The organism is Gammaproteobacteria bacterium, from assembly GCA_013817245.1.
Classification (GTDB): Bacteria; Pseudomonadota; Gammaproteobacteria; order HTCC5015; family HTCC5015; genus JACDDA01.
Genome location: JACDDA010000002.1, coordinates 156252 through 213922 on the forward strand (window position 1 = coordinate 156252; position 57671 = coordinate 213922).

Annotated in this window: 58 protein-coding genes, 1 tRNA gene and 1 pseudogene (1 of these 60 only partly in view); 34 read left to right on the forward strand and 26 right to left on the reverse strand. The window is 45.1% G+C overall.

Features of this window, described 5'->3' with window-relative positions; translation table 11 throughout:
* Nucleotides 1-14 precede the first annotated feature (14 nt).
* From H0W44_03555 to H0W44_03585, 7 genes are read right to left on the reverse strand one after another with little or no spacing between them, the layout of a single operon-like run.
* On the reverse strand, nt 15-881 hold the full coding sequence (locus tag H0W44_03555; protein ID MBA3581510.1) for an SDR family oxidoreductase: 867 nt from the start codon (nt 879-881) through the stop codon (nt 15-17).
* Nucleotides 878-2125, reverse strand: coding sequence for a tetratricopeptide repeat protein (locus H0W44_03560; protein ID MBA3581511.1), 1248 nt, complete (start codon nt 2123-2125; stop codon nt 878-880). Before H0W44_03560 ends, H0W44_03555 begins: the two co-directional genes overlap by 4 nt.
* Nucleotides 2122-3138 carry a uroporphyrinogen-III C-methyltransferase gene (locus H0W44_03565; GenBank protein MBA3581512.1) on the reverse strand — a complete coding sequence of 339 codons (1017 nt, stop codon included), beginning with the start codon at nt 3136-3138 and terminating at the stop codon, nt 2122-2124. The genes H0W44_03560 and H0W44_03565 overlap by 4 nt, the downstream gene beginning before the upstream one ends.
* Nucleotides 3139-3188: 50 nt before the next feature.
* Nucleotides 3189-3986, reverse strand: coding sequence for a uroporphyrinogen-III synthase (locus H0W44_03570; GenBank protein ID MBA3581513.1), 798 nt, complete (start codon nt 3984-3986; stop codon nt 3189-3191).
* A gap of 2 nt (nt 3987-3988) precedes the next feature.
* Complete coding sequence (gene hemC, locus H0W44_03575; protein ID MBA3581514.1) at nt 3989-4918, reverse strand: hydroxymethylbilane synthase; 930 nt, start codon at nt 4916-4918, stop codon at nt 3989-3991.
* A gap of 14 nt (nt 4919-4932) precedes the next feature.
* Nucleotides 4933-5664: a response regulator transcription factor gene (locus H0W44_03580; protein MBA3581515.1), complete on the reverse strand. Its 732-nt coding sequence runs from the start codon at nt 5662-5664 to the stop codon at nt 4933-4935.
* Complete coding sequence (locus tag H0W44_03585) at nt 5661-6704, reverse strand: histidine kinase (GenBank protein MBA3581516.1); 1044 nt, start codon at nt 6702-6704, stop codon at nt 5661-5663. The genes H0W44_03580 and H0W44_03585 overlap by 4 nt, the downstream gene beginning before the upstream one ends.
* A gap of 123 nt (nt 6705-6827) precedes the next feature.
* On the opposite strand from H0W44_03585, the gene argH reads away from it, so the two are divergent.
* The 4 genes from argH to H0W44_03605 are packed head-to-tail and all read left to right on the forward strand — an operon-like array spanning nt 6828 to nt 9283.
* On the forward strand, nt 6828-8216 hold the full coding sequence (argH, locus tag H0W44_03590; protein MBA3581517.1) for an argininosuccinate lyase: 1389 nt from the start codon (nt 6828-6830) through the stop codon (nt 8214-8216).
* Nucleotides 8217-8221: 5 nt separating this feature from the next.
* Nucleotides 8222-8566 (forward strand): ferredoxin family protein, encoded by a 345-nt coding sequence (locus H0W44_03595; GenBank protein ID MBA3581518.1) that lies wholly within the window; start codon nt 8222-8224, stop codon nt 8564-8566.
* A gap of 32 nt (nt 8567-8598) precedes the next feature.
* A complete protein-coding gene (locus H0W44_03600) occupies nt 8599-9000 on the forward strand; it encodes a hypothetical protein (GenBank protein ID MBA3581519.1) in 402 nt (133 codons plus the stop codon).
* A 52-nt stretch (nt 9001-9052) separates the two neighbouring features.
* Nucleotides 9053-9283, forward strand: coding sequence for a hypothetical protein (locus H0W44_03605; protein MBA3581520.1), 231 nt, complete (start codon nt 9053-9055; stop codon nt 9281-9283).
* Between the two features lie 39 nt (nt 9284-9322).
* On the opposite strand, the gene H0W44_03610 is transcribed toward H0W44_03605, so the two are convergent.
* Nucleotides 9323-10015, reverse strand: coding sequence for a hypothetical protein (locus tag H0W44_03610; GenBank protein MBA3581521.1), 693 nt, complete (start codon nt 10013-10015; stop codon nt 9323-9325).
* An 81-nt stretch (nt 10016-10096) separates the two neighbouring features.
* Here H0W44_03610 and H0W44_03615 point away from each other — a divergent pair, with 81 nt between their 5' ends.
* From H0W44_03615 to xerC, 5 genes are read left to right on the forward strand one after another with little or no spacing between them, the layout of a single operon-like run.
* Nucleotides 10097-10255 (forward strand): lipoprotein, encoded by a 159-nt coding sequence (locus H0W44_03615; protein ID MBA3581522.1) that lies wholly within the window; start codon nt 10097-10099, stop codon nt 10253-10255.
* 15 nt (nt 10256-10270) lie between these two features.
* Nucleotides 10271-11524, forward strand: a complete 1254-nt coding sequence (lysA, locus tag H0W44_03620) for a diaminopimelate decarboxylase (protein ID MBA3581523.1) — start codon at nt 10271-10273, stop codon at nt 11522-11524.
* Nucleotides 11524-12360 (forward strand): diaminopimelate epimerase, encoded by an 837-nt coding sequence (dapF, locus tag H0W44_03625; GenBank protein ID MBA3581524.1) that lies wholly within the window; start codon nt 11524-11526, stop codon nt 12358-12360. The genes lysA and dapF overlap by 1 nt, the downstream gene beginning before the upstream one ends.
* The gene (locus tag H0W44_03630; protein ID MBA3581525.1) at nt 12360-13076 is read left to right on the forward strand and encodes a DUF484 family protein; all 717 of its coding nucleotides are present in this window, start codon (nt 12360-12362) and stop codon (nt 13074-13076) included. The genes dapF and H0W44_03630 overlap by 1 nt, the downstream gene beginning before the upstream one ends.
* 10 nt (nt 13077-13086) lie before the next feature.
* Nucleotides 13087-14007 carry a tyrosine recombinase XerC gene (gene xerC, locus H0W44_03635; protein MBA3581526.1) on the forward strand — a complete coding sequence of 307 codons (921 nt, stop codon included), beginning with the start codon at nt 13087-13089 and terminating at the stop codon, nt 14005-14007.
* A 46-nt stretch (nt 14008-14053) separates the two neighbouring features.
* On the opposite strand, the gene H0W44_03640 is transcribed toward xerC, so the two are convergent.
* The 9 genes from H0W44_03640 to H0W44_03680 form a co-directional block, all read right to left on the reverse strand.
* A complete protein-coding gene (locus H0W44_03640) occupies nt 14054-14578 on the reverse strand; it encodes a hypothetical protein (GenBank protein ID MBA3581527.1) in 525 nt (174 codons plus the stop codon).
* A gap of 22 nt (nt 14579-14600) precedes the next feature.
* Entirely contained in the window at nt 14601-15065 is a 465-nt protein-coding gene (locus H0W44_03645) for an SRPBCC domain-containing protein (GenBank protein MBA3581528.1), read from the reverse strand.
* Nucleotides 15065-15397 (reverse strand): winged helix-turn-helix transcriptional regulator, encoded by a 333-nt coding sequence (locus H0W44_03650; protein MBA3581529.1) that lies wholly within the window; start codon nt 15395-15397, stop codon nt 15065-15067. The genes H0W44_03645 and H0W44_03650 overlap by 1 nt, the downstream gene beginning before the upstream one ends.
* A gap of 935 nt (nt 15398-16332) precedes the next feature.
* On the reverse strand, nt 16333-16806 hold the full coding sequence (locus tag H0W44_03655; GenBank protein MBA3581530.1) for a super-infection exclusion protein B: 474 nt from the start codon (nt 16804-16806) through the stop codon (nt 16333-16335).
* Between the two features lie 150 nt (nt 16807-16956).
* On the reverse strand, nt 16957-17862 hold the full coding sequence (gene hemF, locus H0W44_03660) for an oxygen-dependent coproporphyrinogen oxidase (protein MBA3581531.1): 906 nt from the start codon (nt 17860-17862) through the stop codon (nt 16957-16959).
* 40 nt (nt 17863-17902) lie between these two features.
* Nucleotides 17903-18448, reverse strand: a complete 546-nt coding sequence (locus H0W44_03665) for a Sua5/YciO/YrdC/YwlC family protein (GenBank protein MBA3581532.1) — start codon at nt 18446-18448, stop codon at nt 17903-17905.
* Nucleotides 18449-18451: 3 nt separating this feature from the next.
* Nucleotides 18452-20761 (reverse strand): type I DNA topoisomerase, encoded by a 2310-nt coding sequence (gene topA / locus H0W44_03670; protein ID MBA3581533.1) that lies wholly within the window; start codon nt 20759-20761, stop codon nt 18452-18454.
* Between the two features lie 89 nt (nt 20762-20850).
* Nucleotides 20851-21972 carry a DNA-protecting protein DprA gene (gene dprA, locus H0W44_03675; protein MBA3581534.1) on the reverse strand — a complete coding sequence of 374 codons (1122 nt, stop codon included), beginning with the start codon at nt 21970-21972 and terminating at the stop codon, nt 20851-20853.
* 21 nt (nt 21973-21993) lie between these two features.
* Nucleotides 21994-23349: a LysM peptidoglycan-binding domain-containing protein gene (locus H0W44_03680; GenBank protein ID MBA3581535.1), complete on the reverse strand. Its 1356-nt coding sequence runs from the start codon at nt 23347-23349 to the stop codon at nt 21994-21996.
* A gap of 177 nt (nt 23350-23526) precedes the next feature.
* Between H0W44_03680 and H0W44_03685 the strand changes: the two genes are divergently transcribed.
* From H0W44_03685 to H0W44_03700, 4 genes and pseudogenes are all read left to right on the forward strand, one after another.
* Complete coding sequence (locus tag H0W44_03685; GenBank protein MBA3581536.1) at nt 23527-24069, forward strand: peptide deformylase; 543 nt, start codon at nt 23527-23529, stop codon at nt 24067-24069.
* 8 nt (nt 24070-24077) lie between these two features.
* A complete protein-coding gene (locus H0W44_03690) occupies nt 24078-25037 on the forward strand; it encodes a methionyl-tRNA formyltransferase (protein MBA3581537.1) in 960 nt (319 codons plus the stop codon).
* Between the two features lies 1 nt (nt 25038).
* A complete protein-coding gene (gene rsmB, locus H0W44_03695) occupies nt 25039-26406 on the forward strand; it encodes a 16S rRNA (cytosine(967)-C(5))-methyltransferase RsmB (protein ID MBA3581538.1) in 1368 nt (455 codons plus the stop codon).
* Nucleotides 26407-26819: 413 nt separating this feature from the next.
* A pseudogene (locus H0W44_03700) lies at nt 26820-27865 on the forward strand (PEP-CTERM sorting domain-containing protein).
* A gap of 1178 nt (nt 27866-29043) precedes the next feature.
* Here H0W44_03700 and H0W44_03705 read toward each other — a convergent pair.
* On the reverse strand, nt 29044-29730 hold the full coding sequence (locus H0W44_03705) for a LexA family transcriptional regulator (GenBank protein ID MBA3581539.1): 687 nt from the start codon (nt 29728-29730) through the stop codon (nt 29044-29046).
* A gap of 477 nt (nt 29731-30207) precedes the next feature.
* On the opposite strand from H0W44_03705, the gene pip reads away from it, so the two are divergent.
* The 11 genes from pip (at nt 30208) to gpmA (ending at nt 37112) form a co-directional block, all read left to right on the forward strand.
* On the forward strand, nt 30208-31185 hold the full coding sequence (pip, locus tag H0W44_03710; GenBank protein MBA3581540.1) for a prolyl aminopeptidase: 978 nt from the start codon (nt 30208-30210) through the stop codon (nt 31183-31185).
* A complete protein-coding gene (locus H0W44_03715) occupies nt 31182-31619 on the forward strand; it encodes a D-tyrosyl-tRNA(Tyr) deacylase (protein MBA3581541.1) in 438 nt (145 codons plus the stop codon). The genes pip and H0W44_03715 overlap by 4 nt, the downstream gene beginning before the upstream one ends.
* A gap of 71 nt (nt 31620-31690) precedes the next feature.
* Nucleotides 31691-32284 carry an imidazoleglycerol-phosphate dehydratase HisB gene (gene hisB, locus H0W44_03720; GenBank protein ID MBA3581542.1) on the forward strand — a complete coding sequence of 198 codons (594 nt, stop codon included), beginning with the start codon at nt 31691-31693 and terminating at the stop codon, nt 32282-32284.
* Nucleotides 32285-32303: 19 nt separating this feature from the next.
* Nucleotides 32304-32951, forward strand: coding sequence for an imidazole glycerol phosphate synthase subunit HisH (hisH, locus tag H0W44_03725; protein MBA3581543.1), 648 nt, complete (start codon nt 32304-32306; stop codon nt 32949-32951).
* Between the two features lie 49 nt (nt 32952-33000).
* On the forward strand, nt 33001-33732 hold the full coding sequence (hisA, locus tag H0W44_03730) for a 1-(5-phosphoribosyl)-5-[(5-phosphoribosylamino)methylideneamino]imidazole-4-carboxamide isomerase (protein ID MBA3581544.1): 732 nt from the start codon (nt 33001-33003) through the stop codon (nt 33730-33732).
* Between the two features lie 21 nt (nt 33733-33753).
* Nucleotides 33754-34527 carry an imidazole glycerol phosphate synthase subunit HisF gene (gene hisF / locus H0W44_03735; GenBank protein ID MBA3581545.1) on the forward strand — a complete coding sequence of 258 codons (774 nt, stop codon included), beginning with the start codon at nt 33754-33756 and terminating at the stop codon, nt 34525-34527.
* A gap of 60 nt (nt 34528-34587) precedes the next feature.
* Entirely contained in the window at nt 34588-34923 is a 336-nt protein-coding gene (locus H0W44_03740) for a phosphoribosyl-ATP diphosphatase (GenBank protein MBA3581546.1), read from the forward strand.
* A 45-nt stretch (nt 34924-34968) separates the two neighbouring features.
* Complete coding sequence (gene tatA, locus H0W44_03745) at nt 34969-35154, forward strand: twin-arginine translocase TatA/TatE family subunit (protein ID MBA3581547.1); 186 nt, start codon at nt 34969-34971, stop codon at nt 35152-35154.
* 5 nt (nt 35155-35159) lie between these two features.
* Nucleotides 35160-35561, forward strand: coding sequence for a twin-arginine translocase subunit TatB (gene tatB, locus H0W44_03750; GenBank protein ID MBA3581548.1), 402 nt, complete (start codon nt 35160-35162; stop codon nt 35559-35561).
* A 28-nt stretch (nt 35562-35589) separates the two neighbouring features.
* Nucleotides 35590-36321 carry a twin-arginine translocase subunit TatC gene (gene tatC, locus H0W44_03755; GenBank protein MBA3581549.1) on the forward strand — a complete coding sequence of 244 codons (732 nt, stop codon included), beginning with the start codon at nt 35590-35592 and terminating at the stop codon, nt 36319-36321.
* 44 nt (nt 36322-36365) lie between these two features.
* A complete protein-coding gene (gene gpmA, locus H0W44_03760) occupies nt 36366-37112 on the forward strand; it encodes a 2,3-diphosphoglycerate-dependent phosphoglycerate mutase (GenBank protein ID MBA3581550.1) in 747 nt (248 codons plus the stop codon).
* 52 nt (nt 37113-37164) lie between these two features.
* On the opposite strand, the gene H0W44_03765 is transcribed toward gpmA, so the two are convergent.
* Nucleotides 37165-38097, reverse strand: coding sequence for a response regulator (locus H0W44_03765; protein ID MBA3581551.1), 933 nt, complete (start codon nt 38095-38097; stop codon nt 37165-37167).
* The gene (locus tag H0W44_03770) at nt 38094-40514 is read right to left on the reverse strand and encodes an MASE1 domain-containing protein (GenBank protein ID MBA3581552.1); all 2421 of its coding nucleotides are present in this window, start codon (nt 40512-40514) and stop codon (nt 38094-38096) included. The genes H0W44_03765 and H0W44_03770 overlap by 4 nt, the downstream gene beginning before the upstream one ends.
* 455 nt (nt 40515-40969) lie before the next feature.
* On the opposite strand from H0W44_03770, the gene H0W44_03775 reads away from it, so the two are divergent.
* Genes H0W44_03775 through H0W44_03785 form a run of 3 tightly spaced genes read left to right on the forward strand, consistent with a single transcriptional unit; the run spans nt 40970 to nt 41993 of the window.
* On the forward strand, nt 40970-41272 hold the full coding sequence (locus tag H0W44_03775) for a DUF883 domain-containing protein (GenBank protein ID MBA3581553.1): 303 nt from the start codon (nt 40970-40972) through the stop codon (nt 41270-41272).
* A complete protein-coding gene (locus tag H0W44_03780; GenBank protein ID MBA3581554.1) occupies nt 41273-41683 on the forward strand; it encodes a phage holin family protein in 411 nt (136 codons plus the stop codon). It abuts the gene before it with no gap.
* The gene (locus H0W44_03785; GenBank protein MBA3581555.1) at nt 41676-41993 is read left to right on the forward strand and encodes a hypothetical protein; all 318 of its coding nucleotides are present in this window, start codon (nt 41676-41678) and stop codon (nt 41991-41993) included. Before H0W44_03780 ends, H0W44_03785 begins: the two co-directional genes overlap by 8 nt.
* Nucleotides 41994-42009: 16 nt before the next feature.
* Here H0W44_03785 and H0W44_03790 read toward each other — a convergent pair.
* The 3 genes from H0W44_03790 to H0W44_03800 form a co-directional block, all read right to left on the reverse strand.
* A tRNA-Ile gene (locus tag H0W44_03790) sits at nt 42010-42086 on the reverse strand.
* 65 nt (nt 42087-42151) lie between these two features.
* Nucleotides 42152-44002, reverse strand: coding sequence for an RNA polymerase sigma factor RpoD (gene rpoD / locus H0W44_03795; GenBank protein MBA3581556.1), 1851 nt, complete (start codon nt 44000-44002; stop codon nt 42152-42154).
* 148 nt (nt 44003-44150) lie between these two features.
* Complete coding sequence (locus H0W44_03800; protein MBA3581557.1) at nt 44151-44585, reverse strand: hypothetical protein; 435 nt, start codon at nt 44583-44585, stop codon at nt 44151-44153.
* Between H0W44_03800 and tkt the strand changes: the two genes are divergently transcribed.
* The 5 genes from tkt to H0W44_03825 all read left to right on the forward strand — a co-directional run bounded on the left by tkt (nt 44584) and on the right by H0W44_03825 (nt 51424).
* The gene (gene tkt, locus H0W44_03805) at nt 44584-46581 is read left to right on the forward strand and encodes a transketolase (GenBank protein ID MBA3581558.1); all 1998 of its coding nucleotides are present in this window, start codon (nt 44584-44586) and stop codon (nt 46579-46581) included. The two genes, H0W44_03800 and tkt, sit on opposite strands and share 2 nt — an antisense overlap.
* A 34-nt stretch (nt 46582-46615) precedes the next feature.
* Nucleotides 46616-47629 carry a type I glyceraldehyde-3-phosphate dehydrogenase gene (gap, locus tag H0W44_03810; GenBank protein ID MBA3581559.1) on the forward strand — a complete coding sequence of 338 codons (1014 nt, stop codon included), beginning with the start codon at nt 46616-46618 and terminating at the stop codon, nt 47627-47629.
* Nucleotides 47630-47704: 75 nt separating this feature from the next.
* On the forward strand, nt 47705-48883 hold the full coding sequence (locus tag H0W44_03815) for a phosphoglycerate kinase (protein ID MBA3581560.1): 1179 nt from the start codon (nt 47705-47707) through the stop codon (nt 48881-48883).
* Nucleotides 48884-48885: 2 nt separating this feature from the next.
* Nucleotides 48886-50334 carry a pyruvate kinase gene (gene pyk / locus H0W44_03820; GenBank protein ID MBA3581561.1) on the forward strand — a complete coding sequence of 483 codons (1449 nt, stop codon included), beginning with the start codon at nt 48886-48888 and terminating at the stop codon, nt 50332-50334.
* A 64-nt stretch (nt 50335-50398) separates the two neighbouring features.
* Nucleotides 50399-51424, forward strand: a complete 1026-nt coding sequence (locus H0W44_03825) for a fructose-bisphosphate aldolase class I (protein MBA3581562.1) — start codon at nt 50399-50401, stop codon at nt 51422-51424.
* A gap of 64 nt (nt 51425-51488) precedes the next feature.
* Here H0W44_03825 and H0W44_03830 read toward each other — a convergent pair whose 3' ends face one another.
* A complete protein-coding gene (locus H0W44_03830) occupies nt 51489-53561 on the reverse strand; it encodes a PAS domain S-box protein (protein MBA3581563.1) in 2073 nt (690 codons plus the stop codon).
* Between the two features lie 113 nt (nt 53562-53674).
* Between H0W44_03830 and H0W44_03835 the strand changes: the two genes are divergently transcribed.
* Entirely contained in the window at nt 53675-54259 is a 585-nt protein-coding gene (locus H0W44_03835) for a DUF479 domain-containing protein (protein MBA3581564.1), read from the forward strand.
* Here the strand turns inward: H0W44_03835 and bioD are convergent.
* Nucleotides 54245-54934 (reverse strand): dethiobiotin synthase, encoded by a 690-nt coding sequence (bioD, locus tag H0W44_03840; GenBank protein MBA3581565.1) that lies wholly within the window; start codon nt 54932-54934, stop codon nt 54245-54247. The two genes, H0W44_03835 and bioD, sit on opposite strands and share 15 nt — an antisense overlap.
* Entirely contained in the window at nt 54927-56108 is a 1182-nt protein-coding gene (locus H0W44_03845; protein MBA3581566.1) for a phosphoribosylaminoimidazolesuccinocarboxamide synthase, read from the reverse strand. The genes bioD and H0W44_03845 overlap by 8 nt, the downstream gene beginning before the upstream one ends.
* Before the next feature lie 117 nt (nt 56109-56225).
* Between H0W44_03845 and H0W44_03850 the strand changes: the two genes are divergently transcribed.
* A protein-coding gene (locus H0W44_03850; protein ID MBA3581567.1) for a TonB-dependent receptor crosses the window boundary here: on the forward strand, nt 56226-57671 show its 5' portion. It continues 606 nt past the right edge of the window; 1446 of the gene's 2052 nt are visible here — the first part of the coding sequence; its start codon is at nt 56226-56228; its stop codon lies off the right edge, out of view.

Below are 57671 nucleotides of genomic sequence, written 5' to 3' on the forward strand. Positions count from 1 at the left end.
CCCCCCCCCCCCATTTACTTTTCTAATAAAGACGCTTTAATACCTTCAGCTAAATTTCTATATCGCAATACCGGCGCAATTTCTTTTTCCAGTTTATTAATCCGCAAACGCCGCGCTTCGTTGATGAAGCTTAAACGCATGGCGGAAAATTGCTGTTGCGCTTCTGTTAGTGAAATAAACGACGGGATCGGTAAGCCTGCAAGTTTTGCGACGGCTAAATAATAATCGCTGTTACGAAGCGGTGTGCCGTCGCTGACGTTGTAAATGCCTTTGCCTTTGGTTAGCGCGGCGACACAAATACTGGCGAGATCATCGGCGTGAATTAAATTGGTATACGGTGCTTCGGCGGGATCAATAATCGCTTCGCCGCTTTGTAAGCGTTCAATGGGCAAACGTCCTGGTCCATAAATGCCAGGAACGCGTAAAATAACCGCAGCGCAGTTTTGTTGTTGCGCGAATGTTTGGATGTGTTGTTCTGCGTCAACTCGGCGTTTAGCGCGCTCAGTTTGTGGATTAACCAGCGTGGTTTCGTCTACCCAATTACCTTTGTGGTCACCATACACACCGCTAGTACTAATATAGATAATGCGATTAACGCTTTGTGTGTTGAGTGCGCGTAAGAAATTTTGCAGTCGTGTGTCGTGCATGCCCTGTTGTGCTGGCGGCGCGGTGTAAATAATCGACAGCGCATCGGTAAATGTTGGCAGTGTAATGGTTTGATCAAGATCCGCTAAAACAGGTTTTATATTTTGCTTAGTTAAATGGCTTGCTGCATTTGCGGAACGCACTAAGCCGTAGATTTGTTCAGAGTGTTGCGCGTGTAATAATTGTTGCGCGATACGTAAACCGATGTCGCCACAACCAATGATTAATACGCTCATAAAGTGCTGTTACGAAAATCTGCTAATGTGCGGCGATTATAATTGCGACGTTTAGAATCAGCGGTGAATAATTGTAAACCTTTGCGATAACATTCAAATGCGGAATCGGCTTCGCCTAAAGTTTCTAACAAATCGCCTAATTCTGCATACGCGTCAATACTGGCTTTGAGTTCGATGCTGCGTTCGTAATAAACACGTGCGCGCCCCCATTGTTGTAGGCGCGCACTAAAACGCGCGAGCGATAAATACAGCATGGGGCTGCGGCCTTGGTCTTTAAGCCATTGTTCAGTAGTTTCTAATTGTTTGTTGGTGTCTGCGTCAGGAATCAGCGCGTATAAACGCACTAAGTCTTCATCCCATTCTTTGTTTAAAAATTCACGCACAGGTCGTTCGGCTAATTGCGGATCGGGCGATGCTAATAAGCATTGCACATAGACCCGTAAAATTTCTACATCTTCACGATATTGTTTGGGCAGCGCTTCCCAATGTTGTTCTAGCGAAAGTGTGGCGGGTGATTTTGCTACAGAACGTAAAAGTTCAGCATAGGTTTGGCGTTCTAATAAAAGTAATTTTTCATCAGGAAGAATTTTTTGGCTACGCAGTGCGGGCAATATATCCGCCAGTTTGCGCCATTCGCCAAAATTGCTATAAGCACGGCTGATGAGTTTTAAAACATGCTGATGTTTAGGCGTGTGTTCACGTAAATGATTTAGAGTGGCAAGTGCTTGTTCATATTGACCGTGTTGCAATTGTAATTCAGCTTGCGTTAAACCAATGGCTAGATTTGCTTCGGGCGTGATCGTGCTGGCTTTTTGTAAATACATATCACGGCGGCTATCCGCGTTTTGTTGTTGGGCGGCGCGCGCGGCTAATAAATAATTTAACAAAGGAGTTTCGCTGCTTTGTACGTTACGCAATAACAACCGTTCGCTTGTGGCCCAATCGCCTTCGCTTAATGCAATCAAACCTTTCACCAAAAATCTGCGCGCTTTTTCAGTATGACGGCGGCGATTGTGACGGCGCCATTCGCGGGGTGCGCGCCATAATTTAAGACTTAAACGAATCAAAAAATAACTAATAAAAAACAAAGGCAGCGCAATAATCAAACTGCGATTAAGTGAATTTTCAAACGTCCATTTACCATTGGTGATAAATACCAAGCCAAAAGGTTGTTGCCATTGTCCTATCAGCCAAAGAAGGGCCAAAATTAACGCAAGCGTAATTAATAATAAACGACGGTTCATAGTGCGGCAGGCGATGGGTGAGTGATTTGACGAAGTTTTTGTAAAGATCCACTAATGTTAGGCGGCGCAGGGAAAGTGGATTTTGTTAACAAGGTATCAAGCTGAGTGATGAGTTGCGCGATAACGGCATTTTTTTGATCATAATGCGCGTTTAAAAGATTTAAGCAGGTTTGCAAATGCATCGTAAAATTTTCTTTATCTAATCGATACAATGCAAAACGTGCGCCGTCTAATTCTAAGCGCAATTGTTCTTTAAGATAAAAAACTTGTTGCAAGCTAAGCTTGTCAGGAAAAGCTGAGAATCGATGAAAGCCTAGTGCGTTTAATAAACGCTCAAACCAGTTGGGATTTTGATTGGCCGCGATGGGCGCGGTTACAAAAGAATAAGCATCAGGTGACAAGGTGTTAAGCAGTTGATTCGCCGCCAATAAATTGCTGCTAATTTCGTCGACGGCAGGATTTTGCATTTCATTTAAGGCATTAATTTCAGTAGCCAATATTTCTCTTACCGGTAGGAAGCGTGGATTTGCTAAAGAAGCTAAACGTTGATCGGCAATTTTTAAAGCTTCGCGTGCGCTGGGTGCGTCGTAGGCTAAATTCAAGCGGACTTGTGCTAGCCGTAATAGATATTCAACTTCGGTAATAATCCAACCGGTTTGATCGCGATTAATAAGTTCGCGCGTTTTTTCAAATGAATCTTCCAGTGTTTTTTGGCGCGTTTGCGCAGATGCTAATTCGTTCTGCAAACGAGTTTCGTTATCGCTAATGCGATGCTTGATGCCAATAATTGCCGGATGGTCGTCTAGATTGCGAATATTTTTACGCACTTCAGACAATGCGCGTTTATAGGTTTTTTGGCGTTCATAAAACCAAATGGCCGTCAGTATATAAAAAGTAAAACTGGATAATAAGATTATCCATAATAATCGCGAAGCAGGTTTTGACGGTGACGCAGCGCTAAACAGTGGAAATCTTTTGTTGCTGCGAGGTGTCGTATTCGATTCTTCAGTCATAACGTTATCAATTCTTTAAGTATAAATTCTTTAATATAATAGGGGAAAGTTTAGGCGTGGAAACCATTTTGTAAACAATTAATTATGGCTTCATCACTTGCCGTTTGCGCGATCCAAATGTCGCCGTTAAATCCTAGCGAACGAGCAACAGTATATAAACGCTCGCTGATGACGACTAAACGTGTTTGCCACACAGGCGGCGTATCTTTAATTGCCAAGGCATCTATTAAAGCATGCAAACTGGCTTCGCTAGTAATAATCAAAGCATCAATAGTATGTTGCGCAAGCGCATTACTAAGTTGCGTGATTAGCGCGATGGGTAAATCGGCAGCATCACGGCGGTAGACTTCTAGATAACTAACATGAGCGCCGCGCTGTTCTAGCGTTTCGCGTAATAATTCACGGCCGCCTTGACCCCGAACAATCAGTATTTGTTGATGCTGTACGTGCTGCAATAATTCATGCGCAAGTAATGCTTCGCTGTTATACGGCGCAGGCGGCGCAAATGTTAATGCGATACCTAATTCCTGCAAGCACTGCGCGGTAGCTGCGCCGACCGCAATAATACGCGGACGTTCTGTCGTTTGCAGATATTGCAACAAATGAGTTGCGGTCAACGTTACGGCATTACGACTAACAAATAATAACCAATCATGCGGTTTTAGTTTTTGCAAAGCCGCTTGTATGTGTGCCGCGTCAACCAGCGGCGTAATGTCCAAACTTGGAAATCGCCACACAACAGCGCCAGCTTTTTCTAATTGCGCACATAAATTATCCGCTTGATGCGCAGGACGAGTGACAACAATGTGTCGTCCGGCGAGTGTGCCGTTCAACGCATCTATCATCATGGTTACTCGTTGCTTAAACCAAGTTTGGCGAGAATTTTATCGCCACCGCGACGGAGCAAATCATCTGCTAAGGTGATACCTAACTGCACAGCATTTTGTTGCGGCCCGCGAATTTCGCCGTCAACTAAAGCACCGCCTGCAGGATCGCCAACTAAACCGCGTAACCATAAATTATCATTTTCCAATAAAGCAAAACCCGCAATCGGAACTTGGCAGCCACCGTGCATGCGTTTGTTTAAAGCGCGTTCGGCGGTAACGCAGATAAATGTTTTTGGATCATTTAACGGTGCGATTAAAGCCAAAATCGCGCTATCGTTGACGCGCGCTTCAATGCCTAAAGCGCCTTGGCCAATCGCAGGCAAACTAATTTCCGGTGGGAGCTCGGCGCGAATGCGCGCATGTAAACCTAAACGCTTTAAACCGGCGGTGGCAAGAATAATCGCATCGTAATGCCCGGCATCTAATTTACTTAAACGAGTGCCAACATTGCCGCGCAAACTATCCACGATTAAATGCGGAAACCGATTCCGAATTAACGCTTGGCGACGCAAACTAGATGAGCCAATTTTTGCACCCGCCGGTAAACTTTCTAATGAGTCATAGTGGTTCGAGACAAAACTATCCGTAGGCGCTTCGCGTGCCATGATGACTGGCAAACCTAAACCTTCAGGAAAATCCATCGGCACGTCTTTCATCGAATGCACCGCAATATCGGCACGACCTTCTAATAACCCTTGTTCGAGTTCTTTAACGAATAAGCCTTTGCCACCGATTTTACTTAAAGGCGAATCGAGAATGATGTCGCCTTGAGTTTGCATTTTAATGAGTTCAATTTCTAAACCAGGATGTAAGCGTTTTAATTCAGCTGAAACAAACTCAGCTTGCCACAAAGCCAATGGACTTTGACGGGTGGCGATTTTTAATATGTGCATAGTTTCTCGATTTCTTAACCGCGCAAAAATTTACGCACAGTGGGTAAATGACGACGACTAACATCCAAGCGATCATCGACAGAATTGAGTGTGATGCGATGTACGCCCGACGTATTTTTTTCTAAGCCATGAATTTCGCTAATGCCGACTAAGGCGTTGCGATGCACACGTAAAAAACGTTCGCCAAATTCTTGTTCAAGATTAACTAATGATTCTTCGATTAACGCTTCGCCTTGTTTATGACGAATCGTGACGTATTTATGTTCCGCTTGGAAATACACAATGTCATCAATTGGAATCAATTCCAAGTTGCCGCGCAGTCGTACACAGATATGCGTACGGATCGCATCGCCGCCGGCCGTGTCATGCACCCGTTCGATTTGTGCACGGGTATTACGTTTGGCAGTGGTTAAGGCTTCTTGTAAACGTTCAATGCGAACGGGTTTTAATAAATAATCTACCGCGTGAGCTTCGAACGCTTCTAAAGCATGATCACTATAAGCGGTGGTAAAAATAATGGCCGGAGGCGTTTCGTTGCGCATTAAATGACGGGCTGTTTCCAAGCCATCCATTTCAGGCATGCGAATATCGAGCAAAATAACATCAGGATGGCAGCGATTAAACTCGGCAATCGCTTCTACGCCATTGCTCGCTTCACCAACCACTTGGCATTCGGTTTCGCTCAGAATTAAACGCTTTAAACGTTCGCGCGCCGGACTTTCGTCATCAACAATTAAAACTCTCATTCAAGCTCCATCACTTTAGGAATCACTAAAAACACCCGGTATTCACCTTCGTCTTCTTCCATGCGCAGACTGGCTGCGTCACCGTAGGCCAGTTTAAGCCGTTGGCGAATATTGTCTACTGCCATGCGGTTACCACGGGCATGCGTTTGCGAGGGACGTTTTTCGCGAACCGGGTTTATCACCGATAAAATCAGGCTCTTGGTGGTGTCGTGGCCATTAATGACAACTTGGCCGCCGTCTCGCAAGGGCTCGATGCCATGGTAAACCGCATTTTCTACCAATGGCTGCAAAATTAATGCGGGCAAAGGGTATTCCAGTAAATAGTCGGGGATATTCCATTGAACGCTGAGCCTATCACCTAAGCGTAATTGTTCCATGCGCAAATAGCGTCGCACGATATCGATTTCTTCGGCTAAGGAAACCGCGCGTTGTTCGCTGAGGGTGGAGCGAAATAAATCCGCCAAATCTAAGACGGCGCTTTCCGCTGCATCGGGTTTGTCATGCACCAAACTGGCGATGGTATTCATACTATTGAATAAGAAATGTGGACGAATGCGTGCTTGCAAGGCAGCCACGCGTGCCTCGGTTTCGGCGCGTTGGTGCAAGTCTTGTTGGTGCCGAATATAAAAATAGCGCATGGCGACTGCCGTGATAATGGCGCTGATGCACAGGTTATGCAGCAATAAATGAAAGTGACGCACGCCGCTGGCAGCGCCTACATATTGCATGACCCACCAGCTTATTTCGGACAGGAGCAGCGTCACGCATTGCAATAAAATATAAACGAAGGCGGCTAATGACCAGCCGCGTAACATGTGCAAATACTGACGGGCTAAACACAATAAGCCCGCGTCGCATAATGCGACGCTTTGAATAAACATCGAGGCGTAGGCAAAATAAATGATCATGGTTTCCGCACTGCCGCCACGGCCTAAGGTCAGCACCATCGCTAATAATTCTGCAATTAAAACAACCAGTAAGACCCCACGATTACTACAAAAATTGGGGAGCAAATCCGCTGAAATGGTTTCATCAGTCATATGTTGTTGCAGCGTCCTTGAGCGATGCCGGCATTATACACGGACAATTCAAGCAAACGCCGAGGGGATGCTTTAGATAAGGGCATGACACTGATATATTGCGCAGCTTGTGTGGAGAGCTTTATGAGTGAGCAACAGAAAAAATTGTGGGGCGGTCGCTTTGCTGAAAGCACCGACGCCTTTGTCGAAGCCTTCACGGCGAGCGTGACATTTGATCAACGTTTATATCGTCAAGATATTGCAGGTTCTAAAGCGCATGCGCGCATGTTGGAAAAAATCGGCGTATTAACCACTGCAGAATGTACCGCGATTGTTGATGGCTTGGATGTGATTTTACAAGAAATTGAAAGCGGTCAATTTGAATGGCGCGTAGATTTAGAAGACGTGCATATGAATATCGAAGCGCGTTTAACCGATCGCATTGGCATTGCCGGTAAAAAATTACACACCGGTCGTTCGCGTAACGATCAAGTGGCAACCGATATTCGTTTATATCTGCGTGATGCGATTGACATAATTTTGCAGCAAATAAATCGTTTGCAACAAGGTTTGATTGGTTTGGCAGAACAACATGCCGACACGATTATGCCGGGCTTTACGCATTTGCAAACCGCGCAACCCGTTACTTTTGGCCATCATGTATTGGCGTGGTTTGAAATGTTAGTGCGCGATCAACAACGTTTAATTGATTGTCGTAAACGCGTGAATGTGTTGCCTTTAGGCGCCGCTGCATTAGCGGGCACTACTTATCCTATTGATCGCGCTTATGTTGCACAACAACTTGGCTTTGATAGCGTCACTGAAAATTCATTAGACGCGGTCAGTGATCGTGATTTTGCCATTGAATTTTGCGCGGCGGCAGCTTTATGTATGACGCATTTATCGCGTCAAGCAGAAGAACTAGTGAACTGGTCGTCGGCACAATTTAAATTTATTCGTTTGCCCGATCGTTTTTGTACTGGTTCATCCATCATGCCGCAAAAGAAAAATCCCGACGTGCCGGAATTGGTACGCGGCAAAGCGGGCCGTGCTAGTGGTAATTTAATGTCCTTATTAATGTTAATGAAAGCGCAGCCCTTGGCTTACAACAAAGACAATCAAGAAGACAAAGAACCACTGTTCGATTCAATTGACACCTTGCACGATAGCTTGCGCGCGTTTGCCGATATGATTCCGAACATACATGTAAACAAAGATGTTATGTATAGCGCCGCGGCACGTGGTTATGCTACGGCCACTGATTTAGCCGATTATTTAGTAAAGCGCGGCGTCGCGTTTCGTGATGCGCATGAAATTGTCGGTAAAGCGGTCGCGTGGTGCGAAGCGCAAAATAAAGATTTAAGCGATATGCCGATAACTGTTTTACAAACGTTTAGTAACGTCATTCAAGAGGATGTGTTTGCGGTCTTAACCTTAGAAGGCTCAGTGGCTGCGCGTGACCACATAGGTGGCACCGCACCCGCACAAGTGAAAGCAGCGATTGCACGCGCTAAACAACGCATTAAAGGATAATGGTTATGAGTACAAAAAAAACCAATCCAGCAAAAGTAAGAAAAGCAGCGGCAGATCCTAAACGTCCGGGTGAAGCGTGTTTAGCGCCTGCGGGCAAATGGGTGCCGGTCATTGATCGTGATCGTTGTGAAGGCAAAGCCGATTGCGAAGAAGTGTGTCCTTATAATGTATTTGAAGTCGGACAATTAACCGATACGGATTATCGTGCCTTGCCATTTGGTTTGCGCATTAAAGCACGACTGCATGGTAAAAAAACCGTGTACACGCCACACGCCGATGCGTGCCAAGCGTGTGGTTTATGTGTTGTCGCTTGTCCTGAGCGTGCTATAACATTAGTGGCTGTTGCTTAACGTTTTTTATTTTTTAATGGTTATTTGAGGGATTGCCTGTGCATCGCTTGCCTTTTAGTTTATTTCTTTTGCGCTTGTCGATATTTGTAGTGATGTTTATTTCCGTCGTTAATAAATTTATTAACCCGGGCGATACCGCAGCAGTGTGGGCACGTTATTACATGGTGAATAATTTAAATGAACTGATGGTGTATGTGATCGGCTTAGTCCAAGGTTTTTTTGTGTTGGCATTCCTGTTAGGCGTTAAAAAAGGTGTCAGCTATTTTGTAGTGTTGTTTATGCAAGTTGCTTTTGTGGCCGCAACGTACACGCAGTATCTGCACCCTTGGTCGGTAAACGGCCGTTGGTTTGATGCGTGGGTGGTGTTGATGGCTTGTCTTGCGTTGTATATCTTGCGTGATTCAGATACTTTCGCGTCTACTAATATCCGTTAATGTCATACTTGAGCAGGCGTTTTGCCAAGGACCACACAGAGGTTGTTTTAATATGAGTATTGCCCACCGACAACGCGTGATTATTTTGACAGACTCTTATCTTATTAAAGGTGAGATTGATTTAATCCCGGGCGCTCGTTTAACGGATTACATGTTAGACGCTAAAGGTTTTTTAGCAGTAACCGCGGCGCAGATCTGGGATTTAAATGGTGAGCAAATTATGCAAACACCTTTTATGGATGTTGCCCGCGATCAAATCCACATCATTTCGCCAGAAACTTAATATATCCAGCAATACCCAGCGACGTTACGCAATAGTAAATTATTGCCAATTCCCCAACGCCTCTTTAGCAGTGTCATTGGCTGGCCGCGCTAATAAACCGCTATAACTCATACGTAATTCATACACGGCTTTATCCGCCATCGGCACATACGTCGCGCTACCATACTGCGTATCAATCCACGGTAACCATTTACTAAAGCGTACTAACAACGGCGCGATTTCGATACCGCCTACTTCTCTTAGATCATAGACCGAACGGGTTTTGCTATTTTCATCCATCACATCACGATATCGACCACTTAATCGTTCGAGGCGATACAGCGGCGTCCAACCCAGTGCTGCGGTCAAGCGCGGGTCCCATTTAATAACACGCGCATCTATTTGCCATTCATCACCATAAACCACCCAATGTTTATCCGTTTCTGTTGCGTCTTTGCCAGTGAGAGGATCTACGGAATTTGCGGGTATAAATTTCAAAGCATAGGTTTGTGATTCGACGAATTCAGTTTCTAATGTGCCGATGACGGTTTCGCTAGTGAGATTTTTATAGGTATACAAATTAGCCGTCAGCGCCAATAAACCACCACCGACGCCCATAAAGGCAGCAGTGAGCAATAGATTAAGAAAAGAGTGACCGAAGCGGCGGTAATAAACACTGCGCAAGCATTGAAATAAGGTCAGGATGCTCATCAATATCAATAACACAGCGATGGCGAGGATATGATTAAACATGTGTTATTTTCCTGTTGAATTCCCTAGGCCTAAGCGCCCCGGTATACTGCCCGTTTTCCAACCCACACTCACGGTATACACATGAGCATTAATGGATATGGATGGATTTTATGGTGTGTGATTATGAGTAATCTCGCCGCGTGTGGCAATAAAGGTCCTTTATATTTACCGAAGGATGAAGCCGCGGTAATCACGCCTGGTCAAGCCACTGACGCAGTAGCAATTCCACCGATTAAATAAGTAGGCATAGGCACTATGGATTTCTTTAATTTTAAAAACGGCGCATTGCATGCGGAAAACGTTTCCTTGGAAACAATTGCTCAGCAACACGGCACGCCGTGTTACGTGTATTCGCGCGCCACATTAGAACGACATTGGCACGCCTTTGATGTGGCGTTTGGTAAAACGCCGCATTTAATTTGTTACGCCGTGAAAGCCAATTCGAATTTAGCCGTGTTGAATTTATTTGCGCGCTTAGGTTCGGGTTTCGACATCGTGTCTATTGGCGAATTAGAGCGCGTCTTAGCTGCAGGCGGCGTGCCTGAAAAAATAGTTTTTTCCGGTGTAGGCAAACAAGCGCATGAAATTCAGCGTGCTTTAGAGATTGGCATTAAATGTTTTAATGTCGAATCCGAAGCGGAGCTTGCGCAAATTCAGCTCATAGCTGCGCGGTTAAATAAACAAGCGCCGATTTCGATTCGTGTGAATCCGGATGTTGATGCGCAAACGCATCCGTATATTTCTACCGGTTTAAAAGAAAATAAATTCGGCATAGACATTAACGAAGCCGCACGTGTTTATCGTGATGCGCAAAAAATGCCGAATATTCGGATTGAAGGCGTGGATTGTCATATTGGTTCACAGCTCACGCGCATTGCACCGTATATGGATGCACTGGATCGTGTGTTGAGCTTGGTAGCAAATTTAAAAACAGCGGGCATTCATTTAACGCATTTAGATATTGGTGGTGGTTTAGGCATTCGTTATGACAATGAAACGCCGCCGTTGCCGCGCGAATTAATTGAAGCGGTGTTAGAAAAAGTGGCCGGTTTAGATATGCAAATTTTAATGGAACCCGGCCGCGCCATTGTCGGTAATGCGGGTGTGTTATTAACGCGCGTTGAATATTTAAAACACAATCAAGAAAAACATTTTGCCATTGTTGATGCGGCGATGAATGATTTAGTGAGACCAACACTGTATGACGCATGGCAAGACATTGTGCCGGTGCAATTAAATAGTGATAGCCCTGCGCATACGTATGATGTTGTGGGTCCTATTTGTGAAACCGGTGATTTTTTGGGTAAAGAACGTCTGTTGTCGATTAAAGCCGGCGATCTATTAGCGATTCGCTCGGCGGGCGCGTATGGTTTTGCGATGAGCTCTAACTACAATTCAAGACCCCGCGCCGCAGAAATTATGGTGGATGATGAAACCTTGCATGTTGTGCGCGCGCGCGAAACCATTGCTGAATTATTTGCGCATGAACATATATTGCCGGAGGCGTGATGTTACGTTTCGCTAAAATGCACGGTTTAGGGAATGACTTCGTCGTATTCGACGGCGTCACTCAAAACCTGCAACTGACGAGCGAACAATTACGTTTTATCGCCGATAGACGTTTTGGTATTGGTTGCGATCAAATTTTATTAGTCGAAAAAGCCGAACAAGCTGGCGCGGATTTTAAATATCGCATTTTTAATGCAGACGGCGGCGAAGTTGAACAATGCGGCAATGGCGTGCGTTGTTTTTATCGTTTTGTACGCGCTCAAGGTTTAACGAAAAAATCCGAAGTGATTGTCGACACGGAGAGCGGACGTTTAGTGCTCAGCGGAGAGCCTAATGGTTGGGTGAAAGTGAATATGGGCGTGCCGCGTTTAGAACCGCAAGAAATCCCTTTCCAAGCTGAAAAACGCGCAACCCGTTATGAATTAATGGTGGCCGATAAATTATTAACCATCGGCGCAGTGTCGATGGGCAATCCACATGCAGTGTCGCAAGTGGAAAATGTAAATAGCGCGCCGGTTAAAGAATTAGGTGCATTAATCGAACAACACGCGCGTTTTCCAAAACGTGTTAATGCGGGTTTTATGGAAGTCGTGGATGCTACGCATATACGCTTGCGGGTATTTGAGCGCGGTGTGGGTGAAACCTTAGCGTGTGGCACCGGTGCTTGCGCCGCCGTCGTGGTTGGACAGTTACAAGGTTTGCTGAAACCACAAGTAACCGTATCACTTCCTGGCGGAGACCTTATAATCAACTGGCAAGGTGAAGGTCATCCCGTGTGGATGACGGGCCCCGCCGAACATGTGTTCGATGGCAGCATTGACCTAAAGGCAACCTGATGAAAACGCACACAACTGAAAACGATAATGCGGTGCTTGCCGCTACGCAAATAGCCGAAAGTAATTTAAGCGCCGAACAAGTAGCCGAATATTTATTTAACCATCCTGATTATTTTGCGGAACATACGGATGTGTTAGCGAAATTAGTTTTACCGCACCCCGGCGCTGGCACCGCAGTTTCCTTAATGGAACGCCAAGCGGCCGTGTTGCGCACTAAAAACCAAGAATTAGAAGCCAAGTTATTAGAACTCGTGCATATCGCGCGTGATAACGAACGTTTGAGTAATCAATTACATAATTTAGCCAGTGAACTATTAGCAACCCAAAGTTTGAGTGACGTAATTGCGGTCGTGCAAGACAGCCTGCGTGATGCATTTAAAACCGATTTTATTAGTTTGCGTTTATTACCTGCGGTAACGGATGACACAGATTTGTTATTGTCCGCACACGCACAATCTATTTTGTTTTCAGAAGTATTGCGCAGCGGCAAACCTATTTGTGGACGCTTGAACGACGCGCAGATTAATTATTTATTTAGCGGTCATACAGATGAAGTGGCGTCTGCTGCTTTAGTACCTTTAAAAGCAGTGACTTTATTAGGCGTATTAGTGTTGGCTAGTCGTGATCCACAACGGTTTCATCCTGGCATGGGCCATTTGTTTTTATCGCATCTGGGTGATTTGATTAGCAGCGCAATAACAACGTATCAAAAATAACTCACTTAATATGGCGGACAATAGTCCAAGTGTTTTGCAGCAAGCCGTATTAAAATTTATCGACTATCTTCGTATTGAGCGACGTTACTCGCCGCACACCATCAGTAATTATCAGCGCGACCTTATTCATTTCACCGACTATATAAATCAATTGCCGCGCGCACAGTGGTGCGATATCACGCATCATGATGTGCGCAGTTACGCAGCGCGTTGTCATCGCCAAGGGTTAAATGGCAGCTCCATCGCGCGACATCTATCAACCGTGCGTGGTTTCTATAAATTTTTATTGCGCGAAGGTTTAGCAAAACACAACCCGGCCGTTGATATTCTTGCGCCGAAGTCCGCCAAAAAATTACCCAATGTTTTAGATGTCGATCAAATTCATCAGCTGCTCGATCACAAACCTGACAACGCCGCCGACATTCGCGATTGGGCAATGTTGGAATTAATGTATTCCGGTGGTTTGCGTTTAAGCGAATTAACCCAACTCGACATTCACGATATTGACTTAACTGCCGGAGAAGTACGCGTGCAAGGCAAAGGCTCTAAAGAGCGCGATGCCATTGTTGGCGCAAAAGCCGTTACCGCCATTAAATTATGGTTACAACAACGCCAACAATGGCAAACAGCCGACACCGGCGCTGCGCTGTTTATTAACCAACGCGGTAAACGCATCAGCGCGCGCGGCGTACAACAACGTTTTGATCAATGGGCGATAAAACACGGCTTAGATAGAAACCTACATCCGCACATGCTGCGCCATTCATTTGCAACGCACATGCTGGAATCATCGAGCAATTTACGCGCAGTGCAAGAATTACTCGGCCATGCCGATATCAGCACCACACAAATTTATACACATTTAGATTTTCAGCATCTTGCTAAAGTGTATGATGCAGCGCATCCACGTGCGAAAAAGAAAGATAGCTAACACAGTTGGCTATTTTTCTTAAATTGCTGTCTGAAGAAATTATAATTTACTTAGTTTGTTGACGTTTAAAATTAAGCGTTGTCGTTGGAGTCGCTTTGCCATTAACATAGTTCGTCCATTCTTGTACCAGCGTATTCGAGTCTTTTAATGTGAGTTTAAGCGCATGCATATGCATCTCATTTTTTGATTGCAAACCCATCTCATCGACTATTTCAAAACTTAAACTATTAGCGGTGGCTTGTTTAAGTTTCATGTACGGTTGATTACCCATCGAGCAATAATGCGTTAATGCCATGGAATTACCGCTTTGATGATACATGGTGGTCATTTCGTGTGAGGTATCGGGCGCTAAGGTTTCGATAACGGCCGTGCCGCCTGATGTGGGTTTATAAGTGACACGTGTTAGTTCTGCTTTATCACTTCCCATCTTGTTCAGTCCTTCCCAACTACCGGTCAAGCTTGTCATGAAATTTAATTCTTGTGATGCTGGAGGTGCGGCATGATGTTCTTTAGCAAATACAAACTGAGAGCCTATTAAAGCAGCGGAAATTAAGATAATTTTTATGTTCATATAAAATACTCCTTGGATTTAATTAAAGTGTTGCAATATAGTGATTGAGCTTGTCTAAACAGCCATGCCAACCAGCATTATGTTGTTCTGCGCTTTCAACAGTAATAAAGCGTTCATGAGTTAAAATAACATTCGTGCCATTATTGAGATCTTTAAATTCGATAGTGACTAATGTTTCAACACGATCTTCACTCTCCGAGCCCCAGGTAAAAACTAATTTTTCGTTAGGAATAATCTCTTTATAAACCCCCGACAATTTATGTAATTTCTTTTGAGATTCATCTTGTACATTCGTTAAACAACGACCATCCATATGCACCACATAATGTCCACCTACGCGTGGATCACATTCCGCATGCGCTACCGTCATCGCGCCCGGGGCAAACCAATTTTTGATATGCTCAACCGAAGTCCATGCGGCAAACACTTTTTCGCGTTTTGCTTGAATAAATTGCGTGACTTGAGTTTGGTACGTTTTTGTAGACATTAGGGATTATCCTGTTCTAAATAATTTTTCAATGAACGTAAATTGTGAGTCCAAAACTGCTGGTAATACGCCATCCATTCTTCCGCGCTTTGCAAAGCGTCCGGATTTAAGCTGATGTAATAAGTACAGCCTTGTTTTTCTCGGTGCAGCAAACCCGCGCGTTCCAACACTTTTAAATGTTTGGAAATCGCCGCCAACGACATTTTAAAAGGCCGCGCAACCTCACTGATGCTGCGTTTTTGTTGTGAAATCTCACGCAAAATAGCCCGGCGCGTGGGATCGGCCAGCGCCTGAAATACGAAATCTAAATTGTGCGGAGATAATTCAACCATATGGTTAACTTTAGGCGAGTCGGTTCTTGAAGTCAACCATTTGGTTGAATTGCTTAATGGAAGGGATTTAAAGGCATTTTGATCGTTAAGAGCTGATGCGTTGCCTTAATGCAACATCTGACTACCATGGATGGCATGAATGCAGATTTTGCAGAAGCAAAAATCTGCTGTCGTCATAAATGTATTTTCTATAAAAGCATTTTATTAGCCGGTTGCGCACCGGCGGGCGGTTACTTTCTTGTCGCGACAAGAAAGTAACCAAAGAAACGCTCCCCCATGTCTCGCTGCGCGTAAACAAACACGCGCAGTGCCCTCGTATTGCACGACTTGTAACGGGTCGTCCCGACGCGACGTCCTTGTCGCGGCGGGACTAAAACAAACCTCCTGTTTGTTTTTCCCGACAAGCCTTGCAACACTTGGCGAGCCATGAGGGGAATGTTCCTTTGTTTAAATTCACGAATGAATAAATATCTTGAGAAGTTAAAAATCTCTTTGTGCTCAAACGAAGGGATAATGCCCGTTATGGTGTGCCGAGTGGTGATTAAGGGGTAGCGACACATGAACAGGGATGTTCATGTGAGCCGATCGCAACAGGATGTTGCGTTGAGGCGGCGCGTCAGCCCTTAAACGCGACGAGGACATGCGTTAATGGAATTCAATTCCATTAACGCACACGGCATACGGGTAAGTATTTTTTGGTGACTTTTTGTTACAACAAAAAGTTACTCGCTGTAGTCGCGTAGCGACGAGCGAAACGCTTCTGCTTTTATAAGTAACGTAGCGTGGGTGAGCAACGCGATACCCACAGAAATAACTCAAACAATTAAAATGTAGCCCGGATGGAGCGAAGCCGGAATCCGGGAGTATTCTTTAATGCTTATTATTTATCCTCGGCTTACGCCGAATCAATTCGACTTTATACGGGCTACGTTACTTTAATTCCTAGGGTAGTCTGCATAACTATTGAGTAAATGCGGATTTTTTTCAAGATATTCTCGTGCCCAAGGTTCTAAGTTGAATGCAAAACCCTCAATTATATTGCCCATTACCGTTGGACAATAAGTAATATTTTTTGAGCGTAAGCCCGCCATAACACCATCTTCTAAACCAATGTATTGGGTATTTTTTTGATCTTTTATATACGGTATAAGGTAATTTTTTTCTTCTGGAGTTAGTGTATGTAGATTTTTCTGCATTTTTTTAAGGTTTTGATTTTGCTTAAATTGTTGCATTAAAAAATGCAAGCATCGTTCAGCACAAAAAAATAAAGCCGCAAGGAAAGCGAGACCCAAGAATTTTTTGTACTCATTTCTGATGTCGTCTATAGCAAGAATTTGTGCATATTCTTCGGATAAAAAAAGAATTAATCCAAGGACTGAAATAATTGCAATTAGAAATGCTACGGACATTTTTTTAAAATAGTTAAAAAATTTTGTTAAATTTCTATCATTGTTTTGAATTCTCTTAAAAGCTATGTCTTATTGTAGAGCTAATTAAAGAAGGTAGAATAAACCTGCCCCGTTGAAATGCCCACTTCGAAAGCGATATTAACATTTTCCTCAAAACACCCACTCCCTCGGTTTTAAATATTCATATAACTTCGCTTCTGCACTGCCCGCTTCTGGCGCCCAGTTATATTTCCATGTCACCAATGGTGGCAATGACATCAATATAGATTCGGTACGCCCGCCGCTTTGTAATCCAAATAAAGTGCCGCGATCATAGACGAGGTTGTATTCAACATAACGGCCGCGACGATACAGTTGGAAGTCGCGTTCGCGTTCGCTGTAAGGAATATTTTTACGTTTTTCTAAAATAGGAACATAAGCTTCGGTGTAGCTATTGCCGATGGCTTGCATGAATTTAAAGCAGGTATCAAAGTCCCATTCATTTAAGTCATCATAAAACAAGCCGCCGATGCCGCGAGTTTCTTGGCGATGTTTTAAATAAAAATAATCATCACACCATTTTTTAAAACGTGGATAAACATTATTGCCAAACGGTGCGCAAGCTTGTTGCGCGGTGTGATGCCAATGCACGCAGTCTTCTTCAAAAATATAATACGGTGTTAAGTCATAACCGCCGCCAAACCACCAGATGGGATCATGGCCATCTTTGTGTGCAATAAAAAATCGCACGTTAGCGTGCGAGGTGGGCGCGTAAGGATTTAATGGATGTATAACGAGTGATACGCCCATGGCTTCCCAATGGCGTCCCGCGAGTTCGGGTCGATGTGCTGTTGCGGATGCGGGCATGCTGTCACCCATGACGTGCGAAAAACCTACGCCGCCTTTTTCGATAATTGCGCCGTTACTAAGAATGCGCGTGCGCCCACCGCCACCTTCGGGACGTTGCCAGCTGTCTTCAATAAATTTTTCTTTGGCATCGACTTTTTCGAGAGATGTACAAATATGATCTTGTAGACCGAGTAAATATTTTTTTATGTCATCAATATTGATGTTCATGACGGATATCCGCAGCAAGCAAGTGGATGAAGAATAATCATTAGCGGAGTTGTTGCCCGGTCACCGCGTCGTGAATAGTGGTGACGTTGCCATTGCCGCCGGTTTCACCGATAACAATGCCGCTAAGTTGTTGTGGAAATTGAGCGATGACTTCCGTTGCATTACGTGCTGGTGGTGCATCGCTAATGTTGGCGCTGGTAGAAATAATTGCGCCGCCAAATGCATTGCATAATTCACGCACGACGGGATGTGCACTAATACGCACCGCGAGTTTGGTGTGTTCACCGGTTAACCAAGCAGGTGCATCACTACGACACGGCACTAACCACGTGTGTGGGCCTGGCCAGCTCGCGACTGTGTGCGGATAATCTAACCATACTTCAGGTGCAACAAATTCGTTTAGTTGCTGAGTGTGTGCTGCGACGAGTATGAGACCTTTGTGCATCGGCCGTTTTTTTAATGCTAATAAATGCAGCGCGGCGGTTTCATTATTCGGATCACAACCTAAACCAAATACGGCTTCAGTCGGATACGCGATAACACCGCCGCGACGTAAGCATAAAACGGCTTCCGCAATATTTAACACCGCTTACTCGATCTCAGTGATATCAGCCGGTGCTTCTGCTAAATGTTCAGCGGGTTCACTAAAGCCACATTCTTCTTGTGGGCAGACGCGTTCAGTGCCGTTACGCTTGGTCGTCTTAATCGTCGTGATTGGCCAATGACAACTAGGACATGGATCGGCAATGGGTTTGTTCCAAGTAGCATACGTACAGCTTGGATAATCAGAACACGAAAAAAATGTTTTGCCGCGACGTGAACGACGCTCTAATAAATTATGCTTTTTGCAAACAGGACACACCACACCGGTGTCGGCAGGTTTATTTAACGGTTCGATGTGTTTGCATTTTGGATAATTACTACAGCCAATAAATTTGCCATATTTACCGCTGCGAATTAATAAATCAGAGGTGCATTCAGGGCATTTACGATCGGGAATAATTTCTGGTTCGCTGCTGCTGTCGTCTAAGTTGCGCGTGTAATCGCATTCGGGATACGCCGTGCAGCCGATGAATTTGCCGCGCCTGCCGAGTTTGATTTCTAAGAAGCTATTACACTTCGGGCAATGTTCCTCAATTTGTTCGGCGGTTACATCTTTGCGCGAAACATCCGTTTCGGTGCTATCCACTAATAGTTTGAACGGTGACCAAAAATCTCTTAAGACCGGCACCCACTCTTTTTCACCGCGTGCGATGGAGTCGAGTTCGTCTTCGAGCTGTGCGGTGAAATCATAATCGACGTATTGCGTGAAGTATTGAGTTAAAAATTTATTAACCACTTCGCCTACATCAGTCGGTGTAAAACGTTTTTTGTCGAGTTCAACATATTCGCGTGCTTGCAAGGTTTGAATAATGCTCGCATACGTTGAAGGTCGGCCAATACCAAATTCTTCCAATGATTTTACCAAAGTCGCTTCGGTGTAACGCGGTGGCGGTTCGGTGAAATGTTGGTCGGCACGAATATCTAATAATGAAACTTTTTCACCTTCTTTTAAATCAGGTAATAATTTTTCATCCTCATCTTCATTATTGTTATCGTCTTTGCCTTCTTGATAGACATTCATAAAACCGGCGTGGCGAATAGTAGAACCACTGGCGCGAAAACTATTGCCCGGCGATGCTTCTAAATCAATGCCCACGGTATCTAAAGTAGCGTGCATCATTTGACAAGCCAGCGTACGTTGCCAAATAAGATTGTAAAGTTTGAATTGATCAAGCGATAAAAAAGATTTTATTTCTTCAGGAACATGGCGAATCGATGTAGGACGTATCGCTTCATGCGCTTCTTGTGCGTTTTTTGATTTGTTTTTAAACACGCGAATTTCGTCTGGCAAATTATCTTTGCCATAACGTTCGGTAATAAATGCGCGAATATCATCTAAGGCTTCTTGCGCTAAGGTGACCGAGTCCGTACGCATGTAGCTGATTAAGCCAATCGATTCGCCATTAATTTCTACGCCTTCATACAACTGTTGCGCGACGCGCATCGTGCGCGAAGCAGTAAAGCCTAATTTACGCACGGCTTCTTGTTGCAGTGTTGATGTTGTAAATGGGGCAGAAGGATTACGTTTGCGTTGTTTTCGTTCGATTTGCGTAATCGTTAACGTGCCGTTAGCGAGTTTCAATAATTTATCGCGGACTTGATTAGCGGTTTTGTCATTGTTAACGGTAAATTGTTTAACTTTGTCATTTTCGAGCAAGTTGAGTTTGGCGCTGAAATTTTGTTTGGCTTTATTTAAATCCGCTTCGATGCTCCAATATTCTTGTGGATCAAAACGACGAATTTCATTTTCACGTTCACAAATCAAACGTAAAGCAGGACTTTGAACGCGACCCGCCGATAAACCACGACGAATTTTTTTCCATAACAAGGGCGATAAATTAAAGCCTACTAAATAATCTAACGCGCGCCGTGCTTGTTGCGCGTTAATTAAATCCATTGAAAGTGCGCGTGGATTCGCAATCGCGACATTAACGGCTTTTTTGGTGATTTCATGAAACACCACGCGAAACACTTCTTTGTCTTTAAGGAGTTTTTCCTTATCCAGTAATTCTTTTAGATGCCATGAGATCGCTTCACCTTCGCGGTCAGGGTCAGTTGCCAGAAAAAGCGTATCGGCTTTTTTAATAGCTTTTTTAATGGCCGCAACATGTTTGTCATTTTTTTCAATGATTTGGTATTTCATGGAAAAATCATGCGCCACGTCAACCGCGCCTTCTTTCGGCACTAAATCGCGCACATGTCCGTAAGAGGCCAGGACTTCAAAGTCCTTGCCGAGGTATTTTTTGATGGTCCGCGACTTGGCCGGGGACTCTACGATCACAAGGTTTTTTGCCATAACAATCTCTGACTATATAAGGAGGGCTTGCCGCCCCTTTTTTATTAATTGCACAAAAAGTAGGGTTTAGGCAAATCTAGTTGTGAAATTTAGGCTAAACGGCTGAAACGACCACCCGGCAAGGTTTCGACTAAACCTTGTAATTCGAGAATCAGAAGCACCGAAGATAGCTCTTGAGTGTTTAACGAGCTGCGCGCTAACAGGCTATCAAAGTCGATCGGATCAAAGCCTAAGTTATCTAAAACTTGTTGATGATCCGCTGGTAATGCGGAGGTGGAATGATTGTCTGTGGCTGGCTTGGTTGCCGGTTGCAGATAACTTTTTATATGCGGCGCGAGTTCTTCCAAAATCTGTTGGCTGGTTTCAATTAATTTAGCGCCTTGCCGAATTAAGTGATGACAACCTTTGGCGGTGGGATTGTGAATGGAACCTGGAATCGCAAAAACTTCGCGACCTTGTTCCATCGCATGATGCGCGGTGATCAGTGAACCGCTTTGAGCAGCGGCTTCTACCACTAAGGTGCCTAAACTCAAACCACTGATGATGCGATTACGTTGCGGGAAGTGATACGGTTTTGGTGCAGTACCTAATGGCATTTCGGTCACGAGTGCGCCGCGTTGAATGATGCGTGCCGCGAGTGCTTGATGTTGTTTGGGATAAATTAAATCAATGCCAGTAGCCATCACCGCAATCGTTGGCGCTGATGCAGCTAGCGCGCCTTCATGTGCCGCGCCGTCAATGCCGGCAGCTAAACCACTGGTGATGATTAAACCGCGTTGACTGAGATCGCGTGCAAAGGCAGTGGCGGTTTCTAAACCGCCGCGTGAAGCATGGCGACTGCCGACCATGGCTAGCTGTGGTTCGTTTAATAAATTTGCATCGCCCTGCACGTAGAGTAAACACGGAGGCGTAGAAATGCTGCGCAGTCTTTCGGGATAACGTACATCATCCCAACAGATTAAATGCTGTTGCGCGCCTTGTGCCCAAGCCAGCGTGGCATCTACCGCGGCGGAGTTGGGTTGTTTGATGGAATCAATGCAATCGTCGCTTAAGCGATAGTGTTGCAGGCGGGATCGAGGCGCTGCCAGAATAGCGTGGGCGCTACCCAATTCAGCTAATAAGGCTTGCACGGTCGCCGGACCTAAGCCCGGCGCTAAGTGCAAAATGATCCAATCCGATAAGTTAGGATTGTTGGGCAAGTGGGCGTCCATGCCAGGATCGTTCGCGTTTAATTACTTGAGTTTATCGCCACCCACGGGCGCAGGATTACGGACAAAATCATTCAAGCGTACCGGCCGTGATGATTGCATCACCAATGCGTAACTCACTCTTTCAAAGGCTTTAAATACCATCAACAAACCCGCGCGCGCATCGGGCATGCGAACTTTTTCGCCTACGTAATGGTCTTGCATGGATTTGCCTGCATGATCAATCGCTAACACCGTACCCGGTTCCATGCCATCACGTACTCCAAGGTCAATGACGACAACTTGGTTTTGGCCGGTCTGTGTCAACGCATCCATCAACGCAATAATGTGGCCTTCAATAAAAGCTTTCGGCGCTTTAGGCACAAAGTTGTAAGACACTTGGCCTTCATCTGGCGGCAAGATGCGATCACCGTTCAAGGTTTCGCGCACACTGCGAACCACTTCTAATGTGGCAGGATCACCGACCTTCTTTAAATCAGCTTCACTGACCAACACAGCTTCATAACCTAATACTTCACGACTATTCGCGCGTTTGAGTTTGCGACCCGGGCGATAAATCTTGAAGCGTGTTTGTTCATTTTTGACGTCAAGACCGCGCACATAAAGGGTGTGCCCCATGCCGTTGACTAAATGCTCATCCAAACTGCTGACCACATACGGCGCTTTTTCCAGTTGTTTTTTAGTGACCACTAAAGTGTCGATTAAAAACGGTTGAATAGCCCCGATGGGAATAGTGGGAATCGCGCTTTCTAAACTTTGCGCGTGCGCGCGAGGATTTAATTTAACGGTCTTGATACCTTGTGGTGCATCCGGTGTCATCGTGCGCGTGACGATACCTTGTGGCACGTCGGCTTGCGGTACGGTAGTGCCATCACGCGCTAAGCGCAGTTGCGGTTGGCCATCGACATAGACCAGCTGAATAACATCGCCGGGATAAATTAAATGAGGGTTTTGGATGTTGTTATTGAAGTACCAAATTTCTGGCCAGCGCCACGCATCTTTTAAGAACATCGTCGCAATCGCCCACAATGTATCACCGCGTTTTACCGTGTAACGATCAGGCACGTTTTCGCGTAGCGCGATGCGGGAAGTCGTTGATGGTTGCGTAGCCGCTACGGGAGCCTTAGTAGCAGGCGGCGTATTTTCTGCGCTTGTTTCTAAAGCAGTGGCTTCTACGCCGGTATTGTCAGTGGGATCGGCAGTGGGAATAGCGTCCGTATTGGCGCCCGCATTAAAGTCAGGTGCGCTGGTCTCGTTCGCAGTTTGTCCAAAATCAATTGGCGCTTGGTTATTTGTTTGTCGCACATGGCCGTCTGAACAGGCCGTGAGAAAACTTGCTACAATTAACGCCGAGAGGCCGGTTAATATACGCTCTACCATTATGTTCAACCTCGCCTTAAACCCACGTAAGAAAATGTAATTGGAGCGACAAGTGAGTTGCTCCCGGTGTGTCCGGCTTTGAGCGTATAGCGGCTCAATGGCAAGACATAATTCATGTAGGATCATAGTGTTACGAAAAGTATTTGTAAAACCACACGAAATAATATTGTAAAACCGATGGCGATACTAGAGATTTTGCATTTCCCGGATGAACGTTTGCGTAAAACCTGCGTTCCGGTGACCCAAATTGACGCTGATTTACAGCGCGTCATCGACGATATGTTCGCAACCATGTATGCGGCGCCCGGCATTGGCTTGGCGGCTATTCAAGTGAATGTGCATAAACGCTTTATGGTCATTGATGTTTCTGAAGATAAAAATACACCCTTGGTTTTCATTAATCCCGTCATTGTTAGTAAAGACGGCATGGAAGAAATGGATGAAGGCTGTTTATCGGTGCCCGGTTTTTATGAAAGCGTGCAGCGCGCCGAGCGCATTAAAGTTCAAGCTCAAAACCGTCACGGTGAAAATTTCGTAATCGATGCGGATGGTTTATTAGCCGTGTGTATTCAACATGAAATCGATCATCTCGATGGTAAATTATTTGTTGATTATATTTCGTCGCTCAAGCGCAATCGGATTCGCAAAAAGTTAGAAAAACAAAAACGTCAGGGTCAATTAGATCAACCCTCCGACACTAAAAATAGCAACGTCTTATAAAGTCCCACATGCGCATCGTGTTTGCGGGCACTCCCGCGTTTGCGGTACCCACTTTAGAAATTTTATTGCAGCTGCCGCGCGCCCAAGCAGAAGTGGTTGCGGTTTATACGCAACCTGATCGTCCTGCTGGTCGTGGTCGTCATGCACAAGCGAGTCCCGTTAAAAGCTGCGCGATCGCGCACGACATTCCTGTTTATCAACCACTGCATTTAAAAAGTCCTGAAGCGCAGCATGAGTTAGCGGCTTTGCAAGCAGATTTAATGATTGTGGTTGCGTATGGTTTGCTGTTGCCGCCCGCCGTCTTAGCGATGCCGCGTTTAGGTTGTATGAATTTGCATGCATCATTGTTACCGCGTTGGCGCGGTGCTGCGCCCATTCAATACGCGATTTTGCAGGGCGACACACGCACGGGTATTACGCTGATGCAAATGGATAAAGGTTTAGATACCGGCGCAATGTTAGCAACAACAATCATAAACATTGGTGCACACGAACTCGCGAGTGAATTGCATGATCGTTTAGCCGTCAGCGCTGCACATTTATTGCACGAACAATTTAACGCACTCGTGAAGGGTCAATTGTCTGCACAAACACAAGACGACACTCACGCAAGTTACGCGCACAAAATTCAAAAAAACGATGCGTGGTTAGATTGGCAACAATCCGCCAACACCTTGGCGAATAAAGTACGCGCCTTTAATGCGTGGCCTGTTGCACAAACTTTGTGGGCGCACAAAGATAAAGATGAAACTTTGCGCATTTGGCAAGCGCAGGCTATTGCGGGCGATTATTCTGCGTATGTTAAAGGCAGCGTAATTAAAACGGATCAACAAGGTATTTGGGTTGCAACCGCCGATGGCGCACTAGTCATTACGCAATTGCAACGCGCAGGCGGCAAACCGTTATTGGCGCAAGATTTTGTAAATGCTTTTCCACTCAACAACACCGTGTTTCATTCTGCTATTTAATATGTCGCAAATTCCTCCCGATAAATCAGCTAAAGCTACTAAAACCGGCAAAACGCAAGCGCGTTTATTGGCGTTGCAAGTGTTGCAACAAGTGTTGGCCGATGGCGCTTCATTAACCGATGTTTTGCAGCGGCTACAAAGTAAAACCGATGGCGTTAATTTGGCGATGGTGCAAGCGTGGTGTTTTGGCGTGTTGCGCGATTATTGGCGTTTAGATTTAGTGTTAGAAAAATTACTCACCAAACCTTTGCGCGAACGTGATGACGATGTGTATTTATTGTTGTTGCTAGGTTTGCATCAATTACGCGCGGCGCGTGCTGCCGAGCATGTGATTGTGAATGAAACCGTCGCCGTAACAGAGAGCTTAAAAAAACCCTGGGCAAAAGGTTTGGTTAATGCAGTGTTACGTAATTACTTGCGACAGCACGAAAGTTTACACGCAGAATTGTTGAGCAATCCTTTGTATCAAAGCGCATGGCCTGCATGGTTAGTGGAGCGCGTACAACAAGATTGGCCAACACAGGCGCAAACGGTGTTTGATGTTTGGCGCATTCAAGCGCCCATGACCTTGCGCGTAAATACGCGTTTGCTCAGCGTTGCGGATTATCAAATGCAATTAGCGCAAGCAAACATTAGCGCACAGCAACATCCGCATGTTGCAAGCGCATTAGTGCTTGCGCAGCCGATTGATGTAGAACAGTTGCCCGGTTTTCAACAAGGTTTTGTTTCGGTGCAAGACGCAGCGGCGCAACATGCGGCGGTGTTATTAAATCCGCAAGCCGGTGATCGCGTGTTAGATGCTTGCGCAGCACCGGGTGGTAAAACTTTGCATTTGTTAGATCAACAAGCTGAGCTAGCAGAATTGTGGGCGTTAGATATTGATGCGCAGCGCTTGCAACGCGTCCAAACTAATTTAGCGCGTTATGGCGAACATGCTGCCAAAATTCATTTGCGCGCCGCAGACGTCAATCAAATTAGCAGTTGGTGGGATGGACAATTATTTGATCGAATTTTATTAGACGTACCGTGTTCCGGCACCGGCGTGATTCGCCGTCATCCCGACATCGCGCACTTACGTCGCGCTAGCGACATTCAAGATTTACAACTGCGCCAACAAACTTTGTTGCGCGCCTTGTGGCCGTTATTAAAAGTGGGCGGAAGTTTGTTATATGTGACCTGTTCGATTCTTAAAGCCGAAAACGAAAATCAAATCGCCGATTTTTTACAACAAGAAAGCAGCGCAAGTTTAATTCCGTTTGAATTAAGCAATGGCTTAGCGCGCCCACAAGGATGGCAGCTATTACCGAGTCAAGGTGACGCAGGTGAAATGGATGGTTTTTATTATGCGTTGTTGTGCAAGAAAAATTAAAAGATCTCTATCTATAATATTTAGTATGGGACGTTATTGAATAACGTTAGAAATGCGGCAGGCTTGGCTTATGACGATACATGCAGAAAACAGGAAAATTAAAGGGTTTTATCTTTTGATTTGGGTTACTCGCATCCATGAAGAAAATTTTTGAGGCAGTTTACTCGTGCCATTTGTAACCTCGTTGAAATATATAGCTGCTTAAAAACAACAACTACTGCATTTATTCGCTTTTTAACCAAGCACTGGTTAATATCCCGCGTCATTACTCATTACTCATTACTCATTACTCATTACTCATTACTCATTACTCATTACTCATTACTCATTACTCATTACTCATTACTCATTACTCATTACTCATTACTGGTAATTTTTACATTGCCACAAAACACTATAAAACAGGACAGATCATGAAGTTTCCCATTAAGTCATTCGCACTATCAACAGCCGTTGCACTGTGCTGGGCATTACCGACATTATCCGCTCAAGCGGCTGATATTCTTACGGGCTTAGGCGATTTGCCGGGCAACAGTTTTTCTAGTATCGCTTATGGCGTCAGCGCGGATGGTTCCGTGGTGGTGGGCAATGGCTATAGCACTAGCGGTTTTGAGGCATTCCGTTGGACAGAGGCGGGTGGCATGGAGGGCTTAGGCTATTTAACAGGTGGCAGTTATAGTCAAGCCTCCGACGTTAGCGCCAATGGTTCGGTCGTGGTGGGCCAAGGCAATAGTGCTAGCGGCACTGAGGCATACCGTTGGTCCCAGGGCGGTGGCATGGTCGGCTTGAGCGATTTGGCAGGCGGCGTTTTTGAGAGTTCAGCCAGGGGTGTCAACGCCGATGGTTCGGTGGTGGTGGGCTATGGTACTAGCACAGTGGTAAGGAGGCATTCCGTTGGACCCAAGGCAGTGGCATGGTTGGCTTGAGCGATTTGGCAGGCGGTGTTTTTGAGAGTTTCGCCGAAGCGGTCAGTGCGAATGGTTCGGTGGTTGTAGGCTATGGCAGTGGCGTTAGTGGTCAAGAGGCATTCCGCTGGACTCAAGCGGGCGGCATGATCGGCTTAAGCGATTTGCCCGACGGCGGTTTTGGTAGTGCTGCCTACGCTGTCAACGCCGATGGTTCGGTGGTGGTGGGTGAAGGTTATAGCCTTGACGGCCGAGAGGCATTTCGTTGGACGCAGGCGGGTGGCATGGTCGGCTTGGGCGATCTGCCAGGTGGCATTTTTAGTAGTACGGCCTGGGGTGTCAACGCCGATGGTTCCGTGGTCGTAGGTGATAGTGTTACCGCTAACGGAAGTGAGGCCTTCCGCTTGGACCCAAGCGGGGGGCATGCAACGCGTACAAGATTGGTTGGCCGCTGCTGGTGTCAGCGTCGCTGGCTGGACGAAGTTAAATGTTGCCACCGATGTGAATGCGAATGGCAATGTGGTGGTGGGGAGGGGAACCAGTACGAACGGTGACGAAGCCTTCATCGCTCGCGTAGGCCCAGCTACTTCAGGGCTTGTTGGTCTCACCGATCTTAGTAATAGTCTTGCCTCGACCGTCGCAACCCATATGCAGTTCGAAGGGCTTAACGCTCTAACCCTCAACGGCGCGCACCATCGTACTTTAATGGACATCGCCATGACCGATAGCAATAGCGGTTACTGCGGCTGGGCGAGTGGCGATATAGGCATACTCAATCGCACCGATAACGCGCATGGTTGGATGACCTTGGGCGAAGTGGGCGCTTGTCATGATTTCAAGACGCAAAACCTACGTGCCGGTCTCGGCATTGGTCACAGCCAAGCCAGTCAAGACCAAGTTTATGGCGGTAAAAGCAAGATCAATGGTGAGTATGTTTTAGGCGAACTCGATTGGGCGATTCCTCTTTCGACGTCAGACAGCAGCCTTGTCGCCTCAGCATTGGGCATGATCGGTCGCTGGGATGCAGACCTTAGACGTGGCTACTCTTTTGGTGCTGTTCAATCGAACGGCAACACTGATCTGGACGCTTGGTCGCTGCGTGCTCGTCTTGATTGGCGCGATGCGTTTAAGCTCAGTAGCATCAGCTTCACCCCGATCGTTCAATACACCACTACCCAAACCGACGTAGATGGCTACCAAGAAAGCGGTGGCACCGCGCCTGCGCGCTTTGATAGCCAAAGCCACACTGCTAAAGAAAGCCGTGTAGGCTTGACCGGTGCTCACCCCATGAGCGAAGCCACGACGGTGCGCGGTCATGTGGAATGGGTGCATCGCTTTGACGACCAAGGCGCTACGGTCAGTGGTAACGCCAATGTATTGCAAGTCGTTGCCCTTCCCTTCAGCTTCGAAGGCAACGAGATCCGTCAGGATTGGGGTCGTGTTGGTGCTGAAGTTGAGCATCAACTCAGCAAAAGCAGTGTGATTCTTGTATCGGGCAATGTCGCCAGCAAGGGACAAGATGCTGATGCCAGTATTGGCGCGAGCTGGAAGTTGTGGTTCTAAAGACGGAGAGTTTTTAAATACCCGATTTAGAAGAAGACTTTAAAACAAGATTTAAGCAGTGAAAAAACGGTCAGACTTGGGTGCGAACTCAATCTGGCCGTTTTGTTATGAAGGCCTACCTGATGAATCAAGTTGACTGCTTGATTTTCCTGTTTTCTGCTTTTTATGTTTACGCTGCGGGCGCTCCCCACCAAATAACGTTGCCTAACCATTCAAGCTGCGCAGCTTGCGCGCTATTAATTTCAAATTCGCGATAGGCGTGATTATCGGCGGCAATTAATAAATTGCCATTGAGTGCGCGTTGCACGCGACGACAAATAATCTCTTGATTCATGGCTAATATATAAACGCCTTCGTTTTCATAACGACGTTGCGCGGTATTAATTAACAGCAGTGCATGATGATTAAACGTCGGTAACATGCAATCGCCGGGCGCTAACATCAAACGTAAATTTTCCGGAATAACATCAAATTGAGCTAACCAACTGCGACGAAAAGCAAATTCGCCCACTTGTTTAGAGTCGAGCTTGGCCGAAAGCAAGTGATGGGTGAGCGTGGGAATAGTAATGAGATCTGCCGCGAAGGCATAACTGCCGCTAGGATCAGCCACGGTTAATGCGGTTTGGTTGTGATCATGAGGCGTTCCATTAACCAACCATTCGAGTGAAATATGGCCAGCTTTGGCGATCGCAACTAGCGGTTCTACCGTCGGTTTACTTTCGCCGCTGATATAACGATAAAGTTGTGATTCGGAAATGCGGGCTACATCAGCAAGTTGTTTTTTGCCGCCTGTACGCTGCGCAATCCAGTTAATGCGCGCACCTAAGGCATGAAGAAATTCAGAGTTGTCTGTCATCGCGATCCTGCTCAAATTTCGCGTAATTTTTTTATCATGTGCGTGGTGATCAATTTCGTCATCGCACCGACAGTGTTTGCAGCATGCCTGTCGTGCTTTGGTAGATGCAATGTAGTGAATACAAAAATGCACTAAATGAAGGCGTTTTAGTATTTCAATGCGGACGAAATAAAGCAGCCCAATAAAAAAGCCCCAGTGGAGGCTGGGGCTTTAAATAACCGTCCTGGCTATTTTAGGTGATGTTGAGCATCCTATAGCGTCCTGCTAAGCTCGTCCTTGGCTTTTGTTCACGTTCCTTCGTGAACCTTCCTTGAACTTCCATGATTTCGTCCCTGACACAGTCCTTGTGTACGGTCATAGAATGGCACTCTAAGGTAAATAACAATAGCCAATATTGTCTGAATGCTGTGTAGGATAAATCCTACAAACCCTGCTCCAACTTATTGATTTTATTGAAATTCTAATGAAGGATATTTGATGTCACATTTATCATCCCAGCCTGTGACCTTTTATCCGCCAATTGAACCATTTAGTACCGGTCAGTTGCCGGTAGGTGATGGGCATTTATTGTATTTTGAACAAACAGGTAACCCACAAGGCATTCCCGTTTTGTTCTTGCACGGAGGCCCGGGTGCGGCGTGTGCTGCGTGGCAACGACGATTTTTTGATCCGCAGTGTTATCACATTATTTTATTTGATCAGCGGGGTTGTGGGCGTTCTCAGCCGCATGCGGAATTGCAGCACAACAGCACGCAACATCTCGTTAACGATATTGAATTACTGCGTCAACATTTAAGCATTGCGCAATGGTTGGTGTTTGGTGGTTCATGGGGTTCAACCTTGGCCTTGGTTTACGCACAAACGCATCCGGCGGCGGTGTTGGGTTTAATTTTGCGCGGTATATTTTTATGTCGCCCTGCTGATATTGATTGGTTTTATCAGTTTGGCGCGTCGGAAATTTGGCCAGATGAATGGGCGCATTATTTAGCGCCGATTCCAGTGTTAGAGCGTCAGCAAATGGTGGCCGCTTATTATCAGCGATTAATTAGTGATGATGCGGTGATTAAACTAAACGCGGCAAAAGCATGGTCGCGCTGGGAAGCGGCAACGGCGCGGTTGCAGCAAGATCCACAGTTGTTGAATAACATGACGGCGGATGCCGCCGCCTTAGCGATGGCGCGTATTGAATGTCATTATTTTATGCAGCAAAGTTTTTTACGGCCGAATCAAATCATCGAAGACATCGCTAACATTCGCCATATTCCCAGTGTGATTGTGCATGGCCGTTATGATGTGATTTGTCCGCTGCGCCAAGCGTGGGATTTGCATTGTGCTTGGCCCGAAGCGTATTTCCAGATTATTAATACGGCCGGACATTCAGCGATGGAAGTGGATATTACGCAGGCTTTAATTTTAGCTACGCAACAATTTGCGCGCACCTCAACATTCGTATGATTATTTTATTGCAACGTGTGAGCCAAGCCGCGGTGGTGGTGGAAGAACAAATCATCGGTCAGATCGGCGCGGGTTTATTGTTGTTATTGGCGGTAGAACCACATGACGGCATCAATGAAGTCGTAAAACTGGCAGAGCGCGTGCTGAATTATCGCGTGTTTGCCGATGACGCCGACAAAATGAATTTAAGTGCCCGCGATGTGCAAGCGGAGTTACTAGTGGTGTCGCAATTCACCTTGGCCGCTGATACGCGCAAAGGTTTGCGACCGAGTTTTGCGCAGGCCGCTGCGCCTGAGCAAGGTTTATATTACTACGAGGCGTTTGTGACTGAATTACAGCGCAGTGGTTTGCGCGTGGCCACCGGCCAATTCGGGGCTAATATGCAAGTGAGTTTGATTAATGATGGGCCTGTGACTTTTCGGCTGCAGGTTTAGCGTCGCGGCCGGCGCGGCGCTGGTGTATCCTATGCGGCCTTATCGAATACGCATTACGGCGGAGAAATCGCATGTCAGCACGGCGCGCAAGTGTCAGTCGGAATACCCGCGAAACCCAGATAACGGCTGCTATTAATATTGATGGCACCGGCGTTTCGCAATTTAATACTGGCTTGCCTTTTTTTGATCACATGCTCGATCAAGTTGCACGTCACGGCATGATTGATTTACACATTGAAGCCAAAGGTGATCTTGAAATTGATGCGCATCACACCGTCGAAGATGTCGGCATCGTGCTTGGACAAGCCTTTAATCAAGCGTTGGGCGATAAAAAAGGTTTGCGTCGTTATGGTCATGCGTATGTACCATTAGATGAAGCGTTGTCGCGAGTCGTGATCGATTTTTCTGGTCGGCCGGGTTTGGAATATCGCGTTAATTATCCGCGTTCGCATGTGGGTGAATTTGATTTGGATTTATTACACGAATTTTTTCAAGGTTTTGTAAATCATGCGATGGTGACTTTGCACATTGATAATTTACAAGGCAAAAATGCGCATCACATTGCTGAAACAATTTTTAAAGCGTTTGGTCGTGCGCTGCGCGCTGCTGCAGAACTTGATCCCCGCATGACGGGCATCATGCCGTCTACTAAAGGCAGTTTGTAAATCGGTATTATAAAGTCGCATGATTCGCTTAGTAGTTGTTGATTATGGAATGGGTAATTTGCGTTCGGTGGCAAAAGCCATTGCGCATGTTGCGCCTAATGACATGCGCGTTGAAATTAGCGCCGATGCAAAAATTATTGCACGCGCTGATCGCGTTGTGTTTCCAGGTCAAGGTGCGGCGCGTGCATGTATGGACGCGTTGCGTGAAAATGATTTGATTGATACGTTAAAAAATGTTGCCGCTCAAAAACCTTTCTTAGGTATTTGCATGGGCTTACAAGTGTTGTTAAGTCGCAGCCAAGAAAATGCCGGTGTGGAATGTTTAAATTGGATTGCGGGCGAAGCGCAACATTTCTCAAACAGTTTAGCGTCAGCGTGGCCAACGGAATTAAAAATTCCTCATATGGGTTGGAATCAAGTCGTGCAATTACATGCGCATCCTTTATGGCAAGGCATTGCGAATCACGAACGTTTTTATTTTGTGCATAGTTATCATGTAGTGCCGAATGACAAACGTTGGATTGCAGCTGAAACACCTTATGGTTTGTCGTTTGCTAGCGTGTTGGCGCGCGACAATTTATTTGCTATGCAATGTCATCCAGAAAAAAGTGGCGCCGTTGGTTTGCAATTGCTGCATAATTTTTGTCGGTGGGATGGCGCCGCGTGAGTCGCTGTTAATAAATTTAGGTTTAACTTTTCACTAAAGGTTTTGCATCGTGTTAATTATTCCTGCAATTGATTTAAAAGAAGGTCGTTGTGTGCGTCTGCGTCAAGGCCGCATGGAAGACAGCACGGTATTTTCAGAAGATCCGGTGAAAGTAGCTGCGCAATGGATGGAAGCGGGTACGCAACGTTTGCACATTGTTGATTTAGACGGTGCGTTTGCGGGTAAGCCGCGTAATGCGGCGGTGATTAATGCCATCATTAAAGCGTTTCCGAATTTAGATATTCAAGTCGGCGGTGGTATTCGTGATGAAGACACTATTCAACAATATTTAGATGCAGGTGTGCGCTGGGTCATCATCGGCACTAAAGCCGTCAGTGAGCCGCATTTTGTGAGTGATGTGTGTTTAGCATTTCCAGGTCATATTATTGTTGGTCTTGATGCCAAAGATGGCAAAGTAGCGATCGATGGTTGGAGCAAATTATCTCATCATGATGTGATTGATATAGCACAACATTTTGAACGCGATGGCGTAGAAGCCATTATTTACACAGACATTGCACGCGATGGCATGTTAAACGGCGTCAATATAGATGCTACGGTTGCATTAGCGCGTGCAGTGAAAATCCCCGTCATTGCTTCCGGCGGCGTGACTAATATTGATGACATTCGCAAACTCGTTGCGGTGCAAGACGAAGGTGTCGCGGGTGTTGTAATCGGACGCGCGTTGTATGAAGGTGGTGTTGATTTAAAAGAAGCCTTAGCACTGGCTGCAAAAAAGTAATTATTAGATTAGTAAACACAGATGCCACTCGCCAAACGAATTATTCCTTGTTTAGATGTTGATAAAGGTCGCGTTGTTAAAGGCGTGAACTTTGTCGATATTCGTGATGCCGGTGATCCGGTTGAAATTGCCAAACGTTATAACGCGGAAGGCGCGGATGAAATTACTTTTTTAGATATCACCGCCAGCAGCGATGATCGACAAACAATGGTTCATGTGGTTGAACAAGTTGCAGAACAAGTATTTATTCCGTTGACAGTGGGCGGCGGTATTCGCACTTTTGAAGATGTGCGTCGCATGTTAAATGCAGGTGCTGACAAAGTAGGCATTAATACCGCTGCCGTTAGCAATCCTGAATTTGTTAAAGCAGCGGCTGATCGCGTCGGCAATCAATGCATCGTGGTTGCGATTGACGCAAAACGAGTCAGTCATCCGGGCGAAGCATTACGCTGGGAAGTATTTACGCATGGCGGTCGTCGGGGCACGGGTTTAGATGTGGTCGAATGGGCAGCGCGCATGGCCGCCTATGGCGCGGGTGAAATTTTGCTGACGAGTATGGATCGTGACGGCACTAAATCCGGTTTTGATTTGGAATTAACCCGTGCGGTGGTAGACGCAGTGCCGGTGCCGGTTATCGCTTCTGGTGGCGTAGGAAATTTGCGGCATTTAGTGGATGGCGTAAAAATAGGCCATGCCGAAGCCGTTTTAGCGGCCAGTATTTTCCACTTCGGTGAATACACGCTGGCACAAGCCAAACATGCGATGGCGTGTGCGGGTATTGAAGTGCGGATCTAACACGGTAGGCAGATTGAAAAGAGGCTTGTGTTACACTAGCCGCCCCAATGGGACATCGTAATGACTACGACTTCGACAAATTCCTCCGATACTTTGCAAGCGTTGATGGCTGTGATTAATGAGCGTCGTCAAGCCGATCCTGCGCATTCTTATGTGGCTAGTTTGCTGCAAGATAATGAAGATAAAGTGTTAAAGAAAATTGGTGAAGAAGCGGTTGAAGTAGTGTTGGCCGCTAAAAGCACGGATGTCAGCGCAATTATTCACGAAACAGCGGATTTATGGTTTCACACCTTGGTATTGTTGGCGCGCCATGATTTAGCGGCAACGGATGTATTAACAGAACTGCGACGTCGTTTTGGCGTCTCAGGACATGAAGAAAAGCGCAACCGTAAATAACGGTAATTAACGAAGTAATGAGTGGAGACATTTATGTTCAGTCATATGGGTTTTGGTTCTGTGTTGCTGATTTTAGTGATTGTGTTGTTGTTATTCGGGACCAGTCGTTTGCGCAATATGGGTGGTGATTTAGGTAGCGCCATCAGCAATTTTAAGAAAGCGATGCGCGATGAAGATGGCCAGAAAGCAGCAGACAAGAAACAGGTCGAGCAAAAGTCTGACGCGGACTAATCAAGGTGTTTGAAATAGGTTTTTGGGAATTAGTGTTAGTAGGCATCGTCGCTTTATTAGCAGTAGGTCCTGAACGTTTACCGGAGCTGGCTTATAACGCGGGTCGTTCTTGGCGTAAATTGCAGCGCATGATAAGCAATGTGCGCTTTAATATAGAAAACGAATTACATGAACACGAATTACATCAGTTATTAAAAAGTCAGGAACAAGAAATTGAACAACTACGTTCCTTAATGCAAGACACCGCTTCTGCGGTGCATCAACATATGACCTCACTACCTAAAACCATGGAACCTGATATAGCGCAATTAATTGCGCCGATTGTTCCTGCGGCAGTTGTAACGGTTGTTACTGGATCTACTTCGGAATCTACTTCGGCTGAAAAAACGCATGAGCCAAAATCCTGAGCAGGATAAATCGTTCGGACAAAATTTCATGTCGCATCTTATTGAGTTGCGGCAACGATTAGTTCGTATCTTAATTGTGCTGGCGGTAATTTTGGCGTGCTTGTTACCTTTTTCAAATCCGCTTTATACACGACTGGCCGCACCGCTTACTAAACTGTTGCCAGTAGGCAGCACTATGATTGCAGTAGATGTGTCTGCGCCCTTTATGATTCCCTTTAAGCTCGTTACTTTGTTAGCGGTCTTTTTGGCGATTCCGTATTTATTATATGAGATTTGGGGATTTGTTGCGCCAGGTTTATATCGACATGAAAAAAGTTTAGTGGTGCCGATTCTGACATCTGCAACCATACTTTTTTATGCCGGTGTTGCGTTTGCTTATTTTGTGGTTTTCCCTTTGCTGTTTAGTTTCATCGTGAGCATGACGCCAGAGGGCGTGTCGATGATGACAGACATGAGTAGTTATTTAGATTTTGTAATGGCGATGTTTTTAGCGTTCGGAGTGATTTTTGAAGTGCCCATTGTGATTATTGTATTGGTTTCATTGGGTATTGTGAGCATCCAAAAATTAGTGGCAGTACGCCGTTATTTTATTGTGTTCGCGTTTATTATCGGCATGTTACTGACGCCGCCGGATGTAATATCACAAACTTTATTGGCGGTGCCGATGTGCATTTTATTTGAAGTCGGTGTGTTATGCGCGCGCGTGATAGAAAAACGGAAAATTAAAATCAAAACCGATCAAGCGTTAGATGTTCATTAAACAAATTAAATAATTTGTATCATTAAAAATAAAGGAGAACGGTCATTTATAAATTAGTGTTGATTCGCCACGGCGAAAGCCTCTGGAATAAAGAGAATCGTTTCACCGGTTGGCATGATGTTGATTTGACTGATAAAGGCATTGCCGAAGCGCGCCGCGCAGGACAATTGTTGAAAGCCGAAGGCTTCGTTTTTGATATGGCGTTTAGCTCCGTGTTGAAACGCGCCATGCGCACTTTATGGACCGCGCTTGATGAAATGGATCAATTGTATGTGCCGGTTGCACGTCATTGGCGTTTAAATGAACGTCACTACGGCGCTTTGCAAGGTTTGAATAAAGCCGAAACCGCCGCCAAACATGGTGAAGAACAAGTATTAGTGTGGCGCCGCAGTTTTGATATTCCACCGCCTGCCTTAGCAATTAATGATCAGCGTTATCCTGGTTTTGATCCGCGTTATGCCAGCATGGATAAAAATGCATTGCCCTTAACAGAAAGTCTTAAAGACACCATCGCACGAGTTTTGCCGTATTGGCATGATGCGGTAGTGCCACGTATACGTGAAGGCAAACAAATTATTATCGCAGCGCATGGCAACAGCTTGCGTGCGTTAGTAATGTATTTAGATCAGTTGTCAGAAGAACAGGTATTAAATTTAAATATTCCTACTGGCATGCCCTTGCTGTATGAATTAGATGCTGATTTGCGACCTTTGACGAGAAATTATTTAGGTGACGCCGACGAAGTAAAGCGCATGATGGATGCCGTTGCTAATCAAGGTAAAGCAAAATAACTATTTAGTTCGGTTGAAAGCATAAAAAACCCGCCAAGCAGCGGGTTTTTTATTAGTGAATTTTTTGATTTTTAACCATGTTTTGCATATTGCTAATGCCATTGCCAATGCGATCGAGTGCTGACTCTAAACGCTTGAACGTCTCTGGCACGCGTTCTTGAATATAACTTAGATTGCTATTGCCGTGGACTTGGTCTAGTTGAGCTAACAAAGCTTGCTTGGCCGCATTTTCTGGGATATTACGCACGGCATTTTGCAAATTCGTGGTTAAGTTAATAATTTCGCCGAACGCATTTTTTAATAAGCGCGAGCTATCTTGTAAGTCTTGAATGGGAACGCCTAATTCATTATCTAACGTGCCTACGAAAATTAATATTTTTTCTAGCTGAGATTTAAGTTCACCTAATTCTTGATGATCTTGCGAGCTACTGGTTGGATTGTTGCTGGTTTGTTGGCGAACGATAGCATCTAAGTCCATCAAACGTTGCTCTAAGCGAGTAAGCGTGCATTTTTGACACATCGCATGCGCCATTTGAATAATCTCAACATTATCAAAAGGTTTCTTTAAAATTAATAATTTGTCGCTACTGCCTAAACGTTGAGAAATTTCTGACCAGGAATGATCGGAATACGCGGAACATATTACTATTTGTAACTCTGGATCAGCCTGCCAAATATGTTCAATGGTTTCAATACCATCCCAGCCCGGTGGCATGCGCATATCCACAAAGGCTAAAGAATAAGGCAAGCCTGTAGCGATAGCTTTTTTAACTAATTCGAAACCTTCTTGGCCTTGATAAGCAGAATCAATATCAAAATTATCAATTTGCCCATGGGTGTTACTCACACCAAATAATTCGGTTTCTAGAGAACCTAAAGCTGCGATATTAATGTCGGGCACGAGGATTTTTTTATAATCTTCATGAATAGCGCGATTGTCATCAATGACAATAATGCGGTGTTTCTTTTTCGTTTCCCGTGTCATGCCGCCACGTCCTTGTTTGAGTTGCTTGGTGATTTGTCAACAATAGATAAGGGTAGTTCTATTACGAAACAAGTGCCTTGGCCTTCGCCGGGGCTATTAAAATATAATTTCCCACCCATGGCTTTAATCGTATTTGCACAAGTATGCAAACCAAAACCGTGGCCATCACGTTTAGTGGTAAAACCAAATTCAAAAATTTTACTTTGGATGTCAGGAGGAATACCGCAGCCATTATCCGCTACTTCTACAACCACGCAGTTTTCATTTAATTTTGTGCGCAAGTAAATGTGTTTGTCTTGCTTGTCGATGCCGTCCATAGAATGTTTGGCATTACTGATTAAATTTCCAATGATTTGCATAATATTGTGTTTGTCGAGATTTATATTAGGTATTTCGGCATATTCTTTTATGACGCTGATTCGATGATGCTCAAGCTTTGGCGCATTCATTTCTAATGCATCATCAACTAATTCATTAATATTAATTTCTTCATTGACGGCGGCCATGCGCGCATAAGATTGTTGGCGATTGACTATATTTTTAATGTGATCAACATTGTGAACGACGGCGGCTAATTCCTCGTCGATAGATTTTTTCTGATCACCAAGATGTTCGCCTAATGCAATTAAATAAGGCAATAACTTTTGGCCTTTAGGGTCATCATTAAGAAAATGCGCCAATTCATTTTTATGAGCTTGCAAAAGATCCGTGGCTCTAACTAAACCATCTACATTTAAGCTACGAGCTTTGTCAGACGCAATGGTTGCGGCAACAGTCACGCTGTTCAACACATTACCTACATTATGCAGCACTCCCGACGCAACTTCTGCCATGCCAGCAAAACGCGAGGCTTGTAATAATTGCGTGTGTAAACGTTCTTTTTCACGGCCCGCCCAATGACGTTCAAATACGCGACCTAATAAAACTCCGGCTTTAGTGACCGCGTCTAACATATTGCGATCAACATCGCCTTCTTGATGAAAGAAAAATTCTAAGATAGCGACCACGCGATCACCGGCTAACACAGGGAATGCCAGCATATAATTTAAATTTGCGCCGGCAAGCGCTTGTTGACGTTCACAACCCTGTGCATCAATTTTTCCATAAACAGGCATGCCACCATCGTAGATTTTGCCAATTAACCCTTCGCCAGGGTGCATGCGGGTGGATTCAGATAATTGAACAAATGCGTTTAATGCGTCGCCGAATTGGTTTTGCCAGATTCGCGCAGAGTCTATATGGGTTTCTGTTTCACTTTGCGTGACGATAAAAGCGTGTCCTACTGGCCAACTACCATACACACAAATCTTTTTGATAGCGCTACGCAACGCGCGAGTCGGATCGGGGCTGTCATTAGCGGCTGAGGCAATGTCATTAATCAGCGCCATGGTTCTAATTTGCTGAGCGCGTTGATTAACTTCGCTGTATAAACGATTGTTGATTAATTCTAATTCTTCGGTACGTTCAATTACGCGATTTTCTAATGATGCGAGCACTTGTTGTAGTTCGGCTTTTTTTAATGCGCTTTGATGTAAGGCCGCAGTAACAAAATAGGCAATTAGCATGCTAGGTACGCTGAAGACTTGTGCGCTGACAATGCCTTCTTGTAAGGTGATTGCTTGTGCTGCGATCGGACCTAAGGCCCATGTGGTTGTAGATACCATGATTACGCTTTCTAGCATATTAATAAAAAATACTTCGCGTGCTTTAAAACGAGCAATGGCCCATGCGAGCGCGATTAACATACCTACTGGAGGTTGAAACGGGGTTGATTTATCAATGTGCGCGCCGAATAAAAAAACGCCGTATACCAAAACAAAAATAACAAGCGCACCGTATTCGATCTTTTGGCGATGCGTCATGGTAGTCTTCATCGGTCCGGTGACTGCAATAATCGAAGACGCAATAACTAAGATGCTAGTGAAATCTGCAAAGAACCAAATTAAGATCGAGGTGCTTAATTTATCCGCTCCAACACCTCCTGGCATGGAAGCAGATAATAAAAGATTAATAGCCACAGACACCAAACTAACTAAGCCGGTGGCAGCAGTAAAAATAATAATATCGCGGGCTTTGTCCCAGATAACATTTGAAGAACAAAAACGTCGAATAATATAAATAGCAATAAAACATTTAAGCACGCTAATGCTGCCAATGATCATGGCAACGCCAACGCTGGCTAATACACCGTGTCCCTCTACACCATGCATCGCTAAACTAATGGCGGCGATCCCGCAAAACACCCCCGGTAAGACGCGATAGCCCCATAAATAAACCAAGGCAATTTCTAGTCCTGCGGGTAACCACAGTGCAACCGCGATATCGCTGACCTTGAGGAAGGTTAGGCTAATAAATGCCATGCCAAAACTGCCAATCGCAACCAAAATGTTACGTTGCAGCAGTGTTAAGTTGGCCATCTGGTGGTTTGTTAAACATGTAATTAACACTTTGAAACATCCATTGTTGTGTTAGCTGTACAATCAGCGGCCATTCCGTAGCAAACTTTAAGCACTGCAGGGTGCTTATGGCGAAGATAATGACCGTCTTATAGCCATCGGCATGGTGGCATAGGTCTTTAGCGGCGTGTTTGCGCTTAAAAGGCGTGGGATGGAATGAAATTGAATAGCGATTATTTATAAGATTTCGCCGGTCTTGCAAAAAGATAGAAAATTGCAGTTTTATGCATTATTCTAGTTCTAATATTTAACCCATAAGAGGATCTGGCGATGAGTAAAGGCAAAGACGTTAAGAAAGAAAAAGACAAGAAAGAACCAAAGTTAAGCTTGAAAGAAAAACGCACCTTGAAAAAAGAAAAAAAGAATAGCTAATTTTAATTAAAAAATTATCAGTATAGATAACGGAACGTATTGTTATGTCTGTAAAAGATACTCATTCAAACAGTCTATTAGATAAGCTCGATAGCGCAGTTGTTGAGATTGATAATATGCTGAAAGCAGTGAGCGATGCATATTCGAATCAAGAATTTGCTGCGCAAGCCGCAGAAACCTTGGAGCTTGCGAAAGGAAAACTCGCAACTTTAGAAGCAGCTGTTGTTGCCAAAGCTAAATTTGTTGCGCAAGAAACCGATGAATATGTGCATGAAAATCCTTGGAAGAGTATCGGTATAGCAGCAGGGCTTGGCGTGCTGTTAGGCGTATTGTTGAGTCGTCGCTAAATGAGTTCGTCACCGGTAGATGCGCAAAATAATCCCAGCACAGCGTGGCCACATTTTTTGGCTGGTTTTCTGGGATTGGTGCGAACCCGCATTGAATTGTTTTCCGTAGAGCTGCAAGAAGAAAAAATACGTGCACACCAAACCTTATTGCTGCTAGTAATTGCGGTAGTATTTTTGGGCATAACCGTTTTGCTTATTACTATTTTTGTGCTGGCGTTATTTTGGGACACCTATCGTTTGTGGGCGATTATCAGCATGACGTTGATCTATGCGAGCATTGGTTTGTTGGCCTTATGGATAATGCGTTGCCAATGGCAGAATAGCCCCCGCGCTTTTGCTATGACGATGGGCGAATTTGAAAAAGATATAACTATGTTTGCTGCTCGTGCACAAGATTCAGTTGATGAATAAAACACTTAAACAATTAGCGTTGCGCAAAACATTATTAACCATGCGTTCTGATGTGCATCGCTTGCAATTACAACAAGCGTGGATTGAAGTGCGAACGAGTATTGGCGGCAATGCTACTCCTACGGGTATTTGGCAAAGCGGTTCGGTTTTATCAACGATAATAACGGTGTTGGGCGCGATTGCTGGTAATGGCCAATTAGGCGCCGTTTTGAAATTAGCGAGCCAGGGATTAGTGTTAATGAGATTCGTGCAATTTGCGATGAATCGTATAAAAGCCGGGAAGCCAGCAGAGAGTGCTGAATCAGCATAAATCAGTGACTAAAAAATGGTGGGCCCTGTAGGACTTGAACCTACGACCTATCGATTATGAGTCGACTGCTCTAACCAACTGAGCTAAGGGCCCGAGAAATTAATGGACATAAAAATACCCGATACAGGAGGCCTGTATCGGGTGCGAAGAATAACGGATTATTCGTTGTCGAGGAAGCTACGTAATAGTTCTGAGCGAGAAGGATGACGCAATTTACGCAATGCTTTAGCTTCGATTTGACGAATCCGTTCACGGGTTACATCAAATTGTTTGCCGACTTCTTCTAAGGTGTGATCGGTATTCATGTCGATACCAAAACGCATACGCAATACTTTTGCTTCGCGAGGCGTTAAGCCTGACAAAACATCGCGTGTTGCTTCGGCTAAACCATCGTTTAATGCCGCTTCAATAGGCGATACAACATTGCTGTCTTCAATAAAATCACCTAAGTGAGAGTCTTCATCGTCACCAATTGGGGTTTCCATTGAAATAGGTTCTTTAGCAATTTTTAATACTTTGCGAATTTTGTCTTCCGGCATTTCCATGCGTTCAGCCAACTCTTCTGGTGTTGCTTCGCGGCCTTGTTCCTGTAGTACTTGGCGAGAAATACGATTTAATTTATTAATCGTTTCAATCATGTGCACTGGAATACGAATAGTGCGTGCTTGATCGGCAATAGAACGAGTAATGGCTTGACGAATCCACCAGGTTGCATAGGTTGAAAATTTATAACCGCGACGATATTCAAATTTATCGACGGCTTTCATCAAACCGATATTGCCTTCTTGAATCAAGTCGAGGAATTGCAAACCACGATTGGTATATTTTTTCGCAATTGAAATAACCAAACGTAAATTAGCTTCCACCATTTCTTTTTTAGCGCGACGGGCTTTCGCTTCGCCGATAGAAATTTTACGATTAATTTCTTTGATATCGGTAATCAGTAAACCGCTTTCTTCTTCGATAGCAATTAATTTGGCTTGTAAGTCTTCAATGACGCGCGCATTTTTTTGTAATGCTTCAGCGAATTTGGTTTTACCGCCGCAATGATTTGTCACCCAGTCTGGATTGGTTTCATTTTGAGGAAAGCTTTCGATGAAGGTTTTGCGCGGCATGCCAGAGTCGCGCACACACACTGCCATGATTTCGCGTTCGTTGTTACGAATACGGCCAACGGCGGTGCGTAAATCACCGACTAAACGTTCAACAAATACGGGAGCGAAACGGAACTCTAAAAAAGCCGCTGCCATTTCTTGAAAAGGTTTGCTGTCGGTAGATAAAAGTTTGCTACGACGTTTGGTGGCTTTAGCATACAGCGCACGCAACGCATCCATACGGGCTGCGACTTCTTCAGGATCGGGGCCAGTATCGACTACTGCGGTTTCTTCACCTTCTTCGTCTTCGATTTCGGGCGCTAATACCACCGCATCGTCGTTAGCCGCTTCCAGATCGATAGGTTCAGGCACAGTAACGGTGTCTTGATTGGGGTCGATAAACCCCGTGACGAGTTCGTTTAAACGACCTTCACCCGTGAGATATTTATCATACGAGGTCAATAAGCTGTTGATGGATTCAGGGAAAATGGCCAAGGCATTTAATACTTGTTGCAAGCCGTCTTCGATCCGTTTGGCAATTTCAATTTCGCCTTCACGCGTTAATAATTCGACGGTGCCCATTTCGCGCATATACATACGAACAGGATCGGTGGTACGGCCAAATTCACTATCAACAGTAGCTAAGGCAGCGGCAGCTTCTTCAGCTGCGTCATCGTCGGTGGCGGTAGAGTCGGATAACAACAAGCTATCGGCATCAGGCGCAGATTCGAGCACGCGAATGCCCATGTCGTTAATCATGCTGATGATGTCTTCTACTTGATCGGTATTGACCAAATCATCCGGTAGATGATCGTTTACTTCAGCATAGGTCAGGTAACCTTGTTCTTTGCCTTTGGCGATCAGTTCCTTGATTTGGGACTGTTGTTGTTGCTTGGCGGCAGCGGCTTCACTCATTTAGATATACCTGCGGGTGGCGCGCAAAAGCGCGGGGTTAAAGCGGCCTTCCGAAGCACATAAGGATTCGGATGACGGCGCGAAGTTCTGGTGTTTTTCAACAGATCGCATGGGCTGAATGTGCGCATGCTGTTTGTGAGACATCTATTTAGACGTTATTTCGCAGTATGCAAGGTAGAAAGTGAAATACTTTTAATTTAAAAGCATTTTCCTCGCATATCCACCAGCCGAAGGTGGTTTGGGGGGATATAAAACCGGCTTTGGCGTTACACCATATATATGGGTGAGGGGAAGGCGGAGCCGACAGCTTAGAAATTTCATTGGGGTATTCGGCTGAAATACGTAGTTCAGCTTGCGGCCACCGCCCATCTAAGCGAAAATTGCGCCCCGTTGCCGGCTGGCAATTCCCGTTGTTTATCTGTAAGTCGTGGTACTTGCTCGCGCCATCCCCGAATACGATGGCCGCGCCGGATAAATGGACGGAGATAAATATTGAGGCAGTTTGCCGCTGCTTATTGGCCTGAAATGATGGGGCGCAGGCGTACATTTTTTTCAATTGATCGATCTTGTTGGAGTTTTTCATGCCCACTCGCCGAACCCTCGCTAATGCGATTCGTGCTCTTAGTATGGACGCTGTGCAGAAAGCGAATTCTGGCCATCCGGGTGCGCCCATGGGTATGGCAGATATTGCCGAAGTGTTGTGGAATCAATACTTGAAACACAATCCGCGCAATCCAAATTGGTGGAATAGAGATCGTTTCGTGTTATCCAACGGCCATGGTTCGATGCTGATTTATTCGTTATTGCATCTGACCGGTTATGCGCTTTCTATTGATGACTTAAAAAATTTCCGTCAGTTACACGCAAAAACTGCAGGCCACCCTGAATATCGTGAAGCGCCCGGTATTGAAACCACCACTGGACCTTTAGGCCAAGGATTAAGTAATGCGGTGGGCATGGCGTTGGCTGAAAAAATGTTGGCGGCTCAATTTAATCGCGATGAATTTGAAATTATTGATCATTACACCTACACCTTTTTAGGTGACGGTTGTTTGATGGAAGGTATTTCGCATGAAGCGTGTGCGCTTGCAGGGACTTGGCGCTTAGGTAAGTTGATCGCATTTTATGATGACAATGGCATTTCAATTGATGGTGAAGTAGAAGGTTGGTTTACCGACGATACTGCAACACGTTTTGAAAGTTATGGTTGGCATGTCGTGCGCGGCGTTGATGGTCATGATGCGGCAGCGATTAGTGCAGCAGTAGAACAGGCGCGTGCTGTTAGTGATAAACCTAGTTTGATTTGTTGTAAAACGATTATTGGTTGGGGCGCGCCGAATAAACAAGGTAAAGAAGAATGTCATGGTGCGCCGCTGGGTGCGGATGAAATTAATTTCAGTCGTACATTTTTAGAATGGTCACACGAACCGTTTGTAGTTGCTGATGACGTTTATGCCGCGTGGTCGGCGGTGGAGCGCGGCAAACAACAAGAAGCAGAATGGCAAGCCTTGTTTGATGACTATCACGCAGAACATCCTGATTTAGCGATTGAATTAAAACGCCGTATCCAAGGTGAGTTACCGTCACATTGGGCAGAAAAAGTTAATGCATTGGTGCAACAAACCGTTACGGCTGCAAAAAATGATGCAACTCGAAAATCATCACAAATAGTTTTAGGTGGCATCGGTGCTTTGTTACCTGAGTTAGTCGGTGGTTCGGCTGATTTAACCGGTTCAAATTTAACTGCGTGGTCTGGTTCTAAAGCGATAACCGCTGAAGATGCTAGCGGTAATTATATTCATTATGGCGTACGTGAATTCGGCATGGTGGCGATTGCGAATGGCATTGCCTTGCATGGCGGTTTTATTCCTTATGACGGTACGTTTTTAGTATTTTCAGATTATGCGCGTAATGCTTTGCGCATGTCCGCCTTGATGGGGATTCGTACGATTCATGTATTAACGCATGACTCTATTGGATTAGGTGAAGATGGCCCTACGCATCAACCGATTGAACACATCGCATCATTACGTTATATCCCCAATATGTCTTTATGGCGTCCTTGTGATGCAGTAGAAACGGCGGTTGCGTGGCAACATGCGGTTGAACGTAGTACTGGCCCGACGTGTTTAGCGTTATCGCGCCAAGGTTTAGCGCATCAAATTCGCAGCGCAGAACAAATTGCTAACATCGCACGCGGCGCTTATGTGTTGTTGGAACCCAGTGCTGCACCACAAGCCATTATTATTGCAACGGGTTCAGAAGTTGAATTAGCGGTTGCAGCAGCACAAGCATTAAATGCACAAGGTCAACAGGTGCGCGTAGTCTCGATGCCGAATCCAGAATTATTCGATACACAATCTGCGAGTTATCGTGACAGCGTCTTGCCATTAACCATTCGTGCACGCGTGGCGGTAGAAGCCGGTGTTACTCATTATTGGCGTAAATATGTTGGTTTAGATGGCGACGTTATTGGTATCGATCGATTTGGTTTGTCTGCACCGGCTAAAGCTATCTATACAGAATTAGGCGTCACCGTTGAAGCTGTACAAAACGCCGTAGCAAAATTATTAAAGTAATAAAACACCGAATTTTTAAAGGAGAGTTGCAGCAATGTCTATTAAAGTCGCTATTAATGGTTATGGTCGTATTGGTCGCAATGTGTTGCGTGCCCTTTATGAAGCAAATCGCACACAACAAATTCAAGTGGTTGGCATTAATGATTTAGGCAATGCTGAAACCAATGCTCATTTAACACGTTATGACACTGCGCATGGCCGTTTTCCTGGCGACGTAAAAGTCGATGGCGATTATTTAATCATCAATGGTGATCGCATTCGTGTTTTCGCGGAACGCGATCCCGCTAAATTACCGTGGGGTGAATTAGGCGTTGATGTAGTTTTAGAATGCACCGGTTTATTTACCAGCAAAGAAAAAGCCAGCGCGCATTTAAAAGGCGGTGCGAAAAAAGTTATTATTTCTGCGCCAGGTGGTAATGATGTTGATGCCACGATTGTGTATGGCGTTAATCATAAAACCTTAAAAGCCAGCGATACGGTTATTTCGAACGCATCATGCACCACTAATTGTTTAGCGCCTTTAGTTAAACCGTTGAATGATAAAATTGGTGTTGAAAGCGGCGTGATGACAACCATTCACGCTTACACCAATGATCAAGTATTAACCGATGTGTATCACTCCGATTTGCGGCGCGCACGTTCTGCCACTATGTCGATGATTCCTACCAGTACCGGCGCGGCAAAAGCGGTGGGCTTGGTATTGCCAGAATTAGCGGGCAAGTTAGATGGTTTCGCGATGCGTGTGCCTACCATTAACGTGTCGATTGTTGACTTAAGTTTTATTGCTAAGCGTGACACCAGCGTTGATGAAATTAATAAAATTTTATTAGAAGCATCAAAAGGCGAATTAAAAGGCGTCTTAGATTATTGTGAAGCACCTTTAGTGTCCGTGGATTTTAATCACAACCCAGCATCATCTAGTTATGACGCCGCGTTGACTAAAGTTATGGATAAGCGGTTAGTAAAAGTATTATCGTGGTATGACAATGAATGGGGTTTCTCCAACCGCATGTTGGATACCACTATTGCTTTGATGAACGCCAAGTAAGTTTTTCAAGCCCCGCCATTCTGGCGGGGCTTGTTCGTTTTGGGTTTTGAAAAATGTTGTTACTGAGTTAGCCGCATGACTACTTTGAAAATGTTAGATCTATCTTTAGCCGGTAAACGTTTGTTGATTCGGCAAGATTTAAATGTACCCATCAGTGAAGGTCGCGTAACGTCGGATGCGCGAATTCGCGCAAGCTTGCCGACGTTGCAAGCAGCCGTTGCGGCGGGCGCAAAAGTTTTAGTGTTATCGCATTTGGGTCGACCTACGGAAGGTGAATACGATAGCCAATATTCTTTAAAACCGGTCGCGGATCATTTACGCGGTTTATTGGATTGCGAAGTTAATTTTGCCGCTGACTGGATTGATGGCGTTGAATTAAAAGCCGGCACAGTAACCATTGCGGAAAACGTACGTTTTTTAGTTGGCGAAAATAAAAATGATGATGCGCTCGCAAAAAAAATGGCAGCCTTATGTGATATTTATGTCATGGATGCATTTGGCACCGCGCATCGTGCGCAAGCATCGACGCACGGCGTCGCAAAATATGCGCCGACTGCATGTGCAGGTCCTTTATTAGCCGGTGAACTAGAAGCATTAGAGCGTGCACTCGCCAATCCTAAACGACCGTTGATTGCGATTGTTGGTGGTTCAAAAGTGTCTACCAAGTTAACAGTATTAGAATCGTTGTCACATAAAGTGGACCAGCTTATTGTCGGCGGCGGGATTGCGAATACTTTTATTGCGGCCGCGGGTTACTCGGTTGGAAAATCTTTATATGAAGCCGATTTGTTAGATACCGCAAAACAATTAATTGATGGCGCGAAAGTGAATAAATGCGATATACCCGTTCCTTTTGATGTGGTATGCGGTAAACGTTTTGCAGCAGACGCTGAAGCGACTTTAAAAATTGTCGGTAAATTAGAAGTCGACGATATGATTTTTGATATAGGCCCACAAACTGCAAGTGCGATAGCGGAAATGTTAAGTAGCGCAGGCACTATCGTATGGAATGGTCCCGTGGGTGTATTTGAGTTTGATCAGTTTGGTGCGGGCACTAAACTAATTGCTGAAGCCATTGCAGAGTCTGATGCGTTTTCAATCGCGGGCGGCGGCGATACTTTGGCCGCGATTGATAAATATGGTATTGCCGATAGCATTTCATATATCTCAACCGGCGGCGGTGCTTTCATTGAATTTTTGGAAGGCAAAATATTGCCCGCAGTAGAAATTTTGGAAATAAGAGCAAAAGGATAATTATGCGCCGTCGTACTAAAATTGTTGCAACACTAGGGCCCGCGACGAATTCGCAAGCTGCGATTCGTGAATTATTAGCGGCCGGTGTTGATGTAGTACGGCTAAATTTTTCGCATGGCTCTGCTAAAGATCATTTGCAACGCGCCGAGTGGGTGCGGCAAGCCGCGCAATCATTGCATCGTCCCGTGGGCATCTTGGTTGATTTGCAAGGTCCTAAAATTCGTTTGGAATGTTTTCAAGGCGGGGTTGCACAGCTAGTTGAAGGCGCAGAATTTGTTATTGATACACAGCATCCTGTGCATGCCGGCGACGCAAGTCGGGTGGGCGTTGCTTACAAAGAATTGCATCAAGATGTAAAGCCAGGAAATTTTTTATTAGTAGACGACGGACGCATTGAATTACAAGTAATGAAAGTAGTCGGTACTGCAGTGCATACCATTGTTGCAATGGGCGGCGAGGTTTCGGATCACAAAGGCATTAATTTACGCGGTGGTGGTTTATCTGCACCGGCGTTAACGGAAAAAGATATTCATGACATGGCTATCGTTGCTGATATGGCGGCGGATTACGTAGCGATTTCATTCGTGCGCAATGCACAAGATGTACAAGAAGCGCGTCAGCGTTTATTAGCCTTAGGTTGTACTGCGGGCATCATCGCTAAAATAGAACGCACTGAAGCGTTACTTGTTATTGAAACCATTATTGATGCGAGTGACGGCATTATGGTGGCGCGTGGTGATTTAGGCGTAGAAATAGGCGATGCCGAATTACCTGCTGTGCAAAAACGTTTAATTGCCCAAGCACGCGAACGCAACAAAGTAGTCATCACTGCTACGCAAATGATGGAGTCAATGATTCATAGTCAAATTCCTACGCGCGCAGAAGTATTTGATGTGGCTAATGCCGTATTAGATGGCACCGATGCGGTAATGTTATCGGCGGAAACCGCGACGGGTGATTACCCAGTTAAAGTGGTGCAGGCAGTAGATCGAATTTGTTTTCGTGCCGAACGTGAGACCGTGGTTAAACAGTCTACGCATCGCATTAATACGCATTTTGAACGCATCGATGAAACCATCGCGATGGCAACCATGTACGCTGCCAATCATTTAGGCGTAACAGCGATTGCAGCTTTAACTGAATCGGGTTCTACTGCATTAGCAATGTCACGAATTAGTTCAGAAATCCCAATTTTTGCGTTAACACGCCATGACCAAACCATGGGCAAAATGGCGTTGTATAAAGGTGTGCATCCGCTAAAGTTAACCGGGTTTTTTACCGATCATGCGCACGCGAATAAAGCGACCATCGATTTGTTGCAAGCGGAAAATGCGGTAGTTGATGGCGACAAAGTTATTATTACTAAAGGCGATTTGATGGGCGTGCACGGGGGTACGAACGCGTTGAAAATTGTCGAAGTCGGTAAATTGCTGGAACCCGGCAGTTTATAAAAAATTGAAAATACATTCGTTTAAGTAAAAATGAAATAAAAGTAACACACTGGAGAGTACGGCGATGAACTTAGAAGCACTGAAAAAAACCGCGCAAGCAATGGTTGCCGGCGGCAAAGGTATTTTGGCCGCAGATGAAAGCCATGGTACTTGCAACAAGCGATTTGAAAAATTAGATATTCAAACGACTGAAGAAAAACGTCGTGAGTATCGTGATTGTTTATTAACCACGCCAAAATTATCTGATTACATTGGTGGCGTGATTTTATTTGATGAAACTATTCGTCAATCCACCTTGAAAGGCAATGTACCGTTTGCAAAATATTTAGCCGATAACGGCATTGTTCCTGGCATCAAAGTGGATGCCGGCGCTAAAAATATGGCGGGTCACCCTAATGAAATTATTACCGAAGGCTTAGATGGTCTGCGTGAACGTTTGGCGGAATATTATGCTTTGGGCGCACGTTTTTCAAAATGGCGTGCCGTTATTACGATTGGTGCGAATATTCCGAGCACCGCTTGCTTAGAAGCGAATGCGCATGCCTTAGCGCGTTACGCATCGTTATGCCAAGAAGCTAATATTGTGCCGATTGTGGAACCCGAAGTATTAATTGATGGTGATCATGATATTGCACGCAGTTATGAAGTTACAGAATTAGCACAACGTTTTTTATTCGCACAATTAAAAGCGCAGAACGTCGCGTTAGAAGGCATCATCTTAAAACCTTCGATGGTTATTTCCGGTAAGTCAGCAAAAAATCGTGCGGATCCAAAAACAGTTGCTAGTGAAACTATTCGTTGCTTATTAAATACAACACCTGCTGCTGTTCCTGGCATTGCATTTTTATCCGGCGGCCAAACAGATGCTGAAGCGGCGCACCATTTAAGTTTAATGCATAATTTAGGTGTGTCTTTGCCGTGGCATTTAACGTTTTCTTATGGCCGTGCATTACATCAAGCGGCTATGGATGCATGGAAAGGTCAAGCAACCAATGTTGATGCTGCACAAAAAGTGCTTTATCACCGCGCTAAAATGAATTCTTTAGCTGCACAAGGTAAGTATGATACGAGTTTAGAAAAAGCGGCGTGATTGTTATTACGTTATAGAATAAAAAAGGGCGCAGCAAGCGCCCTTTTTTATGCCCGCGTATTAATTAATCAATGGCAGGGAATTGCGTTATACGTTTAGGAATTTGTAATGTAATTTGAGTGCCACGATCGGCCAAGGGTTGAATGATAACTCGGCCACCAAATACACCTGCGCGTTCGCGCATACCAATTAAGCCAAGAGATTCGACGTGATATATTTTTTCTTCGCTAATGCCTTTACCGTTATCTTGAATTTCTAACGTAACTTCATCTGCGACCAACGTTAGCCGCACAAAAACATTATTAGCGTGTGCGTGCCGCACAATATTAGTCAGTGATTCTTGAAAAATACGAAACACCGCGAGTTGAATGCCGCGCTCTAAGCCGGCTTCATCAATGTCAACATGTGAGGAATAATCGCAGCCTGTGCGTTCACTGAATTGTTGAAGTTGCCATTTAATGGCAGCGGATAAACCAAGATCATCCAGCAATTTTGGACGTAGTTCGGTCGCCACCCGCCACACCCGTTCCATAGTTGATTCGATCATCTCACCCATGGCATCAGTGCGTTCTAATAATGTCGTTTGTTCAGCCGGTATGCGTTTTTGAATCCACTGCAAATCCAATTTTAAAGCGGTTAATATTTGTGCGAATTCGTCGTGTAATTCGCGCGCAATCATTTCACGCTCTTCTTCGCGAACTTGCTGTAAGCGGGTTGCAAGATTACGCAGGCGCTCGCGCGAATCACGTAAATGTTTTTCATTGCGTTTTTGTTCGGTAATATCTTGCATCGAACCTATCATGCGGATGGCTTTTTTATTGTCATCATAAATAATATAGCCACGATCAAAAACGATGGCATAAGAACCATTGCCATAACGAAAACGATATTCTGCCGACCAAAAGTTATGACCGCGTTGAGTCAGTTGGTGAATATCATCCAGAATACGTTTTTTATCGACGGGGTGCGTATTATCCAGCCACCATTTGGCCACAGGGCCAATTTCTTCGCTGCTATAACCGAACATAAGTTCGGCGCCAGTATTCATCCAGACTTGATTAGTGATCAGATCCCAGTCCCATATAGCGTCATTGGTTGCACGCGCCACGATTTGAAAACGTTGTTCACTTTCGCGCAACGCTTGTTCAGTATTTTTAAGCGGCGTGATGTCAGTTGCCGTGCCGGTGAAATGCGTTAAATCACCTTGTTCGGTGTAACTAGGAATGGCATTAAATATTAAAGTAATAATTTTATTATCGGCGCGCTTAAAAAATAATTCGTGCTGACCAATTTGTTGCCCAGTCGCTAATTCACGGAGTAATTTTTTACCTAAGTAATGATGCGAGCTCGGGATAAAGTCTAAAACTGAGCGACCCAGCATGTCATTTAGTGAATAACCAAAGATTTCACTGGCTGCAGGATTTAAAAAACGCCAGCGTCCTTCGGTATCAGTTGACCAGATTAAATCGCGGGCGGTGTCGACTAAATAACGGTAACGCGCTTCACTACTGCGCAAAGCGGCTTCGGCCATTTTGCTTTCGATAACGGTGCCAAAATAAGAAGCGATCGCGCGTAACATATCAATATCTTGCACAGTCCAATGGCGCGCAAAGCGCGTTTCTTCCATGCCTAAACTACCCCACCAACGGCCTTTAACAAAAATAGGAATAAGAGCGACGCAGGTGGTGTTTTGAATGCGTAAAAAATCTTGTTCTGCTAGTGGGAAATCATCAATGGCGCCATACACGGGTTCGCCTGTCTGCAAAATATTTTGCCAACGTTGTAAACCATGTTGGTGATGGGAAAACACCGCATTTTGTTGCTCCATTAAATTTTTTAAGGCGGCCTTATGCTCTTCTATCGCCCAAAAAAATCGGGGTGCGGCTAAAACATCATCGCCAGTTGCGCTAATATTTTCAAACACCGTGACTTTGGCGACATCCACCGCTTGGCCAATGAGCGCTAACACATCATTAGTGACGGTTTCCCAGGTGTTGCTGCGTAATAACAATTGCGTGGCATTGGTGAGTGCTTGCAAAATGCGCGTACTATAATCGGCCGCATGATTGGTTTCGTGCACGCTATTGGCTAATGGAGTAGAGGGTGGATTATTGGAATTATTGTTAGGCGCAACCATGTTGGAATATCCGTATTCTTTAGCGACGCCAAGGAAAGTAGCAGCAAGTTTAGTATAAATTAATCAGCGAGTCGGCAATAATGCTATATGCCCACTGATTTAGCCGATTAACCGTGAACTACCTTGCACATTTAAGTTTATTGCAAGCTTATCCTGAACGCATGCCTGGCGGTTTGTTGGCTGATTATCTGCGCGGTCGTTTGCCTGAAGCGCCAATAGATCCATGGATGTTGGGCGCGCTGCATCACCGCATGGTAGATAGTTTTACCGATCAGCATGCACAGGTTTTAGCGGCGAAACAATATTTTTCTCCTCTGCGCCGGCGTTTTGCAGGCATTATTTTGGATATTGTTTTTGATCATTTTCTCGCTAAAAATTTTGAAAATTATTATGCGCAAGCGTTAAATGTATTTATTGCCAAAAGCTATAAAATATTAGCGAGCGGTGAAAGCCGTTACCCAGCACCTATGCGGCGTGTAGTAAGACGCATGCAACAAATGGATTTGTTGGGAAGTTATTATTATTTAGAAAATTTGGAAATGGTGTTTCAAGGATTAGCGTCGCGATTTAGTCGGCCAGTGCCGTTAATAGGATCAACTGAAGAAATTATGCAGCATTACGATAAATTAGAAAACCATTTCCAGTTGTTTTATCCCGATTTAATGCGCGTTTCGGATCAATGGTTAGCAAGCCGTTAAACGTTGCCAGACGGCCGCAAAAATATTTTCTTGTGCCGCGCTGATGTGATTAGGATTTGCTGCATAAGGCAAAGACCAAATCGGTAAATCAGTATATTGGGCTAATTCCGCAGCATTATCTAAATCATTATTGCCAGATGTGTCAGCCGCGTGCGTTTGATTCAGCACAATGCCTGCAACACTGAGCTGTTGTTGAGCGGCGCTACGCAAACTTAATAAGCAGTGATTTAAACAACCTAAACGATCGCTGGCGATAAGTAATAATGGAAAATTTAAAGCCACAGCCAGATCAATATTTAGCGCATCATGACTCAGTGGCGAACATAAACCACCCGCGCCTTCGATAATGCGAAATCCTGCTTGCGGAATAATGTTTAATACGTCTGCTAAATTTAAAGTTTGTGCGCTTAATGTTGCTGCGCGTGCTGGTGACGTTACTGCCGCATAACGAAAAGGGGTAATGTGTTGCCAAGCATCGGCTTGATTAATGGCGGCAGCATACGCTGCGCCATCAGCAGGAAATAAAAAACCTTTTTTAATCTGGCAACCCGATTCGATGGGTTTACACGGCGCGACGTGAATACCTTCTTTATATAAATAATGCGTAAAGCGGCTACCAAAAAAAGTTTTTCCGACATTCGTATCGGTGCCAGTAATAAAAACCCCGCTAGCCATGTAATGGCGGCTGGGTTAAACGGCGAAAAGCTTCGGCATATTTAGCGGCGGTTTTTTCTACAATCACTTGCGGTAATGCAGGACCTGGCGCGACTTTATTCCAATCTAAGGTTTCTAAATAATCACGCAAGAATTGTTTGTCAAAACTTGGCGGGCTTATGCCAATACGATATTCATCAGCAGGCCAAAAACGCGAAGAGTCCGGGGTTAGTGCTTCATCAATTAGAATTAATTGGTCGTTATTGTCTAAACCAAATTCAAATTTTGTGTCTGCGATAATAATGCCGCATTGCCGCGCATAACGTGCGGCTTCTTGATAAAGCTGCAACGTAATATTACGCACACGTTCTGCTAAAGGCAGACCAATTAATTCTACGGTTTTTTCAAAGCTGATATTTTCATCATGCGCGCCAATGTCCGCTTTAGTAGCGGGCGTAAATAAAGCATTGGGTAATTGTTCGGCTAACTGCAAACCAGCAGGTAATGTGATGCCACAAATTTGACCGCGACGTTGATAATCTTTCCAGCCCGATCCAATAATATAACCACGCGCAACCGCTTCAATCGGTAAAGGTCGAAGTTTTTTGACTAACATGCCGCGCCCATCAAGCGAGTTAATTTCTGTAGCGCTCAGATAGGTTTCTAAAGGTAAATCAATCCAGTGATTGCTGATAATATTACGGGTGCGCTCAAACCAAAATTGTGAAATAGCGGTTAACAATTTGCCTTTACCCGGGATCGGAGTAGGCATGATCACATCAAAAGCCGATATACGATCAGTCGTGACGATCAATAAATGTTCAGCGCCGGCATCGTAAATATCGCGAACTTTTCCGCGATTAATCAGCGGCAAACTAGTGAGTTGGCTTTCGAACACGGAGGTTCCTCGGGTGAAAATAGTTAAGCGTGGGGTGCCAGAAAACTTGACAGCTATGGTATAACATTTGGTGATGAACGTCTGGATTCGTAAGCTACTGTACGGTTTTTTGCTGCTGCTTTTGGCAGAGCAAAGTCTGTGGCTGTGGCATGCGCAAGAACATGTATTAAGTAAGGAAGCGCCCGTTTGCCAGTTATGTGTGGCAGCGGTGCATAGCGGCAATGGTGTATGGTCAGCGTCGACCGCACTTTCTATATTAATTTTGTTATTTTCCTGGTGGCTTTTTACCACCAGCATTTATTTTCCCAACACCTTCTTCATTGCTTACCACAGCCGCGCTCCGCCTCCGCTTAATTAACTCTGACATTTTTCCAGCCATGGCTGGATATTTTTATACGCAAGGACTGACCCTGAATGTCGTCTTTGTCTGTCGAATTTAATTTGGAGATTTATCTGATGTATCAATTTATAAGCGTTATTTTAACGCTAGTCATTACCATGTCTGTGATGGCCGCATCTTTGGAAGAAGTTACCGTTACTGCGAGTCCGCTGAAGTTATCTATAGATGAAACTGCGCAATCGGTGAGCGTGCTTGATGATGCGATCTTGCGCGCGCAAATGGCGCGTAACCTCGCGAGCACTTTGGAATCTCAAGCAGGTATTAGTGCAACAGATTTTGGCCCGGCTGTCTCAAGACCTATCATTCGTGGCTTTGCTGGCCCCCGCGTGTTGTTGTTAGAAAATAGTATGTCGGGCATGGATTTATCTTCCTTGAGTGATGATCATGCGCCCGCGATGGAAGCCGATAATGCCGTGCAAATAGAAGTATTGCGCGGGCCAATGACCTTGTTATATGGCAGCGGTGCAATTGGTGGTGTCGTGAATGTGGTGAATGCGCGTTTACCCAATAAGTTGCCAGCGCAATTTTCAGGTGAATTACAAGCATGGGGTGACACGGTTGCGAATGGTACTTTGCTTGCGTTAGCAGTCGATGATGCTTTTGGCAATTGGGCTGTACATGCCGATGCTAAAAAACAAAATGCGGATGATTATACTATTCCGACCGACGCCGGAATTACGGATGAAGATGGCAATGTGCGTGATGTGCTCGCCAATAGCGCGAGTGAAAGTCAAGATGTGGCGGTAGGCACGAGTTGGTTTGGTGAAAATAGTCAGGTGGGCATTGCGCTGAATGAGTTAACTCAACAGTATGGTTTGCCTAATGAAGAAGATGCCAGCATTGATATGCGGCAACAACGAGTTCAATTAAAAGCAGCGCTATATTCATTTGATAGTTCTATTAAAAAAATAGAATTAGATGTTGCCGCCGCACGTTATAAACACACTGAATTTGAAGGCGAAGAAATTGGCACGCGCTTTAAAAATGATGAGTGGCAAACACGCGTAGGTGTCACGCAATCTATAAATGATGCGATGCAGTGGATCTGGGGCACGGATCTAAAGCAGCAAGATTTTTCTGCGTTAGGCGCAGAAGCCTATATTCCAACCACCACTACCCAATCGCAGGCATTATTTGGTATCGCGCAATATCAGCAAAATGATTGGCGCTGGGAAACGGGATTGCGTGTGGAAAAGGCTAATTTAGAAAACACCACAGCCAATGAAGATTTTGATTTGTTGAATGGTTCCTTAGCCGCGCGTTGGTCGCTGACAGAGCCGTTGTCGCTTTCATTTTCATTGGGTTACGCAGAGCGCGCACCGACCGCAGAAGAATTATTTGCGTGTGGTGCACACATTGCGACATCGACGTATACCGTCGGTTTAATAGCCGATGCGTGCGTTCCAACCAATGTGGATGTTGCACCTGAAAGTTATACTAATTTGGATATAGGGTTACGT

What these genes read in the sequence shown, in the direction of transcription:
- H0W44_03555 (MBA3581510.1), bottom strand. Translation starts at nt 881, where the DNA reads ATGAGCGTATTAATCATTGGTTGTGGCGACATCGGTTTACGTATCGCG.
- H0W44_03560 (MBA3581511.1), bottom strand. Translation starts at nt 2,125, where the DNA reads ATGAACCGTCGTTTATTATTAATTACGCTTGCGTTAATTTTGGCCCTT.
- H0W44_03565 (MBA3581512.1), bottom strand. Translation starts at nt 3,138, where the DNA reads ATGACTGAAGAATCGAATACGACACCTCGCAGCAACAAAAGATTTCCA.
- H0W44_03570 (MBA3581513.1), bottom strand. Translation starts at nt 3,986, where the DNA reads ATGATGATAGATGCGTTGAACGGCACACTCGCCGGACGACACATTGTT.
- hemC (MBA3581514.1), bottom strand. Translation starts at nt 4,918, where the DNA reads ATGCACATATTAAAAATCGCCACCCGTCAAAGTCCATTGGCTTTGTGG.
- H0W44_03580 (MBA3581515.1), bottom strand. Translation starts at nt 5,664, where the DNA reads ATGAGAGTTTTAATTGTTGATGACGAAAGTCCGGCGCGCGAACGTTTA.
- H0W44_03585 (MBA3581516.1), bottom strand. Translation starts at nt 6,704, where the DNA reads ATGACTGATGAAACCATTTCAGCGGATTTGCTCCCCAATTTTTGTAGT.
- argH (MBA3581517.1), top strand. Translation starts at nt 6,828, where the DNA reads ATGAGTGAGCAACAGAAAAAATTGTGGGGCGGTCGCTTTGCTGAAAGC.
- H0W44_03595 (MBA3581518.1), top strand. Translation starts at nt 8,222, where the DNA reads ATGAGTACAAAAAAAACCAATCCAGCAAAAGTAAGAAAAGCAGCGGCA.
- H0W44_03605 (MBA3581520.1), top strand. Translation starts at nt 9,053, where the DNA reads ATGAGTATTGCCCACCGACAACGCGTGATTATTTTGACAGACTCTTAT.
- H0W44_03610 (MBA3581521.1), bottom strand. Translation starts at nt 10,015, where the DNA reads ATGTTTAATCATATCCTCGCCATCGCTGTGTTATTGATATTGATGAGC.
- H0W44_03615 (MBA3581522.1), top strand. Translation starts at nt 10,097, where the DNA reads ATGAGCATTAATGGATATGGATGGATTTTATGGTGTGTGATTATGAGT.
- lysA (MBA3581523.1), top strand. Translation starts at nt 10,271, where the DNA reads ATGGATTTCTTTAATTTTAAAAACGGCGCATTGCATGCGGAAAACGTT.
- dapF (MBA3581524.1), top strand. Translation starts at nt 11,524, where the DNA reads ATGTTACGTTTCGCTAAAATGCACGGTTTAGGGAATGACTTCGTCGTA.
- H0W44_03630 (MBA3581525.1), top strand. Translation starts at nt 12,360, where the DNA reads ATGAAAACGCACACAACTGAAAACGATAATGCGGTGCTTGCCGCTACG.
- xerC (MBA3581526.1), top strand. Translation starts at nt 13,087, where the DNA reads ATGGCGGACAATAGTCCAAGTGTTTTGCAGCAAGCCGTATTAAAATTT.
- H0W44_03640 (MBA3581527.1), bottom strand. Translation starts at nt 14,578, where the DNA reads ATGAACATAAAAATTATCTTAATTTCCGCTGCTTTAATAGGCTCTCAG.
- H0W44_03645 (MBA3581528.1), bottom strand. Translation starts at nt 15,065, where the DNA reads ATGTCTACAAAAACGTACCAAACTCAAGTCACGCAATTTATTCAAGCA.
- H0W44_03650 (MBA3581529.1), bottom strand. Translation starts at nt 15,397, where the DNA reads ATGGTTGAATTATCTCCGCACAATTTAGATTTCGTATTTCAGGCGCTG.
- H0W44_03655 (MBA3581530.1), bottom strand. Translation starts at nt 16,806, where the DNA reads ATGTCCGTAGCATTTCTAATTGCAATTATTTCAGTCCTTGGATTAATT.
- hemF (MBA3581531.1), bottom strand. Translation starts at nt 17,862, where the DNA reads ATGAACATCAATATTGATGACATAAAAAAATATTTACTCGGTCTACAA.
- topA (MBA3581533.1), bottom strand. Translation starts at nt 20,761, where the DNA reads ATGGCAAAAAACCTTGTGATCGTAGAGTCCCCGGCCAAGTCGCGGACC.
- dprA (MBA3581534.1), bottom strand. Translation starts at nt 21,972, where the DNA reads ATGGACGCCCACTTGCCCAACAATCCTAACTTATCGGATTGGATCATT.
- H0W44_03680 (MBA3581535.1), bottom strand. Translation starts at nt 23,349, where the DNA reads ATGGTAGAGCGTATATTAACCGGCCTCTCGGCGTTAATTGTAGCAAGT.
- H0W44_03685 (MBA3581536.1), top strand. Translation starts at nt 23,527, where the DNA reads ATGGCGATACTAGAGATTTTGCATTTCCCGGATGAACGTTTGCGTAAA.
- H0W44_03690 (MBA3581537.1), top strand. Translation starts at nt 24,078, where the DNA reads ATGCGCATCGTGTTTGCGGGCACTCCCGCGTTTGCGGTACCCACTTTA.
- rsmB (MBA3581538.1), top strand. Translation starts at nt 25,039, where the DNA reads ATGTCGCAAATTCCTCCCGATAAATCAGCTAAAGCTACTAAAACCGGC.
- H0W44_03705 (MBA3581539.1), bottom strand. Translation starts at nt 29,730, where the DNA reads ATGACAGACAACTCTGAATTTCTTCATGCCTTAGGTGCGCGCATTAAC.
- pip (MBA3581540.1), top strand. Translation starts at nt 30,208, where the DNA reads ATGTCACATTTATCATCCCAGCCTGTGACCTTTTATCCGCCAATTGAA.
- H0W44_03715 (MBA3581541.1), top strand. Translation starts at nt 31,182, where the DNA reads ATGATTATTTTATTGCAACGTGTGAGCCAAGCCGCGGTGGTGGTGGAA.
- hisB (MBA3581542.1), top strand. Translation starts at nt 31,691, where the DNA reads ATGTCAGCACGGCGCGCAAGTGTCAGTCGGAATACCCGCGAAACCCAG.
- hisH (MBA3581543.1), top strand. Translation starts at nt 32,304, where the DNA reads ATGATTCGCTTAGTAGTTGTTGATTATGGAATGGGTAATTTGCGTTCG.
- hisF (MBA3581545.1), top strand. Translation starts at nt 33,754, where the DNA reads ATGCCACTCGCCAAACGAATTATTCCTTGTTTAGATGTTGATAAAGGT.
- H0W44_03740 (MBA3581546.1), top strand. Translation starts at nt 34,588, where the DNA reads ATGACTACGACTTCGACAAATTCCTCCGATACTTTGCAAGCGTTGATG.
- tatA (MBA3581547.1), top strand. Translation starts at nt 34,969, where the DNA reads ATGGGTTTTGGTTCTGTGTTGCTGATTTTAGTGATTGTGTTGTTGTTA.
- tatC (MBA3581549.1), top strand. Translation starts at nt 35,590, where the DNA reads ATGTCGCATCTTATTGAGTTGCGGCAACGATTAGTTCGTATCTTAATT.
- H0W44_03765 (MBA3581551.1), bottom strand. Translation starts at nt 38,097, where the DNA reads ATGACACGGGAAACGAAAAAGAAACACCGCATTATTGTCATTGATGAC.
- H0W44_03770 (MBA3581552.1), bottom strand. Translation starts at nt 40,514, where the DNA reads ATGGCCAACTTAACACTGCTGCAACGTAACATTTTGGTTGCGATTGGC.
- H0W44_03775 (MBA3581553.1), top strand. Translation starts at nt 40,970, where the DNA reads ATGTCTGTAAAAGATACTCATTCAAACAGTCTATTAGATAAGCTCGAT.
- H0W44_03780 (MBA3581554.1), top strand. Translation starts at nt 41,273, where the DNA reads ATGAGTTCGTCACCGGTAGATGCGCAAAATAATCCCAGCACAGCGTGG.
- H0W44_03785 (MBA3581555.1), top strand. Translation starts at nt 41,676, where the DNA reads ATGAATAAAACACTTAAACAATTAGCGTTGCGCAAAACATTATTAACC.
- rpoD (MBA3581556.1), bottom strand. Translation starts at nt 44,002, where the DNA reads ATGAGTGAAGCCGCTGCCGCCAAGCAACAACAACAGTCCCAAATCAAG.
- tkt (MBA3581558.1), top strand. Translation starts at nt 44,584, where the DNA reads ATGCCCACTCGCCGAACCCTCGCTAATGCGATTCGTGCTCTTAGTATG.
- H0W44_03800 (MBA3581557.1), bottom strand. Translation starts at nt 44,585, where the DNA reads ATGAAAAACTCCAACAAGATCGATCAATTGAAAAAAATGTACGCCTGC.
- gap (MBA3581559.1), top strand. Translation starts at nt 46,616, where the DNA reads ATGTCTATTAAAGTCGCTATTAATGGTTATGGTCGTATTGGTCGCAAT.
- H0W44_03815 (MBA3581560.1), top strand. Translation starts at nt 47,705, where the DNA reads ATGACTACTTTGAAAATGTTAGATCTATCTTTAGCCGGTAAACGTTTG.
- pyk (MBA3581561.1), top strand. Translation starts at nt 48,886, where the DNA reads ATGCGCCGTCGTACTAAAATTGTTGCAACACTAGGGCCCGCGACGAAT.
- H0W44_03825 (MBA3581562.1), top strand. Translation starts at nt 50,399, where the DNA reads ATGAACTTAGAAGCACTGAAAAAAACCGCGCAAGCAATGGTTGCCGGC.
- H0W44_03830 (MBA3581563.1), bottom strand. Translation starts at nt 53,561, where the DNA reads ATGGTTGCGCCTAACAATAATTCCAATAATCCACCCTCTACTCCATTA.
- bioD (MBA3581565.1), bottom strand. Translation starts at nt 54,934, where the DNA reads ATGGCTAGCGGGGTTTTTATTACTGGCACCGATACGAATGTCGGAAAA.
- H0W44_03845 (MBA3581566.1), bottom strand. Translation starts at nt 56,108, where the DNA reads ATGCTGGTGGTAAAAAGCCACCAGGAAAATAACAAAATTAATATAGAA.